At 68.1% G+C, this 53,824-nt stretch carries 59 protein-coding genes and 1 tRNA gene (2 of these 60 cut by a window edge); 43 read left to right on the forward strand and 17 right to left on the reverse strand.

Annotated elements, in window-relative coordinates; genetic code table 11:
- The 3 genes from purM to rnd all read left to right on the forward strand — a co-directional run.
- Window positions 1-599: the 3' portion of a phosphoribosylformylglycinamidine cyclo-ligase gene (purM, locus tag AC0QTQ_RS07555; RefSeq protein WP_480258951.1), read on the forward strand. Its footprint begins 448 nt before the window's first position; only the last 599 of its 1,047 coding nucleotides appear in the window; the start codon falls outside the window, past its left edge; the stop codon is at window positions 597-599.
- The gene (purN, locus tag AC0QTQ_RS07560; protein ID WP_480258952.1) at window positions 596-1,183 is read left to right on the forward strand and encodes a phosphoribosylglycinamide formyltransferase; all 588 of its coding nucleotides are present in this window, start codon (window positions 596-598) and stop codon (window positions 1,181-1,183) included. The genes purM and purN overlap by 4 nt, the downstream gene beginning before the upstream one ends.
- A 258-nt stretch (window positions 1,184-1,441) precedes the next feature.
- Window positions 1,442-2,599 (forward strand): ribonuclease D, encoded by a 1,158-nt coding sequence (gene rnd / locus AC0QTQ_RS07565; RefSeq protein WP_480258953.1) that lies wholly within the window; start codon window positions 1,442-1,444, stop codon window positions 2,597-2,599.
- A 38-nt stretch (window positions 2,600-2,637) separates the two neighbouring features.
- On the opposite strand, the gene hisC is transcribed toward rnd, so the two are convergent.
- Both hisC and AC0QTQ_RS07575 read right to left on the reverse strand, forming a co-directional pair.
- Window positions 2,638-3,699 (reverse strand): histidinol-phosphate transaminase, encoded by a 1,062-nt coding sequence (hisC, locus tag AC0QTQ_RS07570; RefSeq protein WP_480258954.1) that lies wholly within the window; start codon window positions 3,697-3,699, stop codon window positions 2,638-2,640.
- Window positions 3,700-3,777: 78 nt separating this feature from the next.
- Entirely contained in the window at window positions 3,778-4,275 is a 498-nt protein-coding gene (locus AC0QTQ_RS07575) for a hypothetical protein (RefSeq protein ID WP_480258955.1), read from the reverse strand.
- A 137-nt stretch (window positions 4,276-4,412) separates the two neighbouring features.
- Here AC0QTQ_RS07575 and AC0QTQ_RS07580 point away from each other — a divergent pair, with 137 nt between their 5' ends.
- Window positions 4,413-4,841 (forward strand): SufE family protein, encoded by a 429-nt coding sequence (locus AC0QTQ_RS07580; protein ID WP_480258956.1) that lies wholly within the window; start codon window positions 4,413-4,415, stop codon window positions 4,839-4,841.
- Window positions 4,842-4,915: 74 nt separating this feature from the next.
- Here AC0QTQ_RS07580 and AC0QTQ_RS07585 read toward each other — a convergent pair whose 3' ends face one another.
- Window positions 4,916-5,539 carry a J domain-containing protein gene (locus AC0QTQ_RS07585; RefSeq protein WP_121531443.1) on the reverse strand — a complete coding sequence of 208 codons (624 nt, stop codon included), beginning with the start codon at window positions 5,537-5,539 and terminating at the stop codon, window positions 4,916-4,918.
- 133 nt (window positions 5,540-5,672) lie between these two features.
- Between AC0QTQ_RS07585 and AC0QTQ_RS07590 the strand changes: the two genes are divergently transcribed.
- The gene (locus AC0QTQ_RS07590; RefSeq protein WP_480258957.1) at window positions 5,673-5,921 is read left to right on the forward strand and encodes a BolA family protein; all 249 of its coding nucleotides are present in this window, start codon (window positions 5,673-5,675) and stop codon (window positions 5,919-5,921) included.
- Here the strand turns inward: AC0QTQ_RS07590 and AC0QTQ_RS07595 are convergent.
- Entirely contained in the window at window positions 5,918-6,286 is a 369-nt protein-coding gene (locus AC0QTQ_RS07595; RefSeq protein ID WP_121531439.1) for a DUF4177 domain-containing protein, read from the reverse strand. The two genes, AC0QTQ_RS07590 and AC0QTQ_RS07595, sit on opposite strands and share 4 nt — an antisense overlap.
- 248 nt (window positions 6,287-6,534) lie before the next feature.
- Between AC0QTQ_RS07595 and AC0QTQ_RS07600 the strand changes: the two genes are divergently transcribed.
- Window positions 6,535-7,077 (forward strand): flavin reductase family protein, encoded by a 543-nt coding sequence (locus AC0QTQ_RS07600; RefSeq protein ID WP_480258958.1) that lies wholly within the window; start codon window positions 6,535-6,537, stop codon window positions 7,075-7,077.
- 62 nt (window positions 7,078-7,139) lie between these two features.
- Here AC0QTQ_RS07600 and gatB read toward each other — a convergent pair whose 3' ends face one another.
- The 9 genes from gatB to AC0QTQ_RS07645 form a co-directional block, all read right to left on the reverse strand.
- Entirely contained in the window at window positions 7,140-8,657 is a 1,518-nt protein-coding gene (gene gatB, locus AC0QTQ_RS07605) for an Asp-tRNA(Asn)/Glu-tRNA(Gln) amidotransferase subunit GatB (RefSeq protein WP_121531435.1), read from the reverse strand.
- Window positions 8,658-8,906: 249 nt separating this feature from the next.
- Window positions 8,907-9,986 (reverse strand): 2'-deoxycytidine 5'-triphosphate deaminase, encoded by a 1,080-nt coding sequence (locus tag AC0QTQ_RS07610; RefSeq protein WP_121531433.1) that lies wholly within the window; start codon window positions 9,984-9,986, stop codon window positions 8,907-8,909.
- A gap of 56 nt (window positions 9,987-10,042) precedes the next feature.
- Window positions 10,043-10,120 (reverse strand) — tRNA-Pro (locus AC0QTQ_RS07615).
- A 110-nt stretch (window positions 10,121-10,230) separates the two neighbouring features.
- Window positions 10,231-11,115 (reverse strand): MerR family transcriptional regulator, encoded by an 885-nt coding sequence (locus AC0QTQ_RS07620; RefSeq protein ID WP_480258959.1) that lies wholly within the window; start codon window positions 11,113-11,115, stop codon window positions 10,231-10,233.
- A gap of 31 nt (window positions 11,116-11,146) precedes the next feature.
- Window positions 11,147-11,449 carry an integration host factor subunit alpha gene (gene ihfA / locus AC0QTQ_RS07625; protein WP_121531431.1) on the reverse strand — a complete coding sequence of 101 codons (303 nt, stop codon included), beginning with the start codon at window positions 11,447-11,449 and terminating at the stop codon, window positions 11,147-11,149.
- 126 nt (window positions 11,450-11,575) lie between these two features.
- Complete coding sequence (locus AC0QTQ_RS07630; protein WP_480258961.1) at window positions 11,576-12,550, reverse strand: beta-ketoacyl-ACP synthase III; 975 nt, start codon at window positions 12,548-12,550, stop codon at window positions 11,576-11,578.
- Complete coding sequence (gene plsX, locus AC0QTQ_RS07635; RefSeq protein WP_480259203.1) at window positions 12,547-13,587, reverse strand: phosphate acyltransferase PlsX; 1,041 nt, start codon at window positions 13,585-13,587, stop codon at window positions 12,547-12,549. Before plsX ends, AC0QTQ_RS07630 begins: the two co-directional genes overlap by 4 nt.
- 147 nt (window positions 13,588-13,734) lie before the next feature.
- Window positions 13,735-13,941 carry a 50S ribosomal protein L32 gene (gene rpmF / locus AC0QTQ_RS07640; protein ID WP_113901060.1) on the reverse strand — a complete coding sequence of 69 codons (207 nt, stop codon included), beginning with the start codon at window positions 13,939-13,941 and terminating at the stop codon, window positions 13,735-13,737.
- A gap of 208 nt (window positions 13,942-14,149) precedes the next feature.
- Entirely contained in the window at window positions 14,150-14,707 is a 558-nt protein-coding gene (locus tag AC0QTQ_RS07645) for a YceD family protein (protein ID WP_480258962.1), read from the reverse strand.
- A gap of 151 nt (window positions 14,708-14,858) precedes the next feature.
- Between AC0QTQ_RS07645 and AC0QTQ_RS07650 the strand changes: the two genes are divergently transcribed.
- The 13 genes from AC0QTQ_RS07650 (at window position 14,859) to AC0QTQ_RS07710 (ending at window position 26,701) form a co-directional block, all read left to right on the forward strand.
- Window positions 14,859-15,281, forward strand: a complete 423-nt coding sequence (locus AC0QTQ_RS07650; RefSeq protein ID WP_480259204.1) for an outer membrane protein assembly factor BamE — start codon at window positions 14,859-14,861, stop codon at window positions 15,279-15,281.
- A gap of 87 nt (window positions 15,282-15,368) precedes the next feature.
- Window positions 15,369-16,127 (forward strand): GNAT family N-acetyltransferase, encoded by a 759-nt coding sequence (locus tag AC0QTQ_RS07655; RefSeq protein ID WP_480258963.1) that lies wholly within the window; start codon window positions 15,369-15,371, stop codon window positions 16,125-16,127.
- Between the two features lie 346 nt (window positions 16,128-16,473).
- Window positions 16,474-17,535 carry a methionine ABC transporter ATP-binding protein gene (locus AC0QTQ_RS07660; protein WP_480258964.1) on the forward strand — a complete coding sequence of 354 codons (1,062 nt, stop codon included), beginning with the start codon at window positions 16,474-16,476 and terminating at the stop codon, window positions 17,533-17,535.
- Window positions 17,525-18,199 carry a methionine ABC transporter permease gene (locus AC0QTQ_RS07665; RefSeq protein WP_480258965.1) on the forward strand — a complete coding sequence of 225 codons (675 nt, stop codon included), beginning with the start codon at window positions 17,525-17,527 and terminating at the stop codon, window positions 18,197-18,199. Before AC0QTQ_RS07660 ends, AC0QTQ_RS07665 begins: the two co-directional genes overlap by 11 nt.
- Before the next feature lie 27 nt (window positions 18,200-18,226).
- Entirely contained in the window at window positions 18,227-19,003 is a 777-nt protein-coding gene (locus AC0QTQ_RS07670; RefSeq protein WP_121531416.1) for a MetQ/NlpA family ABC transporter substrate-binding protein, read from the forward strand.
- A gap of 108 nt (window positions 19,004-19,111) precedes the next feature.
- Window positions 19,112-20,932: an ABC-F family ATP-binding cassette domain-containing protein gene (locus AC0QTQ_RS07675; RefSeq protein WP_480258967.1), complete on the forward strand. Its 1,821-nt coding sequence runs from the start codon at window positions 19,112-19,114 to the stop codon at window positions 20,930-20,932.
- A gap of 128 nt (window positions 20,933-21,060) precedes the next feature.
- Window positions 21,061-22,170, forward strand: a complete 1,110-nt coding sequence (locus AC0QTQ_RS07680; RefSeq protein ID WP_480258968.1) for a CaiB/BaiF CoA transferase family protein — start codon at window positions 21,061-21,063, stop codon at window positions 22,168-22,170.
- 193 nt (window positions 22,171-22,363) lie between these two features.
- Window positions 22,364-22,750, forward strand: a complete 387-nt coding sequence (gene rplU / locus AC0QTQ_RS07685) for a 50S ribosomal protein L21 (protein WP_121531410.1) — start codon at window positions 22,364-22,366, stop codon at window positions 22,748-22,750.
- Between the two features lie 14 nt (window positions 22,751-22,764).
- A complete protein-coding gene (gene rpmA / locus AC0QTQ_RS07690) occupies window positions 22,765-23,034 on the forward strand; it encodes a 50S ribosomal protein L27 (RefSeq protein ID WP_121531408.1) in 270 nt (89 codons plus the stop codon).
- Between the two features lie 190 nt (window positions 23,035-23,224).
- A complete protein-coding gene (locus tag AC0QTQ_RS07695; protein ID WP_121531406.1) occupies window positions 23,225-23,764 on the forward strand; it encodes a GNAT family N-acetyltransferase in 540 nt (179 codons plus the stop codon).
- Between the two features lie 182 nt (window positions 23,765-23,946).
- Window positions 23,947-24,972 carry a GTPase ObgE gene (obgE, locus tag AC0QTQ_RS07700; RefSeq protein ID WP_480258969.1) on the forward strand — a complete coding sequence of 342 codons (1,026 nt, stop codon included), beginning with the start codon at window positions 23,947-23,949 and terminating at the stop codon, window positions 24,970-24,972.
- Complete coding sequence (proB, locus tag AC0QTQ_RS07705; protein WP_480259205.1) at window positions 24,969-26,075, forward strand: glutamate 5-kinase; 1,107 nt, start codon at window positions 24,969-24,971, stop codon at window positions 26,073-26,075. Before obgE ends, proB begins: the two co-directional genes overlap by 4 nt.
- A 359-nt stretch (window positions 26,076-26,434) precedes the next feature.
- Complete coding sequence (locus tag AC0QTQ_RS07710) at window positions 26,435-26,701, forward strand: DUF1344 domain-containing protein (protein WP_121531400.1); 267 nt, start codon at window positions 26,435-26,437, stop codon at window positions 26,699-26,701.
- A gap of 45 nt (window positions 26,702-26,746) precedes the next feature.
- On the opposite strand, the gene AC0QTQ_RS07715 is transcribed toward AC0QTQ_RS07710, so the two are convergent.
- On the reverse strand, window positions 26,747-28,123 hold the full coding sequence (locus AC0QTQ_RS07715) for a dipeptidase (RefSeq protein ID WP_480258970.1): 1,377 nt from the start codon (window positions 28,121-28,123) through the stop codon (window positions 26,747-26,749).
- A 219-nt stretch (window positions 28,124-28,342) separates the two neighbouring features.
- Between AC0QTQ_RS07715 and hemA the strand changes: the two genes are divergently transcribed.
- From hemA to AC0QTQ_RS07735, 4 genes are all read left to right on the forward strand, one after another.
- A complete protein-coding gene (gene hemA / locus AC0QTQ_RS07720) occupies window positions 28,343-29,572 on the forward strand; it encodes a 5-aminolevulinate synthase (RefSeq protein ID WP_121531396.1) in 1,230 nt (409 codons plus the stop codon).
- A 111-nt stretch (window positions 29,573-29,683) separates the two neighbouring features.
- The gene (locus tag AC0QTQ_RS07725) at window positions 29,684-30,934 is read left to right on the forward strand and encodes a helix-turn-helix domain-containing protein (protein WP_480258971.1); all 1,251 of its coding nucleotides are present in this window, start codon (window positions 29,684-29,686) and stop codon (window positions 30,932-30,934) included.
- A gap of 85 nt (window positions 30,935-31,019) precedes the next feature.
- The gene (ispG, locus tag AC0QTQ_RS07730; RefSeq protein ID WP_480258972.1) at window positions 31,020-32,153 is read left to right on the forward strand and encodes a flavodoxin-dependent (E)-4-hydroxy-3-methylbut-2-enyl-diphosphate synthase; all 1,134 of its coding nucleotides are present in this window, start codon (window positions 31,020-31,022) and stop codon (window positions 32,151-32,153) included.
- Window positions 32,154-32,302: 149 nt separating this feature from the next.
- The gene (locus tag AC0QTQ_RS07735) at window positions 32,303-32,977 is read left to right on the forward strand and encodes a DUF1236 domain-containing protein (RefSeq protein ID WP_480258973.1); all 675 of its coding nucleotides are present in this window, start codon (window positions 32,303-32,305) and stop codon (window positions 32,975-32,977) included.
- 131 nt (window positions 32,978-33,108) lie between these two features.
- On the opposite strand, the gene AC0QTQ_RS07740 is transcribed toward AC0QTQ_RS07735, so the two are convergent.
- Complete coding sequence (locus AC0QTQ_RS07740; protein WP_121531388.1) at window positions 33,109-33,855, reverse strand: DsbA family protein; 747 nt, start codon at window positions 33,853-33,855, stop codon at window positions 33,109-33,111.
- A 190-nt stretch (window positions 33,856-34,045) separates the two neighbouring features.
- Between AC0QTQ_RS07740 and AC0QTQ_RS07745 the strand changes: the two genes are divergently transcribed.
- Together AC0QTQ_RS07745 and AC0QTQ_RS07750 are read left to right on the forward strand one after the other, a co-directional pair.
- Window positions 34,046-35,185, forward strand: a complete 1,140-nt coding sequence (locus AC0QTQ_RS07745) for a pyridoxal phosphate-dependent aminotransferase (RefSeq protein ID WP_480258974.1) — start codon at window positions 34,046-34,048, stop codon at window positions 35,183-35,185.
- Window positions 35,186-35,239: 54 nt separating this feature from the next.
- Window positions 35,240-36,457 (forward strand): N-acetylmuramoyl-L-alanine amidase, encoded by a 1,218-nt coding sequence (locus AC0QTQ_RS07750; RefSeq protein ID WP_480258975.1) that lies wholly within the window; start codon window positions 35,240-35,242, stop codon window positions 36,455-36,457.
- 144 nt (window positions 36,458-36,601) lie between these two features.
- Here the strand turns inward: AC0QTQ_RS07750 and AC0QTQ_RS07755 are convergent, their stop codons facing one another.
- Together AC0QTQ_RS07755 and AC0QTQ_RS07760 are read right to left on the reverse strand one after the other, a co-directional pair.
- On the reverse strand, window positions 36,602-37,066 hold the full coding sequence (locus AC0QTQ_RS07755) for a CreA family protein (protein WP_121531382.1): 465 nt from the start codon (window positions 37,064-37,066) through the stop codon (window positions 36,602-36,604).
- A gap of 56 nt (window positions 37,067-37,122) precedes the next feature.
- The gene (locus tag AC0QTQ_RS07760; protein WP_480258977.1) at window positions 37,123-37,362 is read right to left on the reverse strand and encodes an excalibur calcium-binding domain-containing protein; all 240 of its coding nucleotides are present in this window, start codon (window positions 37,360-37,362) and stop codon (window positions 37,123-37,125) included.
- Between the two features lie 146 nt (window positions 37,363-37,508).
- Between AC0QTQ_RS07760 and AC0QTQ_RS07765 the strand changes: the two genes are divergently transcribed.
- From AC0QTQ_RS07765 to nuoH, 18 genes are all read left to right on the forward strand, one after another.
- On the forward strand, window positions 37,509-38,669 hold the full coding sequence (locus AC0QTQ_RS07765; protein WP_121531378.1) for an isovaleryl-CoA dehydrogenase: 1,161 nt from the start codon (window positions 37,509-37,511) through the stop codon (window positions 38,667-38,669).
- On the forward strand, window positions 38,669-39,142 hold the full coding sequence (locus AC0QTQ_RS07770) for a lysozyme inhibitor LprI family protein (RefSeq protein ID WP_113901036.1): 474 nt from the start codon (window positions 38,669-38,671) through the stop codon (window positions 39,140-39,142). Before AC0QTQ_RS07765 ends, AC0QTQ_RS07770 begins: the two co-directional genes overlap by 1 nt.
- Window positions 39,139-40,743: a carboxyl transferase domain-containing protein gene (locus tag AC0QTQ_RS07775; RefSeq protein WP_480258979.1), complete on the forward strand. Its 1,605-nt coding sequence runs from the start codon at window positions 39,139-39,141 to the stop codon at window positions 40,741-40,743. The genes AC0QTQ_RS07770 and AC0QTQ_RS07775 overlap by 4 nt, the downstream gene beginning before the upstream one ends.
- Before the next feature lie 127 nt (window positions 40,744-40,870).
- Window positions 40,871-42,799, forward strand: coding sequence for an acetyl/propionyl/methylcrotonyl-CoA carboxylase subunit alpha (locus AC0QTQ_RS07780; RefSeq protein WP_480258980.1), 1,929 nt, complete (start codon window positions 40,871-40,873; stop codon window positions 42,797-42,799).
- Window positions 42,796-43,446 (forward strand): glutathione S-transferase family protein, encoded by a 651-nt coding sequence (locus AC0QTQ_RS07785; protein WP_480258981.1) that lies wholly within the window; start codon window positions 42,796-42,798, stop codon window positions 43,444-43,446. Before AC0QTQ_RS07780 ends, AC0QTQ_RS07785 begins: the two co-directional genes overlap by 4 nt.
- A complete protein-coding gene (locus AC0QTQ_RS07790; RefSeq protein WP_480258982.1) occupies window positions 43,439-44,299 on the forward strand; it encodes a hydroxymethylglutaryl-CoA lyase in 861 nt (286 codons plus the stop codon). Before AC0QTQ_RS07785 ends, AC0QTQ_RS07790 begins: the two co-directional genes overlap by 8 nt.
- The gene (locus AC0QTQ_RS07795; protein ID WP_480258983.1) at window positions 44,296-45,078 is read left to right on the forward strand and encodes a crotonase/enoyl-CoA hydratase family protein; all 783 of its coding nucleotides are present in this window, start codon (window positions 44,296-44,298) and stop codon (window positions 45,076-45,078) included. Before AC0QTQ_RS07790 ends, AC0QTQ_RS07795 begins: the two co-directional genes overlap by 4 nt.
- Before the next feature lie 256 nt (window positions 45,079-45,334).
- The gene (locus tag AC0QTQ_RS07800) at window positions 45,335-45,700 is read left to right on the forward strand and encodes an NADH-quinone oxidoreductase subunit A (protein WP_121531366.1); all 366 of its coding nucleotides are present in this window, start codon (window positions 45,335-45,337) and stop codon (window positions 45,698-45,700) included.
- Window positions 45,691-46,224, forward strand: a complete 534-nt coding sequence (locus AC0QTQ_RS07805; RefSeq protein WP_183077450.1) for a NuoB/complex I 20 kDa subunit family protein — start codon at window positions 45,691-45,693, stop codon at window positions 46,222-46,224. Before AC0QTQ_RS07800 ends, AC0QTQ_RS07805 begins: the two co-directional genes overlap by 10 nt.
- Window positions 46,225-46,236: 12 nt before the next feature.
- Complete coding sequence (locus tag AC0QTQ_RS07810) at window positions 46,237-46,839, forward strand: NADH-quinone oxidoreductase subunit C (protein ID WP_121531364.1); 603 nt, start codon at window positions 46,237-46,239, stop codon at window positions 46,837-46,839.
- A 54-nt stretch (window positions 46,840-46,893) separates the two neighbouring features.
- Window positions 46,894-48,135 (forward strand): NADH-quinone oxidoreductase subunit D, encoded by a 1,242-nt coding sequence (locus AC0QTQ_RS07815; protein WP_121531362.1) that lies wholly within the window; start codon window positions 46,894-46,896, stop codon window positions 48,133-48,135.
- On the forward strand, window positions 48,135-48,941 hold the full coding sequence (gene nuoE / locus AC0QTQ_RS07820; protein WP_480258984.1) for an NADH-quinone oxidoreductase subunit NuoE: 807 nt from the start codon (window positions 48,135-48,137) through the stop codon (window positions 48,939-48,941). Before AC0QTQ_RS07815 ends, nuoE begins: the two co-directional genes overlap by 1 nt.
- Before the next feature lie 52 nt (window positions 48,942-48,993).
- Entirely contained in the window at window positions 48,994-49,290 is a 297-nt protein-coding gene (locus AC0QTQ_RS07825) for a hypothetical protein (RefSeq protein WP_480258985.1), read from the forward strand.
- Between the two features lie 90 nt (window positions 49,291-49,380).
- On the forward strand, window positions 49,381-50,676 hold the full coding sequence (gene nuoF, locus AC0QTQ_RS07830; RefSeq protein ID WP_121531356.1) for an NADH-quinone oxidoreductase subunit NuoF: 1,296 nt from the start codon (window positions 49,381-49,383) through the stop codon (window positions 50,674-50,676).
- Window positions 50,677-50,683: 7 nt separating this feature from the next.
- On the forward strand, window positions 50,684-50,959 hold the full coding sequence (locus tag AC0QTQ_RS07835) for a hypothetical protein (protein WP_121531354.1): 276 nt from the start codon (window positions 50,684-50,686) through the stop codon (window positions 50,957-50,959).
- 58 nt (window positions 50,960-51,017) lie between these two features.
- Window positions 51,018-53,042, forward strand: coding sequence for an NADH-quinone oxidoreductase subunit NuoG (gene nuoG, locus AC0QTQ_RS07840; protein WP_480258986.1), 2,025 nt, complete (start codon window positions 51,018-51,020; stop codon window positions 53,040-53,042).
- A gap of 5 nt (window positions 53,043-53,047) precedes the next feature.
- Window positions 53,048-53,446, forward strand: coding sequence for a hypothetical protein (locus tag AC0QTQ_RS07845; protein WP_121531351.1), 399 nt, complete (start codon window positions 53,048-53,050; stop codon window positions 53,444-53,446).
- Between the two features lie 25 nt (window positions 53,447-53,471).
- On the forward strand, window positions 53,472-53,824 hold the 5' end (the start) of the coding sequence (gene nuoH / locus AC0QTQ_RS07850; protein ID WP_113901020.1) for an NADH-quinone oxidoreductase subunit NuoH. Its footprint extends 685 nt past the window's final position; the window shows 353 of its 1,038 coding nt (coding positions 1-353); the start codon lies at window positions 53,472-53,474; its stop codon lies off the right edge, out of view.

The raw sequence follows: 53,824 nt of genomic DNA on the forward strand, positions 1-53,824 counted from the left end.
TGTATGCGAAGGACGATTTCGACCTTGCCGGTTTCGCCGTCGGCGCGATGGAGCGTGGCGCGGATCTGCCGGCGGGCGTGGCCGAGGGCGATGTGCTGCTTGGCCTTGGCTCGAATGGGGTGCATTCGAACGGCTACAGCTTCGTGCGCAAGGTGGTCGAGCTTTCGGGCCTTGGCTGGGAGGCCGAGTGCCCCTTCGCCGACGGCACGCTCGGCGCCGCGCTGCTCGCGCCGACCCGGCTTTACGTCAAGCAGGCGCTTGCCGCGGTGCGGGCGGGCGGCGTGCATGCGCTCGCGCATATCACCGGTGGCGGCCTGACCGAGAACCTGCCGCGCGTGCTGCCCGAGGGGCTGGGCGCGACGATCGATCTGTCGTCGTGGCAGCTGCCGGGCGTGTTCCGCTGGCTGGCCGAGACCGCGCAGATGGCCGAGCCGGAACTGCTCAAAACCTTCAACTGCGGCATCGGCATGATCGCCGTCGTCGCCGCCGACCGCGCCGCCGAGCTGAAGGCGCTGCTCGAGGCCGAGGGCGAGACGGTCACCGTGATCGGTGCCGTCACCGCAGGGCATGGCGTCGCCTACACGGGCGCGCTTCTGTGAAACGCGTCGCGATCCTGATCTCGGGGGGCGGGTCGAACATGATCCGCCTCGTCGAGACGATGCAGGCCGAGGGCTATGCGGCGCCGGTGCTGGTCGCCTCGAACGACCCCACGGCGGCGGGGCTCGCGAAGGCCGCTGCGAAGGGGGTTCCGACCGTCGCTGTCGACCACCGCCCCTTCGGCAAGGATCGCGCCGCCTTCGAGGCGGAACTGCTGAAACCGCTGCTGGCGGCCGAGCCCGACGTGCTGTGCCTTGCGGGCTTCATGCGTGTGCTGACGCCCGGCTTCGTCACCCGCTTCTCGGGGCGGATGCTGAACATCCACCCCTCGCTTCTGCCGAAATACCCGGGGCTGCACACGCATCAGCGTGCCCTCGATGCAGGCGATGCCGAGGCCGGCTGCACCGTGCACGAGGTCACGCCGGTGCTCGACGATGGCCCGATCCTCGGCCAGGCGCGGGTGCCGGTGCTGCCGGGCGACGATGCCGACACGCTCGCCGCGCGGGTGCTGACGATGGAGCATCAGCTTTACCCCGCCGTGTTGCGCCGCTTCGTGGCGGGGGACCGGAACCCGGTTCTGCTCTGACGCCGCCGCGCCCGGCCGCAAGCCCGGCGCCTCCGGCGGAGGTATTTCCGGCAAGATGAAAGCCCATGGCCCGGTCCTTTCGCGACCGGGCCTTTTCTTGGGCCGAATCCTTCCGCCGGAGGCCCCGCGCCGCGCCGCGGGCCCTGCCGGAGCAGGTATTTGCATGCCGGGCCCCGCAAGCGCCTTTTCTTTCCGCTGACGACTCCCTAAAGGTCGGAAAACAACGGAGTGCGGGATGACCCCGCGGACAGGACGCCGATGCAGACCATCACCACCACCGAAGCCCTCGCCGAATTCTGCGCGAAGGCGAAAGCCCAGCCCTACGTCACCGTCGACACCGAGTTCCTGCGCGAGCGCACCTACTGGTCGAAGCTGTGCCTCGTGCAACTCGCGATCCCGCCGGCCAAGGACGGCGAGGCGGTGCTTGTTGACCCGCTGGCCGAGGGGCTCTCGCTCGAGCCGCTCTACGACCTCTTCCGCCACGAGGCGACGGTGAAGGTCTTCCATGCCGCGCGTCAGGATCTCGAGATCTTCTTCGTCGACGCGGGCCTCTTCCCGAAGCCGCTCTTCGACACCCAGGTCGCCGCGATGGTGTGCGGCTTTGGCGAGCAGGTCGGCTATGAGACGCTGGTGAAGAAGATCGCGCGCCAGGCACTCGACAAGACCTCGCGCTTCACCGACTGGTCGCGCCGGCCGCTGACCGACGCGCAGAAGGTCTATGCCGTTGCCGACGTCACCCATCTGCGGGTGATCTACGAGTTCCTGTCGAAGGAGCTGCAGAAGTCGGGCCGCCATGTCTGGGTCGAGGAGGAGGAGGCGATCCTGCTCTCGCCCGACACCTATACCACGCTGCCCGAAGACGCCTGGCTGCGGGTGAAGACCCGCACCACCTCGGGCCGGTTCCTCGCCGTGGTGCGCGAGCTGGCGCGCTTCCGCGAGGGCTATGCGCAGAACAAGAACATCCCGCGCTCGCGCATCTTCAAGGATGACGCGCTGCTCGAGCTCGCCTCGACCCGACCGACCACGCTCGACGAGCTGGGCAAGTCGCGGCTTCTGCTGCGCGAGGCGCGGCGGGGCGACATCGCCGACGGGATCATCACCGCGGTGAAGGCTGCGCTCGAGATGGAGCCGGAGAACTATCCGCATGTGCCCGACGAGCAGCACCAGCTGCAGGTGAACACGGCGCTGGCCGACCTGCTGCGCGTGCTGCTGAAGGCGAAATCCGAGGAGACGGGGGTGGCGGCCAAGCTGATCGCCACCTCGTCCGATCTCGACCGCATCGCCGCGGGCAAGCGCGACGTGCCGGCGCTGACCGGCTGGCGCGCCGATGTCTTCGGCCGCGATGCGCTGCGTCTGGCGAAGGGCGAGATCGGCCTCACCGCTGCGGGCGGGGCGGTGCGCGTCGTCGTGGTGTAAGACCTTTCGGGCCCGGCTTGTCCGGGCCCGACTGCCGCTCAGGCGGCGGAGATCGCGTCGATCTCGGCCAGCAGCCGGTCGCATTCGTCGGCGGTGCCGATCGAGATCCGCAGCCAGTCCCGCGTCCGCCCCTTGGCGAAATGCCGCACCAAGATGCCGCGCTCGCGCAGCGCCTGCAGCATCTGGGCCGCGCCGAGGCCCGAGGGGGACGCAAAGACGAAGTTCGCGGCCGAGGGCAGCACCGCAAAGCCGCGGGCCTGAAGCCCCGCAGTCAGCCGCGCGCGGTCGGCCATCACCTTGTGCCGCGTCTCGTCGAACCAGGCCATATCCTCCCACGCCGCCAGCGCGCCCGCGAGCGCCAGCCGGTCGAGCGGGTAGGAGTTGAAGCTGTCCTTGATCCGGGTGAGCCCCTCGATCAGCGCGGGCTGGCCGAGCGCAAAGCCCACGCGCAGCCCGGCAAGGCTGCGCGATTTCGAGAAGGTCTGCACCACCAGCAGGTTGTCATGCTGCGCAACCAGCGGTGCCATGCTGTCCGCGCCGAAATCGACATAGGCCTCGTCGACCAGCACCACGACATCGGGATTGGCGCGCAGCACCCGCTCGATCGCGGCCGGGGGCAGGGCGATGCCGGTCGGGGCATTGGGGTTGGCGATCACGATGCCGGCGCAGGGGCCCGCGAGCGCCGCGGTGTTCAGGCTGAAATCGGCATCGAGCGGCACCTGCCGGAACGGGATGCCGTAAAGCGTGCAATAGGTCGGATAGAAGCTGTAGCTGACATCGGGGAACAGAAGTTCTCCCTTGCCGCGGAAGAAGGCGTGGAAGGCATGGGCCAGAACCTCGTCCGAGCCGTTGCCGGCAAAGACGTGATCCGGGTCTAGGCCGAAGCGCGCGCCGATCGCGGCGCGCAGCGCCGCCGCCGTCGGGTCGGGATAGAGACGCAGCCCGTCGCCGGTCGCGGCCCGGATCGCCTCGATGGCGCGGGGCGAGGGGCCATAGGGGTTCTCGTTGGTGTTGAGCTTGACGAAGGTGCGGTCCTTCGGCTGCTCGCCCGGCGTATAGGGGACAAGCGCCTCGACCCCCGGGCTCCAGAACCTGCTCATGCTGTGCCTCCGCTTGTGGCCGTTCCGGGCCGCAACCTAGCGCAGGCCCGGCATCGCCACCATGGCGAAAAGCGGCACTCAGCGGCTGATCGAGCGCTCGTTCTGCGCGCCGACCACCACGATCTTGCGGGTGTCGGCAAGGCGCACGTTGTTGATGAAGGCGGCCGCAGTCACCGTGCGCGAGCCCGCGTTCATCACCCGCTGCGCGGCGGGCGAGCCGGGCTCGGGCGGGGCCACGACGAAGCGGTAGGTGATCACGCCATCGACCGGGCGGGCATCGTCGTCGGCCTCGAGTGCCGCGCCCCACCAGCCCTGCGTCGGCGGCAGGCCGGTGACCGAGACGATCGCGCCGGTCGGCGTGCGCTTGATCTCGAGCGTGCTGACCTCGGCGACGAGAACGCGGTGGTCTTCCTTGGCCTTGAGGTAGCCGCCCTTCGGTTCGAGCGTGGTCGCGGTCGATTGCGAATGCCCGAACCAGTTCCGCGGGTTGACCCGGCTTTCCTTCCAGCCGCCGCAGCCGGCGAGCGCGACGGAAAGGGCGAGCGGAAGGACAAGGGCGGGGCGAAGCGGTTTCATGGCGTCTCCGGTCTGGTGCGTGCGGCAGGCGCGCGCTTTGCCCTTGGGTAGCCGATCGCGGGGCTTTTGAAAAGCCGCCACTGGACCCTTCCGGCGCACGGGGGTAGGCAGGGGAAAACCCGTGCAAGGAGGGGACCATGGCCAGCGCCGCCTTCGAGGAGATCGCCGAAACCTTCGACTTCCTGGATGACTGGGAAGACCGCTATCGCCACGTCATCGAACTGGGCAAGGCGCTGCCGGACATGGACCCGGCGCTGAAGGTGCCGGCCACCAAGGTCGAGGGCTGTGCGAGCCAGGTCTGGCTCTTGCCGCGGATCGAGGGCACCGGCCCTGCCGCGCGCTTCGACTTCGAGGGCGAGTCGGATGCGATGATCGTCGAGGGGCTGATCGCGGTCCTGCACGCGCTCTATTCCGGGCTGACGGTGTCCGAGGTGCTGGCCGTCGACGCCAAGGCCGAACTCGGCCGGCTCGGGCTGAACGAGCATCTGAGCCAGCAGCGCTCGAACGGGGTCGCCGCGATGGTCGAGCGGATCCGCAAGCTTGCGGCCGAGGCTGCGGCGGGCTGAGCGGTGGCCCGCTGAGCGGGCAGGGGCGGCCACCGATCTGCGGAACGAAAACGGGGGGCCTGCGCCCCCCGGTTTCATTTGAAGTTGCGGCTGTCCTTGAGCTGGTCCCAGGCCCAGACCACTTCCTGCAGCATCTCCTCCTGGCTGCGGTCGCCGCCGTTCATGTCGGGGTGCAGCACCTTGATGAGCGCCTTGTAGCTCTTGCGGATCTCGGCCTTGGTCATGCTGTCCTTGGCATCGAGAATATCGAGCGCGCGCCGCTCGGTCGGCGGCAGCTTGCGGCCGATGACGGTGCGGCCGGGGTTCTGCGTGGCATTCTCGCCCAGAAGCTCCTGCGGGTCCGAGATCCCGTGCCGGGCCCAGCCCATTTCCTCCTTCGAGCGCCCGAAGGGCTTCGTCGGCCGTTCCCAGACCGTCGCATTCTCGAGGAAGCGCTGGAACTCCTCTTCCGACTGACCCTGGAAATAGTTCCAGTTCAGGTTGTACTCGCGCACGTGGTCCTTGCAGAACCAGAAATAGTCGTCGAGCACCTTCGGGCTTTTCGGCGCCCGGTACTGGCCGGGCTCGGTGCAGCCCTCGTGGTCGCATTTGCGCGTCGAGGTCTCGAATGCGCCCGACATCCCGCGCTTGCCCTTGGTCCGGCGCTTCTTGTCGGCTGCCGCCGATATGTTGAAGCCGAAGGGATCGGTCCCGCTCATGTCTGCCTCACGTCCTGTTCGCATTCCCTTGTGGCGGCCCGCTTGACGGGGCCGGCCGACTCGGGCCACGCAGTCTAAGCAATTTGACACCGGGCGAAAGGGGCGCAGGACGATGACGGGCGGAAATTCACCGGTGGCCGACGAGATCCGGGCGCGGCTTGCGGTGTTGGCGCCGAGCCATCTGGAAATCATCGACGAAAGCGCGCGTCACGCCGGCCATTCGGCCGCGGCGGTGGCGGGGGAAAGCCATTTCCGGCTGCGGCTTCGGGTGCCCTCGCTTGCCGGAGCCTCGCGGATCGCGCGGCACCGGGCGGTGCATGCCGCGCTCGGGCCCGAGCTGCTGGCCCGGGTCCATGCGCTGGCGATCGAGTTCGAGGATTAGACCTCTTCCTCCTCGGCCGGGCCAAGCCGCGGCGCCTTGCCCTCGGGCGCATAGACCGAGAGCATGCGCGCGCGCCGCTCGGCGGCGCTTTGCGCGGCAAGCGCGGGGGCCTCGCCGGCGGCATCCGGACCACGGAACGGGCGACGGAAGACGAGCAGGTTGTGGAACACCGTCGTCTTCGAGGTCAGGCCCGCGCGCTCCTCGGCCGGAAGCGTCTCGGCGCGCCAGTATTCCCAGCCCTCCGCCGCGAACTCGTTCATCGTGAGCGTGAGCGCATGGGCGAAACGTTCCGCCCCGGTCTTCAGCCCGCGTTCCTTCTCGCCCCGTTGCGGGGCGGGGATCACCTTGTATTCATAAGCCTGCATGACGCACCTCTTTGCGGGGCCGTTGTTACCGAGTTGAGCGGGACGGTCAAGGAACGAAGGGGTGAGCCGCGAAAAAGCGGGGCTGCGGTGCAGCACCGCCGCGGCGAACGCCCCGACCGGGAAGGGGCGACCGGGGCAAAGAATCGGCCGCCAGGCCCGGACCGGAGCAGAAGCGGCGGAAAACCCCACTTGCGCTTTTGCCGCGGCAGCGTTGAGCATGGGGTCTGCAAGGCGAGGGGGGGCCGGCAATGGAAGAGATGCCGCTTGGCAAGGCGTTCACACTGCTCGAGCCGGGGCCGGTCACCTGGGTGGTGACCCATGACGGCCGGCGGGCGAACGTGATGACGATCAGCTGGACGATGGTGCTCGATTTTGACGCGAGCTTCGCGATCTGCACCGGGCCGTGGAACAGCTCCTATGCCGCGCTCGAGGCGACGCGCGAATGCGTGATCGCGATTCCCCCGGCCGAGCTGCTCGATGCCGTGGTGGGGGTGGGCACCTGCTCGGGCAAGTCGGTCGACAAGTTCGCCCGCTTCGGCCTGCATACGCAGCCCGCGCGCCATGTCCGCGCGCCGCTCATCACCGACTGCATCGCCGCCGTCGAGTGCCGCGTCGTCGACATCGTCGAGGCGCACAGCATCGTCGTGCTGGAGGGCGTGGCAGCCTGGACGACCCCGGCGCTTCGGGGCGCGCGGATGCTGCATGCCGTGGGCGACGGCACCTTCGTCGCCGATGGCGAGCATTTCGACCGCCGGGTGCAGATGGCCTCGAAACTGCCGCCGGGGCTCTGAGCGGGCGCGGAACGGAACAGGGCGCCCGAAGGCGCCCTGACCCAGGTGCGAGGAGGCCGGGATCAGATCCCGAGCTTCTGCGCCACGATTTCCTTCACCGCCGCCGGGTTCGCCTTGCCGCCCGAGGCCTTGATCACCTGGCCGACGAACCAGCCCACCAGCTTCGGGTTGGCCTTGGCCTTCTCGACCTCGGCCGGGCTTTCCGCGATGATCTTGTCCACCGCCGCCTCGATCGCGCCGAGGTCGGTGACCTGCTTCATGCCGCGCGCGGTGACGATCTCGGCCGGATCGCCGCCCTCGGTGTAGACGATCTCGAACAGGTCCTTGGCGATCTTGCCCGAGATATCGCCCGACTTGATCAGGGTGATGATGCCGCCAAGCTGCGCCGGGCTCATCGGGCTTGCATCGATCTCGGCGCCATCCTTCTTCAGCCGGCCGAAGAGCTCGTTGATGACCCAGTTCGCGGCCAGCTTGCCGTCGTCGCACACGGCCACGACCGCCTCGAAGTAATCGGCATTCTCGACCTCGGCGGTCAGCACCGAGGCGTCGTATTCGCTCAGGCCAAGCGCATCGACGAAGCGCGCCTTCTTCTCGTCGGGGAGTTCCGGCATCGCCGCGGCGATATCGTCGACCCAGGCCTGCTCGATCTCGAGCGGCAGCAGGTCGGGGCAGGGGAAGTAGCGATAGTCATGCGCCTCTTCCTTCGAGCGCATCGAGCGGGTCTCGTTCTTGTCGGGGTCGTAGAGGCGGGTTTCCTGCACCACCACGCCGCCGTCCTCGAGAATGGCGATCTGGCGGCGCGCCTCGTAGTCGATGGCGGCCTGTATGAAGCGCATCGAGTTCATGTTCTTCAGCTCGCAGCGCGTGCCGAGATGCGAGAAATCTTGCGTCTCCTGGTATTTCTCGTATTGCCCGGGGCGGCAGACCGAGACGTTGACGTCGCAGCGCAGGTTGCCGTTTTGCATGTTGCCGTCACAGGTGCCGAGATAGCGCAGGATCTGGCGCAGCTTCACCACATAGGCGGCCGCTTCCTCGGGGCCGCGGATGTCGGGGCGCGAGACGATCTCCATCAGCGCGACGCCGGTGCGGTTGAGGTCGACGAAGGACATGGTCGGGTCCATGTCGTGGATCGACTTGCCCGCGTCCTGCTCGAGGTGGATGCGCTCGATGCGGACCTTGCGGGCGATGCCCGGGCCCATGTCGACCAGAATCTCGCCCTCGCCCACGATCGGGTGATAGAGCTGGGAGATCTGATATCCCTGCGGCAGGTCGGGGTAGAAGTAGTTCTTCCGGTCGAAGGCCGAGCGCAGGTTGATCCCCGCCTTCAGGCCAAGCCCGGTCTTCACCGCCTGGGCGATGCAGAACTCGTTGATCACCGGCAGCATGCCGGGCATCGCCGCATCGACGAAGGCGACGTGGCTGTTCGGTTCCGCGCCGAAGCCGGTCGAGGCGCCGGAGAAGAGCTTGGCATTCGAGCTCACCTGCGCGTGCACCTCCATCCCGATCACCAGTTCCCAGTCGGCCTTGGCGCCGGCGATGACTTTCGGTTCGGGGGTCTTGTAGCTGAGATGGTCGAGCATGGTCCGCTTCCGTATCAGGGTCTGGCTCGCGTTCTAGGACGTCGGCGCCGCCGGGGCAAGAACCCCGGGCGTTTCGCGGCCGGTTCTGTGTGCAAGGGGGCGCTGCCCCCTCGGGCTTCGCCCTCACCCCCGGGATATTTGAGGCAATTGGAAGCAGAAGCCCCTTTGCGCTTTCTCCTTGCCCGAATTACCTCGGGGGTGAATTGGCGCAGCCAAGAGGGGGGCAGCGCCCCCTTCTGTCCGCCGGGGTCAGCCGGCGCGGAAATGCTTGGCGAGTTTCAGGCCCTGGCCCTGGTAGTTCGAGGCGATGCCGGTGCCGTAAAGCCGTTCCGGGCGGGCGGTCATCCGCTCGTAGACCAGCCGGCCTACGACCTGGCCGTGTTCGAGCACGAAGGGGGCCTCGTGGCAGCGCACCTCGAGCACGCCGCGCGAGCCTGTGCCGCCTGCCGCACCATGGCCGAAGCCCGGGTCGAAGAAGCCGGCATAATGCACCCGGAACTCGCCCACCATGGCGAGATAGGGCGCCATCTCGGCGGCGTAATCGGGCGGGATCGTCACCGCCTCGCGCGAGACGAGGATGTAGAAGGCGCCGGGGTCGAGGATGATCCGCCCCTCGCGGGTGCGCAGCTCCTCCCAGAAATCGGCGGCAAGGTAATGACCGATGCGGTCGAGGTCGATCACCCCGGTGTGCGGCTTGGCGCGGTAGCCGACGAGGTCGCCCGTCTCGGGCAGCAGGTCGACGGAGAAGCCGAGGCCGGCGTCGATCACCGCTTCGCCGGTGACGAGCGGCTCGGCCGCGTGCAGGGCGGTCAGCTCGGCATCGCTCAGCACCGCTTGGCCGCGGCGGAAGCGGATCTGGTTGAGCCGCATCCCGGGCCGCACCAGCACCGAGAACGAGCGCGGGCAGATCTCGGCATAAAGCGGGCCGGTGTACCCTTCGGGGATGCGGTCGAATTCGGTGCCGCCATCGGTGATCACCCGGGTCAGCAGATCGAGCCGGCCGGTCGAGCTTTTTGCATTGGCGACGGCGGTGATGCCCTCGGGCAGCGCCAGCCCCTCCATCAGCGGCACGAGATAGACGCAGCCCTTTTCGAGCACCGCCCCATGGGAAAGATCCATCCGGTGCATCTCGAAATCGGCGAGCTTGGTCTCGACGCGGGTGCCGCGGCCGGCGAGGAAGGAGGCGCGGATGCGGTAGGCGACGGTGCCAAGGCGCAAATCGAGGCTGGCGGGCTGGATCTGGCCGGAGACGAGGGGCAGGGCGGCGGCAATCTCGCCGCGCTCGACCATCGCGCGGATCGCGCTGTCGGGCAAAACGCCGTGGGTCATCGCAGCCTCCCTCGCATAGACGAACGCCCACCCCGAAGGGTGGGCGTTTCTCGTGATGGTCGGGCCGGAGAGATTCGAACTCTCGACCTTCCGCCCCCCAGACGGACGCGCTAACCAGGCTGCGCCACGGCCCGACACGAGGCGCATATAGAGGCATCCGGGCGGCGGGCGCAAGCGGCAAAACGCAACTTTTTGCAACGGCCTGCCGGAAGCCCGTCGCGGGCCTTGCAGGGCGTGGGAGGGCTCAGCGCGGCAGGGCGCGCGGCGGCTGGCCCATCCGGGCCTGCAGTGCCGAGAGCCGGTCGCAGGCGGCCAGCAGCCGCATCCGGTCGGCGGTGCCGAGCATGGCAAGGTCGAGCCCGGCGAGACCGCGGGCGAGGGCGGCCAGCGGTGCTTGCGCGGCCTCGATCGGCGCGGGCTCCGGTTCGGGGGCAAGCGTGCGGGTGCTGCCGGCGACCAGGAGACTCACCACGCGGGCAAGCGCCTCGGGCGCCTCCTCCTCCTCGACGTCGAGGGCGATCGGCGCCTCGGGCACCTCCTCGGTGAGGTCGGGCCGGGCGAGGTCTGGCGAGTCGTCTTCGATCTCGACGAGCGAAAGGCTGTCGATCTCGGCGATGATCTCGGTCGTCTCCTCGGCCGGCGCGTCGAAGAGCGAGGCCTGACGCCAGGAAGCGATGCGCGGGGTGAGCAGGGTGCCGGTGGGGTCGGCGGGCGGCTCGGCCGTGTCGGCTGCGTCCGTCTCGACCGCGTCGGGGGGCTCTGCCGTGATCGGCTCGGCGGGCGCGTCGACAGTGTCGGGCGCCGCGGCGGTGTCGGGCGTGTCGTCGAGGACAGGCTCGGCCGGGGCCGTGTCGAGGCTCAGCTCGACCCGTGCGGCGATCTGCTTCGCGCCCTGTTCGCGCAGCATCTTCTGCACGCCGCGGATGGTCATCCCCTCGTCATGCAGCAGCTTCTTGATGCCGGCGAGCAATTGCACGTCGTCGGGGCGGTAATAGCGTCGCCCGCCCGCGCCCTTGACCGGCTTCACCTGCGGGAAACGGCTTTCCCAGAAACGCAGCACATGGGTGGGCGTCTCCAGAAGCTCGGCCACTTCGGAGATCGTGCGGAAGGCATCGGCGGACTTGCTCATCTCGCGGTCCTGGTCGCGGCGGGGCGGCGCGTCACTTCGCGTTGCCGGCCGCGACGCGATCCTTCATCAGGTGCGAGGGCCGGAACGAGAGCACGCGGCGCGGGCTGATCGGGACTTCCTCGCCGGTCTTCGGATTGCGCCCCATGCGCGAGCTTTTCTCGCGCACTGAGAAGGTGCCGAAGGACGAGATCTTCACCGTCTCGCCCGAGGCCAGCGCATCGGACATGTGGCGCAGCACGCTTTCGACAAGCTGCGCGGATTCGTTGCGGCTCAGACCGACTTCGCGGAACACCGCTTCGCTCAGGTCCATGCGCGTCAGGGTCTTTTCGGACATCGTGTCATCCCCCCGGATGTGACTGCGCCCACGATGGGCGCAAATCCATGCCGGAGTCAATAAGAACGGCTTGTCAACGGCTTGCGCGGCGCTCTGACGCAGCCGCAACGCCTGTCTGAGCAGCGCTTACCAGCGCAGCACCACCGAGCCCCAGGCGAGGCCGCCGCCGATCGCCTCGGTCACGACGAGGTCGCCGGTCTTGATCTGACCGCGCTGCTTGCCGACCGAGAGGGCAAGGGGAATCGATGCGGCCGAGGTGTTGCCGTGATCCTGCACGGTCAGCACGACGCGTTCCATCGGCACCTGCATCCGCTCGGCCGTGGCCGAGATGATGCGCAGGTTGGCCTGATGCGGCACGATCCAGTCGACATCCTCGCCGCTCATCCCGATCTTGTCGAGCGCGGTATGGGCGGTTTCGGCAAGCTTCTGCACGGCATGCTTGAAGACCGCGTTGCCCTGCATCCGCAGATGGCCGGCGACGCCATTCGTGGAAACGCCGCCGTCGACATAGAGCAGCTCGCGATAGCGCCCGTCGGAATGCAGATCGGTCGACAGCACGCCGCGATCGCTGTTCGCGCCGCTGCCCTCGGCCGCCTCGAGCACCAGCGCGCCGGCGCCGTCGCCGAAGAGCACGCAGGTGCCGCGGTCGGTCCAGTCCATGATCCGCGAGAAGGTCTCGGCCCCGATCACCAGCACGCGTTCGGCCTGCCCCGAGACGATCAGCCCGTTCGCGTTCGCCAGCGCATAGACGAAGCCCGCGCAGACCGCCTGCACGTCATAGGCAAAGCCATGCGTCGAGCCGAGCCCGGCCTGCACCATGGTGGCGACGGAGGGGAAGGTGAAATCGGGGGTCGAGGTGGCGACGACGATCGCGTCGATGCGGTCGGCGGGGATGCCGGCATCCTCGAGCGCCGCCTGCGCGGCCTTGATCGCGAGCTGCGAGGTGGTCTCGCCCTCGGCGGCGAAGTGGCGCCGCTCGATGCCGGTGCGCGCCCGGATCCATTCGTCCGAGGTCTCGAGCGTCGTCTCGAACTCGCTGTTCTCGACGACGCGCGCCGGCAGGTAATGGCCGACGCCGCGGACGACGGATCTGATCTTCATAGTTCGTTCTCGCTGGATGCCTCTTCCGAGGGCGCATCCTGCCTTGCCGCTGACGCAGAGGCAACCCGTGCCGCGAGCCTTTCGACGAAACCGGAGCGGGCGAGGCGGGCGGCAAGCTCGATCGCGGCCGCGACACCGGTCGCGTCGGCCGAGCCATGCGACTTCACCACGGTGCCGTTCAACCCGAGGAAAACGCCGCCATTGGCGCGTCGCGGGTCGATCTGCGCGCTCATCCGCTTCAGCGGACCCATGGCGAGCAGCGCGCCGAGCTTGGCCAGCGGCGTCGCGGTCAGCGCCCCGCGCAGCAGTTCGGCCGCAAGTTTCGCCGTGCCCTCGGCGGTTTTCAGCGCAACGTTGCCGGTGAAGCCGTCGGTCACGATCACGTCAACGCGGTCCGAGGGCAGGTCATTGCCCTCGACGAAGCCGACGAAATCGAAGGCGCCGGCGTCCTGCGCCGCGCCGATCATCTCATGCGCGAGCTTGAGCTCGGCGTGGCCCTTGTGTTCCTCGGTGCCGACGTTGAGCAGCCCGACGCGCGGCCGGGCAAGGCCGAGCGCGTTGCGGGCATAGGAGGTGCCCATCAGCGCATAGGTCAGCAGATCGGGGGCCTCGGCCTTCACGTCGGCGCCCATGTCGAGCATGACGTTCCAGCCGGTCGGGTTGCGCGAGGGCCAGAACGAGGCGATGGCGGGGCGGTTCACCCCGGGCAGCTTGCGCAGCCGCAGCATCGACACCGCCATCAGCGCGCCGGTGTTGCCGCAGGAAACGGCAACCGCCGCCTCGCGCTCGCGCACCGACTCGATCGCCGACCACATCGAGGTGTCCTTGCCGCGCCGCATCACCTGCGACGGCTTGTCGTGCATCGTCACCACGCCCTCGGCATGGTGCAGCACCGCGCAATCGGCAAGGCCGCGCGCGGCGATCAGCGGGGCAAGCTCGGCCTCGCGGCCGTGCAGGATGAAGCGCAGGGCCGGATTGGCCTGATGCGCGATCTGCACGCCATCGAGCACCGCGACAGGGCCGCGGTCGCTGCCCATGGCATCGATGGAAATGACGATGGCGCCGGACACGGCCGGCGCCTTGGCCGCGGTCTCGCGGCCTTCCGTCTGCGCGGAATCGGTCCGGCCTTCGGCCCGCGTCTGCTCTTGTTCAGGCAGCATGGATCAGAGGCTCGGGCGACGCGCTTACGCGGCGTCGTCGTCCAGATCGACCTCGACGGCCTGGGCAACGACTTCGCGGTCGTCATAGTGACCGCAGGCGCCACAGACGTGGTGCGGACGCTTCAGTTCGCCGCAGTTCGGGCATTCAGCCGGGTTGGCGGCAACAAGAGCGTCATGCGCACGGCGCATGTTACGGCGGGAGCGCGTGACTCGGTTCTGCGGCACAGCCATGTCTAATCCTCGATTGTTCGCGGGCACAGGGCCCTGATTTCCTTGAGTATCGTCACTGGCGCCGGAGAGCGGACCGGGTGCGAACCCAGACTTCGAATGAGGCCGGGAACATACTGCGATTCCGCCCCGTTGCAAGCCCTTTCTTGCACTGTCGCGCCATGCGGGCGCCGATGTGCAAAAGCCGGGCAGGCGGCGCGCAAGCGGGCGCTCACTCGTCGCCCGTCTCGTCCTTCTTCGCCATCAGGTCGCGCAGGTTGGCGAAGGGGCGGGCGTCCTCGTCGCGCATCGGCACGGCGCCCGGCTCGGTCACCACGGTCTCGTCGAGCTCGGCACCCGGCGCCCGCGGATAGAGCGGCAAGGCAAGTTCGAGCACCTCGAGCGCCACCGCGGCAAGGTCGATCACCGCGGGCAGCGGCTCGCTCGTGTCGTCCTCGGGCATCTCGACCTCGTCGCCCTCGGGCTCGGGCATGTCGGCGAGGTAGTGGCGCTGCACGCCCTCGCTCAGCCGGGTGGTGACCGGGGCGAGGGTGACGACGCAGGATTGCACCACCTCGGCCTCGAATTCGGCCTGCAAGGTCCAGTCGCTCCGCCCTTGCGGGGTCAGCGTTCCGTTCAGTCGCAAAGAGTTGAGCGCCTCGAGTCCGGCCCAGTCGGCGATTGCCGCGCGGGTCTCGGCATCGGGGCGCAGGTCGAAACGATTGGGCTTGCGGCTCGCCAGTTCGGCGGGGCGGAGCGGCGCGCTCCAGGGAAGGGGGGCATCGGTCATGGCGGCTCCTGGGTGTCTGGTCCGGCCGCCTCTGCATCATGCTTGAGGGCCGGGCCGGGTTGTTGTAAGCGGGATAAAAGGCCGCAGGCCACGAGGCAAGAGGGGGTAACAGGTGAGCACCGGAACCGTGACGCGGCGCATTGCGCTGGCGATGGCCCTTGGCGCGAGCCTCTTGGCGGCTGGCTGTACGGCGATTTACCAGAATCACGGCTATGTCCCGTCCGACGAGGACCTGTCGCAGGTCCAGGTCGGCAAGAGTTCGCGCGACGACGTGGCCTCGGCCGTGGGGCGGCCCTCCGCCTCGGGCGTGCTCGAGGGCTCGGCGTGGTATTACGTCGGCTCGCGCTGGAAATACTACGGCGCCCGCGCGCCGCAGGAGATCGACCGCCAGGTCGTCGCGGTCAGCTTCGACAAGAACGGCACCGTCGCCAATGTCGAGCGCTTCGGCCTCGAACGCGGCGAGGTGGTGGTGCTGTCGCGGCGCGTGACGAAGTCGAACATCAAGGGCATCAGTGTCGTGCGGCAGCTTCTTGGCAGCTTCGGCCGGGTGTCGGCGACGCAACTCACGCAGTGAGTTTCCCGGGCCCGCGGCGGTTTTCCTTTCGCCGCGGCCCCGAGTCGCCTATGCTTCTCCCCGTTCGGGTCAACCCGGGGAGCCACCATGTTTTCGCTCGCAAGGGGACGTTACGCCGCGCGTTTCGCCGCGACCCCGTCCGACCTTCGGGCTGCGCAGGCGCTGCGCTGGCGCAGCTTCCTCGGCGCGCGCGGCGCGGCCGGCGCGGGGTCCGTGCCGCTTGATGCCGATGCGTTCGATGCCGTCTGCCAGCACGTTCTGGTCGAGGAGGTCGTCACCGGACGGCTCGTGTGCTGCTTCCGGCTGCTGCCTTTGAGGGACGGCAGCGAGATCGGCCGCAGCTATTCCGCACAATATTACGAGCTTTCGGCGCTGCAGGGATTCGGCGGGCCGATGGTCGAGATGGGGCGCTTCTGCATGGAGCCAGGGGTGCACGATCCCGACATCCTGCGCGTCGCCTGGGGCGCGATGACGCGCTTCGTCGATGCCGAGAAGGTCGAGATGCTGTTCGGCTGTTCCTCCTTCACCGGCACCGACTGGGAATATTTCGCCGATGCCTTCGCCGTGCTGGCCGAGCGCCATCTGGCGCCGCGGCGCTGGTGGCCGCGGGTGAAGGCGCCGAAGGTGGTGCGCTATGCCCGGGCGCTGATCGGCCGGCCGGGGGACCCGAAACAGGCGATGCTGCGGATGCCGCCGCTGTTGCGCAGCTATCTGACGATGGGGGGCTGGGTCAGCGACCATGCCGTGGTCGACGAGGATCTGGGCACGCTCCATGTCTTCACCGGGCTCGAGATCGGCGCGATTCCGCCGGCCCGGGCGCGGGCGCTGCGGATGGTGGCCGGGTAGGGGGCGCTGCCCCCTCTTCGGCTGCGCCGAATTCACCCCCGGGATATTTGGGGCAATTGGAAGCAGGACGCGGGGCGCTTTGCCAGGGGCGATTCTCTGCGCGGTTCGGCGCAGGATCTCGCGCTGTGGAACGCTTTGGGGGCGCGGTTTTCGGGGGGTAGAAGAATATCCTGAAAACCCGACAAATTTTAGCGTGATTGTTTGCTTGAACCCGGCGCGCGGATCTGGCGTAACACCCGGGACGGGGCGCATCGGGTGTCCCGGGCCCCGGCGCGGGGTTGTATCTGCCGGCCGCTTCCCCTTTATGGGCGGTCAAATCGAGTCCACAGCCATATCGGACACAGGGATGCAACGGGATATCACCAGCGGCGCGGCCATCACCTTCGACGGGGTCGGCAAGAGCTATCCGAAGACGGGCGGCGGCAGCGTCACGGCGCTCGAGGGGATCACCTTCGAGGTGCCGGCCGGCTCGATCACCGGCATCATCGGGCGGTCCGGCGCGGGCAAGTCGACGCTGCTGCGGATGGTCAACGGGCTCGAGCAGCCGACGGCGGGCACGATCACCGTGGCCGGGCGCGACGTCGGCCGGGCCCGCGGCGCGGCGCTGCGCGAGATCCGGCGCGAGGTCGGGATGATCTTCCAGCACTTCAACCTGCTCTCGTCGCGCACGGTCGAGGACAACGTGGCGCTGCCGATGGAGATTGCCGGCATTCCCGCGGCGAAGATCCGCCCGCGGGTGCGCGATCTCATCGCCCGCGTCGGGCTCGAGCCGCTGGCCGGGCGCTACCCGGCCGAGCTTTCGGGCGGGCAGAAGCAGCGCGTCGGCATCGCCCGCGCGCTCGCCACCGATCCGAAGGTTCTGCTGTCGGACGAGGCGACCTCGGCGCTTGACCCCGAGACGACGCAGACGGTGCTGCGGCTTCTGGCCGACATCAACCGCGACCTCGGGCTGACGATTCTTCTGATCACCCACGAGATGGCGGTGGTGCGCGACATCGCGAGCCATGTCGCGGTGATCGAGGGCGGGCGGATCGTCGAGCAGGGGCTCACCTATGACGTCTTCACCGCGCCGCAGCATCCGACGACGCGCAGCTTCCTTGCCGGCGTCACCGGCGTCACCCTGCCGCGCTTCATCGCCGACAGGCTGCAGACCGACCGCCCTGAAGGGCCGGCGCGCGAGGTGATCCGCATCACCTTCCTGGGCGACAATGCGACCGACCCGCTGCTCGCGCGGATGAGCGCGACGCTGGGGCTCGATGTCAACATCCTCGCCGGCGCCATCGAGGAGATCGGGCCGCGCCCCTTCGGCAATCTGCTGGTCTCGATCGACGCGGCCCGGGCGGCCGAGGCGCGGGCCTATCTCGAAAGCCATCAGCAGCGCACGGAGGTGCTGGGCTATGTCCTCTAATCTGATCAACCTGCTGATCTCGGCCACCTGGCAGACGCTCTACATGGTCTTCCTGTCGACGCTGATCGGTGCGGCCATCGGCCTGCCGATCGGCGTGTTCCTTGCCTGTTCGCGCCGCGGCGAGCTGCTGTCGGCGCCGGCGGTGAACAAGGTGCTGGGCATCGTCGTCAACGCGACCCGCTCGATCCCCTTCATCATCCTCGTCGTGGCGATCATCCCCTTCACCCGGCTGATCGCCGGCACCTCGATCGGCACCACGGCGGCGATCGTGCCGCTGACCATCGCCGCCGTGCCCTTCATCGCCCGGCTGATCGAGAATGCGATCCGCGAGGTCGATGCGGGGCTGATCGAGGCCGCCCGCGCCATGGGCGCGACGCCCCTGCAGATCATCCGCAAGGTGCTGATCCCCGAGGCGCTGCCGGGCATCACGCTCGGCCTCACCCTCGCCGTCGTCAGCCTGATCGGCTATTCGGCGATGGTCGGTGCGGTCGGCGGCGAGGGGCTGGGCGACCTTGGCATCCGCTATGGCTATCAGCGCTTCATGCCCGACGTGATGGCGATGGTGGTGGTCATCCTGATCGTTCTCGTCCAGCTCGTGCAGACCATCGGCGAATGGATTGCACGGCGGGTGGACAAACGCGCGCCCGGCAACCGCGGCGCATAACTTTTCAAGCTCAGAGGGAAAATTCCGATGAAAAAGCTGATGACGCTGATCTCCGTGCTCGCGCTCACGGCCGGGACCGCGATGGCCGAGGACATCAAGGTCGGGGTCTCGCCGGGCGAGCATGCCGAGATCATGGAAGAGGTGGCGAAGGTCGCCAAGCCGATGGGCCTTGATATCAAGGTGATCGAGTTCTCGGATTACGTGGTGCCGAACCAGGCGCTCGCCGATGGCGACATCGAGGCGAACTCGTTCCAGCACAAGCCCTACCTCGACAACCAGATCAAGGACCGCGGCTTCAAGCTGGTGCCGGTGGGGACGACGATCACCACGCCGATGGGTCTCTATTCGAACAAGGTGAAGTCGCCTGCCGACCTGAAGGACGGCGATACCGTCGGCATCCCGAACGACCCGACGAACGGCGGCCGCGCGCTTCTGGTGCTGCAGGACTTCGGTCTGATCAAGCTCGCCGACGGCACCGGCCTGACCCCGACCGTGCTCGACGTGACCGAGAATCCGAAGAACCTGAAGTTCCAGGAACTCGACGCCGCGCAGCTGCCGCGTTCGCTTGCCGATCTCGACGCGGCGATGATCAACACCAACTATGCCATCGCCGCCGGTCTGAACCCGAAGACCGACACGATCGCGATGGAAAAGGCCGACAACCCCTATGTGAACATCATCGTGGTGCGCGAAGGCGACGAGACCGCGCCCTGGGTGAAGACGCTGGTCTCGGCTTATCACTCGGACGAGGTGAAGAAATTCATCGAGGACAAGTATCACGGCACGGTGCTGACCTCCTGGTGAGCCGTTCCTGGATCCAATCGGCGGGCGCCCCTTCGGGCGCCCGTTTGCATGTGCGGCCCCCTGCACGCCCCCGTTGACCTTTCGCCGCCGCCCGGCTAGCGGAGAGCCATGGCACGCGCACCCCTTCTCCAGCTTTCCGGCATCTCCCTCACCTTCGGCGGCGACCCCGTCTTCGAGGGGCTCGATCTCACCGTTCAGGAGGGCGACCGCATCGCGCTCGTGGGCCGCAACGGCTCGGGCAAGTCGACGCTGATGAAGGTGATGGCGGGGCTGGTCGAGCCCGACCAGGGCTCGCGCGTGGTGCCGAGCGGCACGCGCGTGGGCTACATGGAGCAGGAGCCGGACCTCTCGGGCTTTGCGACGCTTGGCGATTTCGCCGGATCGGGCCTCTCCGAGGCCGAACACTACCGCGTCGAGATGGTGGCCGAGGGGCTGAAGTTCCGCCCCGAGACCCCGGTCGCCACCGCCTCGGGCGGCGAGCGGCGGCGCGCGGCGCTGGCCAAGCTTCTCGCCGAGGCGCCGGAACTCATGCTGCTCGACGAACCCACCAACCACCTCGACATCGAGGCGATCGGCTGGCTCGAGAACGAGCTGAAGACCACCCGCACCGCCTTCGTGCTGATCTCGCACGACCGCGCCTTCCTGCGCAACCTGACGCGGGCCACGCTCTGGCTCGATCGCGGCGCGCTGCGCCGGCAGGAGCGCGGCTTCGAGGCCTTCGAGGACTGGCGCGAACAGATCTGGACCGAGGAGGACGAGGCCCGCCACAAGCTCGACCGCAAGATCAAGGCCGAGGCGAAATGGGCGGTCGAGGGGATCTCGGCACGGCGCAAGCGCAACATGGGCCGGGTGCGCGCGCTCCAGGCGCTGCGCGCCGAACGCGCGGGCCAGATCCGCCGCCAGGGCACCGCGGCGATGGAACTTGAAAGCTCGGGCACCTCGGGCAAGCGGGTGATCGAGGCGAAGGGCCTCACCAAGTCCTTCGGCGACAAGGCGATCGTGAAGAATTTCGACCTGCGCGTGCTGCGCGGCGACCGTGTCGCCTTCGTCGGCCCGAACGGCGTGGGCAAGACCACGCTGCTGAAGATGCTGACCGGCGAGATCGCGCCCGACGCGGGCACGGTGACGCTGGGCACCAATCTCGAGATCGCGGTCTTCGATCAGGCGCGTGCCACGCTCGACCTCGACCAGACGCTCTGGGACGGGATGGTGAACGATCCCGACATGCGGGTCTCGGGGCAGTCCGACCAGGTGATGGTGCGCGGCCGGCCGAAGCATGTGGTGGCCTATCTCAAGGACTTCCTCTTCGACGAGAGCCAGGCGCGCGCGCCGATCGGCTCGCTGTCGGGCGGCGAACGGGCGCGGCTTCTGCTCGCTCGGATCATGGCGAAGCCCTCGAACCTGCTGATCCTCGACGAACCGACGAACGATCTCGACGTCGAGACGCTCGATCTGCTGCAGGACATCCTTGGCGAGTATGACGGCACCGTGCTGCTGGTCAGCCACGACCGCGACTTCATCGACCGTGTCGCGACGACGACGATCGCGATGGAGGGCGACGGCCGCGCCACGGTCTATGCCGGCGGCTGGAGCGACTATCAGGCGCAAAAGGCGCTGAGCGCCCCCGCGGTGCCGGCCGTCGTCGCCGCCGCGCCGAAGAAGGCCGAGCCCGCCGCCGCCCCGAAGGCCGCGCCGAAGAAGCCGGGCCTCAGCTTCACCGAGAAACACCGCCTCGAGGAGCTGCCCGGCGTCATCGACAAGCTCGAGCGCGAGATCGGCAAGCTCTCCGAACTCCTCTCCGACCCCGAGCTTTTCACCCGCGAGCCGGTGAAGTTCAAAAAGGCCACCGAGATGCTGGGCGAGCGTCAGGCGGCGCTGAGTGCGGCCGAGGAGGAATGGCTGACGCTCGAGGAAAAGGCGCAGGGCTGAGCCTGGCCGGCGGTGACGCTGCGTCACGGCGCGGCCGCCTTTACCCCTTCATCTTGCCGGAAATACCTTGCGGGGGTCCGGGGGTGCAAAACCCCCGGCCGCGCCACCAGAGGCCCGCAGGAGACCAGATGACCACATCGCCGCAAGGCCCGCTTGCCGGGCTCCGTATCGTCGAGATTTCGGGCCTCGGCCCCACGCCCTTCACCGTGCAGCTTTTTGCCGACATGGGGGCCGAGGTGATCCGCATCGCGCGGCCGAACTCGGGCGGCGCGGCAAACCACGTCCTCGGCATTGCGAACGACCCGATCGAGCGCGGCCGCGACGTGCTGGAGCTCGATCTCAAGGCGCCCGAAGACCTTGCCGTCGCGCGCCGGCTGATCGCGCAGGCCGACGCGCTGGTCGAGGGGATGCGCCCGGGCGTGATGGAACGCCTCGGCCTCGGCCCCGCTGATTTCCCCGAGAACCCGCGCCTCGTCTATGGCCGGATGACCGGTTGGGGGCAGAGCGGCCCGCTCGCCCAGACCGCGGGGCACGACATCAACTTCGTCGCGCTCTCGGGGGCGCTCGGCGCGATCGGCACGCCCGAGACGCCGACGATCCCGCTCAACCTGGTGGGCGATTTCGGCGGCGGCTCGATGTGGCTGGCCTTCGGCATCATGGCGGCGCTGTGGCATGCGAAGGCGACGGGGCAGGGGCAGGTGGTGGATGCCGCGATCACCGACGGCATCGCCGGGCTTCTGGGGATGATGCACGGGCTCAGGGCCAGCGGGCTCTGGTCCGATAGGCGCGGCGAGAACCTGCTCGACGGCGGCGTGCCCTATTACGGGGTCTATCCCTGCAAGGCGGGCGGCCATTTCGCCATCGGCCCGATCGAGGAGAAATTCTGGGCCGAGTTTCAGCGCCTGATGGGCTTTGCCCCGGGCGAGCTGCCCGACCGCGCCGACCGCGCCCTCTGGCCCGAACTGCGCGCGCGCATCGGCGCGCGGTTCATGGAAAAGACCCGCGCCGAATGGGAGGCGATCTTCGACGGCACCGACGCCTGCGCGACGCCGGTTCTGACGGTGTCGGAGGCGGTGACCCACCCGCACAACGTCGCCCGCGGCGCCTATCTGCGCCATGAGGACATCGTGCAGCCCGCGCCCGCGCCGAAGCTGAGCCGCACCCCGGGCGCGATCGGGTCGGGTTCGACGCTGGCCCGGATCGGGCGCGAGGAGGCGCTCGCCCGCTGGCAGGCCTGAGGCGGGCCGCGCAAGAGCCTTGACTTGCGCCCCCCGATCTCCGATAAGCCGCCAACCCGGCAGAGGACTCCCTCTTGCGGGGGGAATCATATGCAACAACGCCCCGGGAGGGGCGCGCTGCCCGAGGCGGGCCCGCAAGGGCCGTGAAACTCCGCAAGGGGCCACAGGGCGCGGCTTGGAAAAGGAAGAACGCATGTTTGCGGTCCTCAAGACTGGCGGCAAGCAATACAAGGTCCAGGCGGGCGACGTGCTCCGCGTGGAACTGATCGCTGCCGTTGCTGGCGACAAGGTCCAGTTCAACGAGATTCTGATGGTTGGCGGCGACACCCTGACCGTTGGCGCCCCGCTCGTCGAAGGCGCTGCGGTCGTCGCGGAAGTCATCGACACCATCAAGGCCGACAAGGTCATCACCTATCACAAGCGCCGCCGCAAGCATTCGTCGCAGCGTACCCGTGGCCACCGTCAGAAGCTGACGCTGGTGCGCGTGACCGAGGTTCTCGCCTCGGGCGCCGCTGCCTCGGGCGTGAAGGAAGCCGTCGGCACCGCTGCTGCGCGCGTCGCCGCGCACGAAGCGAAGTAAGAGGAGACTGACAGATGGCTCACAAGAAAGCAGGCGGTTCGTCCCGCAACGGCCGCGACTCTGCCGGTCGTCGTCTTGGCGTCAAGCTCTACGGCGGTCAGGCCGCGGTTTCGGGCAACATCATCGTGCGTCAGCGCGGCACCACCTGGTGGCCGGGCGAAGGCGTGATGATGGGCAAGGACCACACCATTTTCGCCGTCACCGAGGGCAAGGTCACCTTCAAGAAAGGCCTCAAAGGCCGGACCTTCATCTCGGTTCTTCCCGTTGCGGAGGCGGCCGAGTAAGCCGAACCGCAATCCGGACAGGAACAGGGGGATCGGCTGCAAGGCCGGTCCCCTTTGTCTTTGCTGCGATGCGGCATGGTGATCTCGAAGAATTCATCGAATTTTCAAACGGGTAGGGTTCAAATTGTCATCGTCCCGCCCCATTTTCAGGACCAAAGTGAACAGGCCCGCGTTTCGAGGAGGAGCGCAGATGTTTCAGGAAACCCTCACCGCTCAACCCGTGATTGAGGCCGGCCGCTTCGTGCTGCGCCCGCTGCGCCGCTCGGACGCCGGGCTGATCTCGATGTACACGGCCGATCGCCGCGTCGCCGAGGGCACCCGCGCCATCCCGCATCCGCTGCCGCCCGGGGCCGCCGAGAACTTCGTCGCCCGCGCCATGGCCGAGAAGCGGTCGGAAGATGTCTGGGCGATGGACGGATCGGCGAACGGTCTGGCCGAGGTGCTGGGCATCGTCTCGCTCACCCGCGTCGAGCCCGACCAGTCCGAGGTCGGCTTCTGGGTCGGGCCGGGGTTCTGGAACACCGGTTTCGCCTCCGAGGCGGTGGCCGCACTCGTCGCCGCGAACCCGCACAATTCGCGCACCCTCTTTGCCGAGGTGTTCCAGGACAACCCGGGTTCGGCCCGTGTCCTGACGAACTCGGGCTTCGAATATCTGGGCGATGCCGAGAGCTGGTCTGTGGCGCGCGGCGGCCGGGTGCCGACCTGGACCTATCTGCGCAAGATGGGCTGAGGGCAGACGGGAGGGCGCTGCCCTCCCGGACCCTCCCGAGGTATTTATGGCAAGATGAAGGGTGGGTCTCTTTCATCTTGCCATAAATACCTCGGGGGTGTGGGGGCGGCGCCCCCACGCGTGGCTTGAAGAATGCGGCGTGCCGGCGTAAACGGACGCCTTGCAAACAGGGACGACCGCCGATGAAATTCCTCGACCTCGCCAAAGTCTACATCCGCTCCGGCGCCGGTGGCGGCGGCTCCGTCAGCTTCCGCCGGGAGAAGTTCATCGAGTTCGGTGGACCTGACGGCGGTGACGGCGGCAAGGGCGGCTCGGTCTGGGCCGAGGCGGTCGAGGGGCTGAACACGCTCATCGACTTCCGCTATCAGCAGCATTTCTTCGCGCAGAATGGCCAGCACGGCATGGGCAGCCAGCGCACCGGCGCGGATGGCGACGACATCGTCCTGAAGGTGCCGGTCGGCACCGAGATCATCGACGAAGACGAGGAAACCGTCCTCGCCGATCTGACCGAGCCGGGCAGCCGGGTGTTGCTGGCGAAGGGCGGCAACGGCGGCTGGGGCAACCTGCGTTTCAAGAGCTCGACGAACCGGGCGCCGTCGCGGGCGAACCCGGGCCAGGAAGGGGTCGAGCGCACGCTCTGGCTGCGGCTGAAGCTGATCGCCGACGCCGGGCTGCTGGGCCTGCCGAATGCCGGCAAGTCGACCTTCCTTGCCGCGGTCTCGAACGCGCGGCCGAAGATTGCGGATTACCCCTTCACCACGCTGGTGCCGAACCTTGGCGTTGTCGGCATCGACGGCAAGGAATTCGTCATCGCCGACATTCCCGGGCTGATCGAGGGCGCCTCCGAGGGGCGGGGGCTGGGCGACCAGTTCCTCGGCCACGTCGAGCGCTGCTCGGTGCTCCTGCATCTGGTCGATGGCACTTCCTCGACCCTGACCAAGGATTATCGCACCATCATCGGCGAGCTCGAGGCCTATTCGCCGGACCTCGCCGAGAAGCCGCGGGTGACGGTGCTGAACAAGATCGACGCGCTTGATCCGAAGACGCTGTCGAACCGCAAGCGGGCGCTCGAGAAGGCGTCGGGCGGGCCGGTTCTGCTGATGTCGGGGGTCTCGAAGCAGGGCGTGAACGAGGTTCTGCGCAAGCTTTGGGCCGAGATCTCGGAGGATCGGGCCGGCGAGGAAGAGGTGAAACCGTGGCGTCCCTGAAGCCGGATGTGCGGGCCGCGTCGCGGCTGGTGATCAAGATCGGCTCGGCGCTGCTGGTGGGGGAGGGCGGTCTCAAGACCGACTGGCTTGTCGCGCTGGCCGAGGACGTGGCGGCGGCGCGGGAGCGGGGCACCGATGTGGTGCTCGTCTCCTCGGGCTCGATCGCGCTTGGTCGGCGGGTGCTTGGCCTGCCGGCGGGGGCGCTGGCGCTCGAGCAGAGCCAGGCCGCGGCGGCGGTGGGACAGATCCGCCTTGCCCGCGCCTACGAGCAGGTTCTGGCCCCGCATGGGGTGACCACGGCGCAGGTCCTGGTGACGCTCGAGGATACCGATGACCGGCGCCGCTATCTGAACAGCCGCGCCACGATGGAGACGCTGCTGTCGCTCGGCGTCGTGCCGATCGTGAACGAGAACGACACCGTCGCCACCGACGAGATCCGCTTTGGCGACAACGACCGGCTGGCGGCGCAGATCGCCGTCACCGTGGGCGCCGATCAGCTGATCCTGCTGTCGGATGTCGACGGCTTCTATACCGCGAACCCGAAGGAAGACCCGAGCGCCGAGCGCTTCGAGATCGTCGAGCATATCTCGCCCGAGATCGAGGCGATGGCGGGTGACCCGATCTCGGGGCTGTCGAAGGGTGGCATGAAGACGAAGCTTCTGGCGGCCAAGACCGCGGTGGCCGGTGGCTGTGCCATGGCGATCATGGAAGGCTCGGTCGCGCGGCCGCTCTCGGCGCTGGCCCTGGGCGCGAACAGCACCTGGTTCCTGCCCGAGGGCGACCCGCAGGTGGCACGCAAGCGCTGGATCGCGGCGATGAAGCCGCGCGGCGAGATCTTCGTCGATGCGGGCGCGGTCGAGGCGCTGATGTCGGGCAAGTCGCTGTTGCCGGCGGGCGTCACCAAGGTCGTCGGTCAGTTCGGCCGGGGCGAGCCGGTGGCCGTTGCCGGCCCCGACCGGGCGATCCTGGCGAAGGGCCTTGTGCGCTATACCGCCGAGGAGGCGCACAAGATCGCCGGTCACCGCTCGCGCGAGATCGAAGAGATTCTCGGCTATCCGGGGCGGGCGGCGCTGATTCACCGTGACGACATGGTGGTGGGCTGAGCCGGCCCTGCCGGCCGCGAGGGGCGATGACGTGCCCCTCTCCCGAGCGTGATTTGCAGCGCCCGCCCCGGTGGCGGGTGTTTCGCTGTCAGGGCCTTGGCGCGGCACGAAATCCGGCCCTTGCGGAGCTGAGAAGCGTCGCGCAACACGCCGAAATCACGTGGAATTCATCGCTTTCACCAGGGGCGATCACGGCCGATCAAATGGCGAGGCCCCCCCTGCCGGCACGGCCGGAGGACGGCTAATCTGTTCGCCGAAGCCTGGGTCTGTCGGGTGGCGCCGTGCCATTGACGCGACCGGCCATGAAGGTTTCGTCCCACCGGCCCGCAGCAAAAGGGGCCGGCTTCACGGAGCAGATCATGCGTTCCATCCTTCTTCCCGTCGTCACCGTTCTCGCGCTCGGCTCGGCCTCGCTTGCCATGGCCGCGGGCGCGACCACGACCGACGGCACGATCAAGACGATCGACAAGAAAGCGCATTCCGTCACGCTGTCGGATGGCAGCACCTACATGATGCCGAAGACGGTCAAGCTGAAGGAGTTCAAGGTCGGCGAGAAGGTCGCCGTCACCTGGGAACAGAAGGGCAAGGTGAACGAGGCCACGGCGCTCGTCGCCGTCAAGGGCTGAGGCCCGAAGAGGGGCGGAGACCGCGCGGCCTCCGCCCCCTTTTGCTCACTTGGCGATGCGGTCGAGCACGCGGGCCCAGCTGCGGATGCCCTTGTGGAACGACTTCACGTCGTATTTCTCGTTCGGCGAATGGATCGCGTCATCGTCATTGGCATAGCCGATCAGCATCGCGTCCATGCCGAGGATCGACTTGAAATAATAGGCGATCGGGATCGAGCCGCCCATGCCGACGATCACCGCCTCGCGGTTCCACTCGTCCGACAGCGCCTGACGCGCCGCCTCGAACTCGGGGCGGGCGGTGTTCATCACCGCGGCCGGCGCGCCGTCGAGATCGCTGTCCCAGGTGACGCGCGCGTCGACGGGCAGATGCGCCTCGACATGGCGGCGCACCGCGGCGCGGACCTTCGCCGGGTCCATGTCGCCCACCAGCCGGCAGGTGATCTTGCAATGCGCCTCGGCCGGGATCACGGTTTTCGAGCCCGCGCCCTGATAGCCGCCCCAAAGGCCGTTGATCTCGAGCGTCGGACGCGCCCATTGCTGTTCGAGCGTCGAATAGCCCTTCTCGCCATGGGCGACGGTCATGCCGGCATGGGCGAGATACTCGGCCTCGTCGAAGCCGCAGTTCTCCCACTGCCGTTTCAGCTCTTCGGGGACCTCGTGCACGCCCTCGTAGAAGCCCTCGACCGCGACGCGGCCGTCCTCGTCATGGAAGCTCGCGATCAGTTTCGAGATCTCGCGCAGCGGGTTCAGCGCCGGGCCGCCGTAATGGCCCGAATGCAGGTCGATGCGCGGGCCGTGCAGGGTAAACTCTTCCTTCAGCATGCCGCGCAGCTGGCCGGCGATCGAGGGCACGCCGGGCGAGACCATCGAGGTGTCGCAAATGAGCGCAAGGTCGCAGCTCAGCTCGTCCTTGTTCGCCTGCAGGAAGGGGATGAGCGAGGGCGAACCCGATTCCTCTTCGCCCTCGAAGAAGATCGTCAGGTTGCCGGGCAGGGTGCCGTTCACGTCCTTGTAAGCGCGGCAGGCCTCGAGGAAGGTCATCAGCTGGCCCTTGTCGTCGGAGGAGCCACGGCCGCGGATCACCGGGCCGTTCGCGGTTTCCTCGATCGCCGGGTCGAAGGGCTCGCGCGTCCACAGGTTCAGCGGGTCGACCGGCTGCACGTCATAATGGCCGTAGAACAGCAGGTGCGGGCCCGGGCCCTCGTGCCGCGCCACCACCATCGGGTGGCCGGGGGTGGGCCGGATCTCGGCCTTGAAACCGAGCGAAGTCAATTCCTTGACCAGCCAGCCGGCGGCGCGGGCGCAATCGCCCTTCCACGCCGGATCGGTCGAGATCGAGGGGATGCGCAGAAGCTCCATCAGGCGGTCGATCGCCTGGGGCAGCTCTGCGTCGATGCGGGTGAGAACGGCGTCAATGGTCATGCGTGCCTCCTGTATCGGCGCACCCTAGCACCGGGGGCGGCACTGTCCAGTGCGCCCGGGCAGAGGCCTGGGGCTCTCCACCTTTGGTCGGGCTTGGCCGGGCGGGACAAGAGGCGCGACAATTTTTCGCTCCCATCCGGGCTGTTTGACCTCTATCAATGCGCCCACGCGATACAGGCCGCTAAGGCAAACCCAGCGAACCAGGCAAGGGAAACGGAAATGGACTACGATCTCGCGCTCGATCAGGCGATCCAGAAGCTGCACGACGAGGGCCGCTACCGGGTCTTCATCGATATCGAGCGTGAAAAGGGCGCTTTCCCGAAGGCGGTGTGGACGCGCCCCGACGGCTCGAAGAAAGAGATCACCATCTGGTGTGGCAACGATTATCTCGGCATGGGTCAGCACCCGGTGGTGCTTGCGGCGATGCACGAGGCGCTCGATGCCACCGGCGCGGGCTCGGGCGGCACGCGCAACATCTCGGGCACCACGGTCTATCACAAGCGCCTCGAGGCCGAGCTTGCGGATCTGCACGGCAAGGAAGCCGCGCTGGTGTTCTCGAGCGCCTATATCGCCAATGACGCGACGCTCTCGACGCTGCGCGTGCTGTTCCCCGGCCTCATCATCTATTCGGACGCGCTCAACCACGCCTCGATGATCGAGGGGATCAAGCGCAACGCCGGCCCGAAGCGGATCTTCCGCCACAATGACGTCGCGCATTTGCGCGAGCTGCTGGCGGCCGACGATCCGGCGGCGCCGAAGCTCATCGCCTTTGAATCGGTCTATTCGATGGACGGCGATTTCGGCAAGATCACCGAGATCTGCGATCTCGCCAAGGAATTCAACGCGCTGACCTATCTCGACGAGGTGCATGCGGTCGGCATGTATGGCCCGCGCGGCGCCGGCATCGCCGAGAAACTGGGCGAGATGGGCCGCATCGACATCTTCAACGGCACGCTCGGCAAGGCCTTCGGCGTCTTCGGTGGCTATGTCGCGGGCACGGCGAAGATGATGGACGCGCTGCGCTCCTATGCGCCGGGCTTCATCTTCACCACCTCGCTGCCGCCGGTGATCGCCGCGGGGGCCGCCGCCTCGATCGCCTTCCTCAAGACCGCGGCCGGGCAGGAGCTGCGCGACAAGCAGCAGCTGCACGCGAAGATCCTGAAGATGCGGCTGAAGGCGCTTGGCATGCCGATCATCGACCATGGCAGCCACATCGTGCCGGTGGTGATCGGCGATCCCAAGCACACCAAGGCGCTCTCGGACATGCTGCTCGAGGAATTCGGCGTCTACGTGCAGCCGATCAACTTCCCGACCGTGCCGCGCGGCACCGAGCGGCTGCGCTTCACGCCCTCGCCGGTGCACGATCTGAAGCAGATCGATCACCTTGTGCGCGGGATGGATACGCTGTGGTCGCGCTGTGCGCTGAATCGCGCTGAGGCGAGTGCCTGAGGCGTTTTCTGCGGGTGCACGGCTCTCCGCCTTGTGATAGGAAATGACCATGAATCGCGGGCGGGGATCGCGATTCGAGAAACTCAGGAACTTGAAGGCAGGATCGGGCACATGATCGGGCGGAGGATTGCTCCTTCGACGCAGGAAGAGGACAAGCCGAAAGGCTTCGACGACTTCGAACTGCGGCTTGGCGACGTGATGCGGGGCGAGCGCGCGACGCTCGCCAAGTCGCTTCTTGACGTGCAGCGCGAGCTGCGCATCAAGGCGGCCTATATCGCGGCGATCGAAAGCGGCGATGTCGCGGCCTTCGAGACGCCCTCCTTCATCGCGGGCTATGTGCGCTCCTATGCGCGCTATCTGGGCCTTGACCCGGACTGGGCCTTCCGCCGCTTCTGCGCCGAGGCGGGGTTCCAGCCGACGCATGGCATGGCTGCCGCCGCCTCCGGCCCGAAACCGCAGCGCCGCCCGGCCGATGTGGCCGAAGCGCTGGCCAATCCGAACGCCACCTTCGTGCCGAAGACCGAGGCGTTCTGGACCAAGATCGAACCGCGGGCCGTGGGCTCGGTGCTGGTTCTGGCGCTGGTCGCCGGCGGCATCGGCTATGGCGGCTGGACCGTGCTGCAGGAAGTGCAGCGCGTGCACCTCGCTCCGGTCGACCAGACCCCGGGCGTGGTCGCCGAGATCGACCCGCTGCAGTCCGTGACGCCGGTGCAGACCGCCGACAACGACGTGCCGCCCTCCGCCCCGTCGCCCGAGGCGCTTGACCGGATCTATCGGCCGCAGACGCTCGACGTGCCAGTGCTGATCGCGCGTGACGGCCCGATTGCCGCGATCGACCCGAATCAGGTCGGCGTGCTGCCGGGGACCGGTATCGTCTCGTCGCAGACTGCCGTGGCCCAGGCCCAGCCGGGCGAGCCCGCTCAGGGCGTGCAGATGGCCGCCGCGGCCCCGGTGCAGTCCGGCCCCGATGGCGCCGTGGTGCGCACGCTCGGCGCCGATGTGCCGGCGGTCGAGGTGCTGGCGGTGCGCCCCTCCTGGGTGCGGATCTCGGCGGCCGACGGCTCGGTCCTGTTCGAGAAGGTGATGGACGCCGGCGAGCGCTACACCGTGCCGAAGCTGGAAGAGGCGCCGGTGATGCGCACGGGCGAGTCGGGCGCGATCTATTTCGCGGTGAACGGCATTGCGCATGGCCCCGTCGGCAAGCGCGGCGAGGTGACCAAGGGCATCGTGCTCTCGCCCGAGGCGCTCGATCAGAAATACGCCGTGGCCGATATCAAGGCCGATGGCGATCTGGCGAAGATGACCGCGATGGCCGATGCCAGCGCCCTGGTGCCCGCCGCGGCCGATCAGGCCGGCGAGTAAGCGCCGCGCACATCGGCTCCCCCCTTCGGCCGTTGCCCTCGGGCAGCGGCCGCTCTATGTCTGGGGCAGCAATCGGAGGTCCGACATGTCGCTCAATCCCATCCGTCCCTGGCGCAACATCGAACGCCGCACCTCGCGGCAGATCATGGTGGGCAAGGTCCCGGTGGGGGGCGATGCGCCGATCTCGGTGCAGACGATGACCAACACCGACACCTCGGATGTGAAGGCGACGCTCGATCAGGTGCTGCGCGCGGCCGAGGTCGGCGCCGACATCGTCCGCGTCTCGACCCCGGACGAGGCCTCGACCCGGGCGCTGAAGGAGATCTGCCGCGAAAGCCCGGTGCCGATCGTCGCCGACATCCATTTCCACTATCGCCGCGCGATCGAGGCCGCCGAGGCCGGCGCCGCCTGCCTGCGCATCAACCCCGGCAACATCGGCGACGAGCGCCGGGTCAGGGAAGTGATCCGCGCCGCCAAGGACCATGGCTGCTCGATCCGGATCGGGGTGAATGCCGGCTCGCTCGAGAAGCATCTGCTCGAGAAATACGGCGAGCCGTGCCCCGACGCGATGGTCGAAAGCGCGCTCGAACATATCCGCATCCTCGAGGACAACGACTTCCGTGAATATAAGGTCTCGGTGAAGGCCTCGGACGTGTTCCTTGCCGCCGCCGCCTATCAGGGCCTCGCCGAGGCGACCGACGCGCCCATTCACCTTGGCATCACCGAGGCGGGCGGGATGATCGCCGGCACGGTGAAATCGGCGATCGGGCTCGGCAACCTCCTGTGGATGGGCATCGGCGACACGATCCGCGTCAGCCTGTCCGCCGATCCGGTCGAGGAGGTGAAGGTCGGCTTCGAGATCCTGAAGTCGCTCGGCCTGCGTACCCGCGGCGTGCAGATCATCTCCTGCCCGAGCTGCGCGCGGCAGGGCTTCGACGTGATCAAGACGGTCGAGATCCTCGAAAAGCGGCTTGAACACATCAAGACGCCGATGAGCCTCAGCATCATCGGCTGCGTGGTGAACGGGCCCGGCGAGGCGCTGATGACCGATATCGGCTTCACCGGCGGCGGCGCGGGGGCGGGCATGGTCTACATGGCCGGCAAGCAGAGCCACAAGCTGTCGAACGAGCAGATGGTCGACGAGATCGTGCGCCTCGTCGAGGAGCGCTCGGCGCGGCTCGAGGCCGAGGCACAGGCGGCCGAAGCTGCGGCCCAGTGAAGGGGCAGGTGACGGCAAATCCCCGCCGGTTCCGGTGAAGCACCTGAAATCATTGTGACGGCCGTCTCCGGAACGGGGGCGGCCGTTTGCCGTTTCTCCTCCACATCGCGGCGGGCACGGCGCCCCGCCGCCAGACAGGAGGACAACAGATGTTCAACCGTTCGACCGCGATCCTCGCCCTTGCGAGCCTCGGCCTCGTCACCGCGGCGGGCTCGGCCGCGGCGTTGCAGGCCGTCGTTGCTGCGCCCGTCACCCTTTACGCCGCCCCCGTGCCGGGGGCGCAGGCGGTGGCCGATGCGCCGGCCGCCACCGCGCTCACCGTCGAGGGCTGTCTCGCCGCCGCGCCCTGGTGCGAGGTCACCTATAACGGCGTCGCGGGCTGGGCCCCGGCGGGCCAGCTCGGCGTGCAGAGCGGCGAGAAGATGGTGATGCTGTCCGAGCGTCCGGCGGGCATCACGGTGAAGACCGTGACCTATCAGACCGGCACCAAGGACGGGCAGGGCGCCGCGGCACTTGCGGGGGTCGGCTCGGGGGCTGCCGCGGGGGCGGCGATCGGCGGGCCGGCAGGCGCCGTGGTCGGGGCGCTTCTGGGCGGCGTCGCCTTCGGCGAGGCGGCGAAACCCACGACCGAGACCGTGACCTTCGTCGAGAGGAACCCGGTGCCGCCGGTCTATCTCTCGGGCGATCTCGCCCCGGGGGCGGTGCTGCCCGACACTGTCGCCCTCGTCCCGGTGCCCGACAGCCCCTATGCCTATGTGAACGTGAACGATCATCCGGTGCTGGTGACCCCCGAGAACCGCCAGATCGTCTACATCGTGAACTGACCGCCGGCCTCCCCCGGCCTGAGATGACAAAGGGGCGCAAACCTGCGCCCCTTCTGCCTGCTTCCAATTGCCCCAAATATCCCGGGGGGAGCCCGGAACGGGTGGGGGGCAGCGCCCCCCCCTTCGCCGTCTCAGCCGCGCTGCTCGGCGACGATCTTCGCCATCGCCTCCTCGGGGGCATAGCCGCGCAGCATCTCGTTGCCGATGATGAAGGTCGGCGTGCCCGAGATGTTCATCCGCTCGGCGAGCTGGTGGTTCGCACGCAGCACCGCCGTTACCTCCTCGGTGTTCATCGTCTTGATGATCGCATCGGCGTCGAACTTGTTGTCCTCGGCCAGACGCTTCAGCCCCTCGAGGCTGATGTCGCCGCGCATCCCGATCAGCGCGTCATGCACGGTCTTGTAGGCCGCATCGCCCGCCACCTGCTTCGTCGCCACGGCAAAGCGTGCGCCCAGCTCCGACTGCTGGCTCAGGATCGGGAATTCCTTCACGATCAGGCGGATGTTGCCGTCCTTCTTGAGCAGGTCCTCGACCTCGGGGAAGGCCTTCTTGCAATAGGTGCACTTGTAATCCATGAACTCGACGATGGTCACATCGCCCTCGGGATTGCCGCCGATCCAGCTGAAGCCATCCTCGAAGATGTCCTTGGCATTGGTGTCGACGAGGGTCTTGTCATTCTCGACCGCGGCGGCCTGCTGACGCTCCTCGAGCACGTTGATCGCCTCGACCAGAACCTCGGGGTTCTGCATCAGATAGTCCTTCACCGCCTCGCCGAAGGCGGCCTTCTCCTCGGTCGTCATCTTTGACAGATCGAGCGCGCCCGCCGGTGCGGCAAGTGCCGTGGAAAGGGCAAGGGCGGAAAGCAGCGTGCGGGTCATCGGATCATCCTTTGTGTCGCCCCGGGGAAGGCGGGGCAGGTCGCGGCCACACTGGCCAATCGGGCGGGCAGGCGCAAGGGGGCGGGCGCGCCGGCGCAGGGGGCAAGGGCACGCCCCAAGGCACCGGCCATTGACCCCGGGCCCGGGCCGTCCTATCGCCCCTCAAGGAATTTCAGGATGGAGCAGGGACATGCGCTTCTCAACCCGTGGTCAGGTCGATCCCTTCATTGTGATGGACGTGATGGAGGCCGCCCGCGCCGCCGAGGCCGCCGGCCGACGCATCATCCACATGGAGGTCGGCCAGCCCTCGACGCCCGCACCCGCTGCGGCGCGCAAGGCGCTTGCCGCCGCGCTCGATGAAAACCCGCTCGGCTATACCGTGGCGCTCGGCCTGCCCGATCTGCGCGCGGGCATCGCGGCGCTTTATGCCCGCTGGTATGGCGTCGATCTCGACCCCGGCCGGGTGATCGTCACCGCGGGCTCCTCGGGCGCCTTCCTGCTGGCCTTCTCGGCGCTCTTCGATGCGGGCGACCGCGTCGCGCTCGGCGAGCCGGGCTATCCGAGCTATCGTCAGATCCTGCGCGCGATGTCGGTGACCCCGGTGGGCATGCCCACCAGCGCCGAAAACCGCTATCAGCCGGTGCCTGCCGACATCCCCGAGAACGTGCAGGGGCTGATCGTCGCCTCGCCCGGCAACCCCTCGGGCACGATGCTCGGCAAGCCGGAACTTTCCGCGCTGATGCAGGCGGCCTCGGCGCGCGACATCGCCTTCGTCTCCGACGAGATCTATCACGGCCTCGATTACGAGGGCCGCGCGATCAGCGCGCTCGAGGTCTCGGACGAGGCCTATGTGATCAACTCCTTCTCGAAATACTTCTCGATGACGGGCTGGCGCGTGGGCTGGATGGTGGTGCCCGAGGATCACGTCCGCACCGTCGAGCGGCTGGCGCAGAACATGTTCATCTGCCCGCCGCATGCGAGCCAGGTGGCGGCGCTCGCCGCCCTTGGTGCGATCGACGAGCTCGAGACGAACCGCGCCGTCTATGCCGCGAACCGCCGGCTGATGCTCGAGGGGCTGCCGAAGGCGGGCTTCACCAAGATCGCCCCGCCCGATGGCGCCTTCTACATCTATGCCGACGTGTCCGACCTGACCGGGGACAGCCGCGCCTTCGCCGCCGAGATCCTCGACAAGGCCGGCGTCGCCGTCACCCCGGGGCTCGACTTCGACCCGGCGCGCGGCCACGGCACGCTGCGCTTCTCCTATGCGCAGGGCACCGCCGAGATCGAGGAGGGGCTCGCCCGTCTCACCGCCTTCATGGCGGCGCGCTGAGCGGTTTCGCCCCGCCCCGGCCCGCGCTATAGTCGCCCGAAAAACGGAGCAGGCATGACACGCATCCTTCGGCTTTTCGCGGCGCTCTGGCTCGGGCTCGCGGGGCTCGCCACGGCGCAGGAGACCGGGCTTTCGGCGCTGGCCCGGCTCGAGCCCGCGCGCAGCGCGGTCACCACCTCGGGCGAGGTGACCGAGGTCGCGCTCGGCCTCACCCAGGCGGTGCCGTTCCGCGCCTTCCTGCTCGACGCGCCGCCGCGCCTCGTCGTCGATTTCCGCGAGGTCGATTTCTCCGCCGGCCGCGCCGAGGCGCTCGCGGACAAGGGGCTGATCGGCCCCGTCCGCTGGGGCCGGTTCCGACCGGGCTGGTCGCGGCTGGTCGCGGATCTGTCGGCCCCGGCGAAGATCGACACCGCGGTCGAGGAGACCGGCGAGGCGCCGCGCGTCGTGGTGCGGCTTTCGCCCGTCGCCGCCGGGGAGTTCGCCGCCCGCGCCGGCGCGCCCTCCTCGGCGCTGTGGGATCTGCCGCAACCCGCCCCGACCGAACCGCCGCACCGCCGCCAGGATGGCAGCGCGCCGCTGAAGGTGGTGCTCGATCCGGGCCACGGCGGCATCGATCCGGGCGCCGAGGCCGACAATCTGAAGGAAGCGGTGCTGACGCTGACCTTCGCGCGCGCGCTGAAAGAGGCGATGACGCGGGCCGGCATGCAGGTCATCATGACCCGCGAGGAGGACGTCTTCGTGCCGCTGGAAACCCGGATCACCGTCGCGCGCGCGGCGGGGGCCGACCTTTTCCTGTCGCTCCATGCCGATGCGCTCTCCGAGGGCGATGCCACCGGCTCGACCGTCTATCTGCTGGACGACAAGGCGTCGGACGAGGCGTCGCAGAAACTCGCCGAGCGGCACGACCGCGCCGACCTGCTCGCGGGCGTCGATCTTGATGGCCATGACGACGCGGTGGCGGGGGTCTTGATGGATCTTGCCCGCACCGAGACCCAGCCGCGGGCGCTGCGCGCAAGCCAGGTGATTGCCGGCGCGATCAAGTCGGCGCATCTGCGCATGCACAAGCACCCGGTGCAGACGGCGGATTTCTCGGTGCTGAAATCGCCCGACATCCCCTCGCTGCTGATCGAGCTCGGCTTCCTGTCCTCCGAGGCCGACCGCCAGCGCCTGCTCGATCCGGCGTGGCAGGCACAGATGGCGCAGGCGATCACCCGCGGCGTCGCGACCTGGGCCCAGGCCGATGCGGCCGAGGCCCGGCTTTTGCGTCAGTGACGGGCCGGCAGGGGGCGCTGCCCCCTCGGCCAGCGGCCTCAATCCCGGGAAATTTGGCGGCGATTGGAAGACGAGGGCGCTCCCCTGCTTCCAATTGCCTGAAATATCCCGGGGGTCAGGGGGCAGCGCCCCCCGCCTTGGCCGTCATTTCGCGCCGTAAAGCGGCACCGTCGAGATCGACATCTTCGCCGAGCCTTCGACCACCTGGTTCGCATGGGTCAGATAGATCAGCGTCTGGTGGTCCTCGTCATAGACCCGCGTCACCCGCAGGCTCTTGAAGATCAGCGACCGGCTTTCGGAGAACACCTTTTCCCCCTTCGGCCCGCGCGCGATGTCGCCAAGCGTGATCGGCCCGGTCTGGCGGCAGGCGATCGAGGCATTCGACGGGTCCTCGAACCAGTTGCCCTGTTTCAGCCGGTCGAAGAGCGAGCGGTCGAAATAGGCGATGTGGCAGGTCACGCCCTGCACCTTCGGGTCCTCGATCGCCTCGATGACGATGTCGTTGCCGGTCCAGTCGACGCCGACGCGGCCGACCTCCTCGGCAAGGGCGGGGGACGCGGCGCGGCCCATCAGGGTGGCGGCGATCAGGGCGGCGGTCAGGGCACGCATGGAAACCTCCTTGGTTTTCCCGAAGATGGGGGCGCGGGGGCGGGGGCGCAACCGGTTCAGCCGCCGGGGCAGAGGGTCTCGCAGGGCACGCCGTCCCCGTCGCGGTCGAGCTTGCCGCCCCAGGAGCAGTTCTCGAGCAGCCAATAGGCCTCCTCGCAGCTTTCAATGGTCTTCGAGCAGGTCTTGCGCGGGCTGCACGACCATGACTGCGCCAGTCGGGGCGCGGTGTGGAAGCTGCCATCCGCGGGATCGGGTGCCAGTCCGAGGGCCAGTGCCGCCGCCAGTGCCGTCATCATCGCCAGGTCCTCCGTCCTTCCCCTTTCAACGCCTGCTGCGCGCCTTCGGCAAGGCCCGCGCGATGGGACGCAGCGTCGCGGGGGCTTGACGCGAATCGCCGCCTCCTCATAAATGAACGAGTGTTCAATAATCGGAGGGGAGGCCGATGTTCGCAGGTTCCATGCAGTTCGATCTGGGCGAAGACGTCAACGCGCTGCGCGAGATGGTGCACGGCTGGGCGCAGGAGCGGCTGACGCCGATCGCCGCTGCCGTCGATCGCGACAATGTCTTTCCGGCCGAACTCTGGGCCGAGATGGGCGCGCTTGGCCTGCTGGGCATCACCGTGCCCGAGGAATACGGCGGCTCGGGGATGGGCTATCTTGCCCATGTCATCGCCACCGAGGAGATCGCGCGGGTCTCGGCCTCGATCTCGCTCAGCTACGGTGCGCATTCGAACCTCTGCGTGAACCAGCTGAAGCTGAACGGCTCGGCCGAGCAGAAGGCGAAATACCTGCCCGATCTGGTGTCGGGCGCCAAGGTCGGCGCGCTGGCGATGTCGGAATCCGGCGCGGGCTCGGATGTCGTCGGCATGAAACTGCGGGCCGAGAAGCGCAACGGCTACTATGTGCTCAACGGCCACAAGTACTGGATCACCAACGGCCCCGACGCCGACACGCTGGTCGTCTATGCCAAGACCGACCCGGAGGCGGGCTCGAAGGGCATCACCGCCTTCATCGTCGAGAAGGGGTTCAAGGGGTTCTCGACCTCAAAGCATTTCGACAAGCTCGGGATGCGCGGCTCGAACACGGCGCAGCTGTTCTTCGAGGATTGCGAGGTGCCGTTCGAGAACGTTCTGGGCGCCGAGGGCAAGGGCGTGCGCGTGCTGATGTCGGGGCTCGATTACGAGCGCGTCGTGCTGTCGGGCATCGGGACGGGCATCATGGCGGCCTGCCTCGATGAGGTCGTGCCCTATGCCAAGGAACGCCAGCAGTTCGGTCAGCCGATCGGGAATTTCCAGCTGATGCAGGCGAAGATCGCCGACATGTATGTCGCGATGAACACCGCCCGCGCCTATGTCTACGAGGTGGCGAAGGCCTGCGATCGCGGCGCGGTCACCCGGCAGGATGCAGCGGCGACGGTGCTTTATGCGTCCGAGCAGGCGATGGTGCAGGCGCATCAGGCGGTGCAGGCGCTCGGCGGCGCCGGGTTCCTGAATGACTCGGTGGTCTCGCGGCTCTTCCGCGATGCGAAGCTGATGGAAATCGGGGCCGGCACCTCGGAAATCCGCCGTATGCTGATCGGACGTGAAATCATGGAGAAAGCCTGATGCGTTCGATGCTTGCCGCCGTTCTTGCCCTGACCCCCGCCCTTGCCGCCGCGCAGGATCTGCCGCCGTCGGCGACCGAGGGGCTCGAGGAAACGGTGCGCGCCTGCTTTGCCGACTACAATCCCTACGCCGGCGGGCCGAGCTGCCTTGGCCAGGCGGCGCAGGGCTGCACCGCCGCCGCGGGCGACACGACGGTCGCCATCGTCGCCTGCATCGGCGCCGAGACCCTGGTCTGGGACGACCTGCTCAACACCGAATACAAGGCCCGCCGCGCCGAGCTGACGGCGCCCGGGCTGAACGACAAGCTGCTCGCCGCACAGCGCGCCTGGATCGCCTTTCGCGATGCCGAATGCGGGCTCGAGGTCGCGCGCTGGGGCGACGCCTCGGCCAGCCGGATCGTCGGGGCGAATTGCATGATGGAAATGACCGCCGCGCGCGCGGCGCAGCTGCGAGACAAGAAGGCACAGGAATGAAGCTGACCTCCTCCGTCCTGCCCTCCTCCGAGGGCTTCCGCGCCAACCGCGCGGCCCATCTCGAGATGCTCGAAACCGTGCGCGCGGCGGCCATGGCCGCGGCCGCGGGGGGCGGGCCCGAGGCGACGGCGCGCCATGTGGCGCGCGGCAAGATGGCGCCGCGCGAGCGGGTGGCGGGGCTTTTGGACCCCGGCTCGCCCTTCCTCGAGATCGGCGCGACCGCCGCGCATGGCATGTATGACGGCGCCGCGCCGGGCGCGGGCGTCATCGCCGGCATCGGCCGGGTGATGGGGCTCGAGGTGATGGTCGTGGCAAACGACGCCACGGTGAAGGGCGGCACCTATTACCCGATGACGGTGAAGAAGCACCTGCGCGCGCAGGAGATCGCCGAGGACTGCAATCTGCCCTGCGTCTATCTGGTCGACAGCGGTGGCGCGAACCTGCCCAACCAGGACGAGGTCTTCCCCGACCGCGACCATTTCGGCCGGATCTTCTACAACCAGGCGCGGATGTCGGCGAAGGGCATCCCGCAGATCGCCGTGGTGATGGGCAGCTGCACCGCCGGCGGCGCCTATGTGCCGGCGATGTCCGACGTGACGATCATCGTGAAGGAGCAGGGGACGATCTTCCTCGCCGGCCCGCCGCTGGTGAGGGCGGCGACGGGCGAGGTGGTCACGGCCGAGGACCTCGGCGGCGGCGACGTTCACACCCGGCTTTCGGGCGTCGCCGATTACCTTGCCGAGGACGACGCCCATGCCCTGGCGCTCGCCCGCCGGGCGGTGGGCAACCTGAACCGGGCGAAGCCCGCGACGGTGCAGTGGCAATCGCCCGAGCCCCCGGCCTATGACCCCGAGGAGATCCTCGGCGCGGTGCCGGCCGATCTGCGCACCCCCTACGACATCCGCGAGGTGATCGCGCGGGTGGTCGACGGGAGCCGCTTCGACGAGTTCAAGGCGCGCTTCGGCGAGACGATCGTCACCGGCTTTGCCCATCTCGAGGGCTGCCCGGTGGGCATCGTCGCGAACAACGGCGTGCTCTTCTCCGAGGCCGCGCAGAAGGCCGCGCATTTCATCGAGCTTTGCTCGCAGCGGGGCATTCCGCTGATCTTCCTGCAGAACATCACCGGCTTCATGGTCGGCCGCAAATACGAGAACGAGGGCATCGCGCGGCACGGCGCGAAGATGGTGACCGCCGTCGCGACCACCTCGGTGCCGAAGATCACCATGCTGGTCGGCGGCAGTTTCGGCGCCGGCAACTACGGCATGGCCGGGCGCGCCTATTCGCCGCGCTTCCTGTGGAGCTGGCCCAATTCGCGGATCTCGGTGATGGGCGGCGAGCAGGCGGCAGGGGTGCTTGCCACCGTGCGCCGCGAGGGGATCGAGCGCAAGGGCGGCACCTGGTCGGCCGAGGAAGAGGCCGAGTTCAAGCGCCCGACGATCGAGATGTTCGAGCGCCAGAGCCACCCGCTTTATGCCTCGGCGCGGCTGTGGGACGACGGCATCGTCGATCCGCGCAAGACCCGTCAGGTGCTCTCGCTCAGCCTGCAGGCAAGCCTGTGCGCCCCGGTCGAACCGACGCGCTTCGGCCTGTTCCGCATGTGACTTCAATGCCTCCGGCGGAGGTATTTGGAGCAAGGTGAAATTGCATTCATCTTGCCCGAAATACCTCGGGGGGCTCCGCAGGAGCGGGGGCAGCGCCCCCTCCGACATCCAAGCTTGGGAGGAGCCGATGTTTCGCAAGATCCTGATCGCCAACCGCGGCGAGATCGCCTGTCGCGTCATCGACACCGCGCGCCGCATGGGCGTGGCGACCGTTGCCGTCTATTCCGAGGCCGACGCCGGCGCGCGCCATGTCGCCCTTGCCGACGAGGCCGTTCTGATCGGCGGCCCGGCGCCGCGTGACAGCTATCTGCGCGGCGCGGCGATCATCGCCGCGGCGCGGGCCACGGGGGCCGAGGCGATCCACCCGGGCTATGGGTTTCTCTCGGAAAACCCCGAGTTCGTCGACGCGGTCGAAGCGGCGGGGCTGGTCTTCATCGGCCCCTCGGGCGATGCGATCCGGGCGATGGGGCTGAAGGACGCGGCGAAGGCCTTGATGGCGCAGGCGGGCGTGCCTGTGGTGCCGGGCTATCACGGCGCGAACCAGGACCCCGAGCATCTGGCGGGTGCCGCCGAGGCGGTGGGCTATCCGGTGCTCATCAAGGCGGTCGCGGGCGGTGGCGGCAAGGGCATGCGCCGCGTCGACCGGCCCGCCGATTTCGCCGCGGCGCTGGCAAGCGCGCAGGGAGAGGCGCTGACCGCCTTCGGCAACCCAGCGGTGCTGATCGAGAAATACGTCGAGAAGCCGCGCCATATCGAGGTGCAGGTCTTCGGCGACGGCACCTCGGCGGTGCATCTCTTCGAGCGCGACTGCTCGTTGCAGCGCCGCCACCAGAAGGTGATCGAGGAGGCCCCCGCGCCGGGCATGACGCCCGAGATGCGCGCCGCGATGGGGCAGGCCGCCGTGCGCGCGGCCGAGGCGATCGGCTACAGTGGCGCCGGCACGATCGAGTTCATCGTCGACGCCTCCGAGGGGCTGCGCGAGGACCGCTTCTGGTTCATGGAGATGAACACGCGCCTGCAGGTCGAGCATCCGGTGACCGAGGCGATCACCGGCGTCGATCTGGTCGAATGGCAACTGCGGGTGGCGGCGGGCGAGCCCTTGCCGCTGCGCCAGGACGAGCTGACGATCACCGGCCACGCCTTCGAGGCCCGGCTTTACGCCGAGGACGTGCCGGCAGGCTTCCTGCCCGCGACCGGCACCCTGGCCCACCTCACCTTCGGCGCGGCGCGGATCGAGACCGGCGTGCGCCCCGGCGACACGATCAGCCCCTGGTATGACCCGATGATCGCCAAGGTGGTGACGCATGGCCCGACCCGCGCGGTGGCGCTGGCGCAGCTTGCGCGCGCGCTGGAACAGACTGAGGTTGCGGGCACGGTGACGAACCTCGGCTTTCTGGGGGCACTCGCCCGCCACCCGGGCTTTGCCGCGGGCGATGTCGACACCGGGCTGATCGGGCGCGAGATCGACGCGCTGACCGCGGCCTGCGAGCCGCCCGCGGCGGCGCGCGCGCTTGCGGTGATCGCCGCGGCGGGGCTGGCCGGGGGAACCGGACCGGGCTTCAGCCTCTGGGCGCCGCTGATACGCGCGGTGCCCTTCGAGGAGCCCGCGAGCCTTGCGGTGACCGGGCCCGGGCGGGTCACGGTGACGGTGGCGGGCACCACGCAGGACTGCGTGCTGCGTCCCGATGGCTGGTGGGTCGAGGGCGCGAAGACCGGCGCGCGTTTCCATGTCGGCGCCGACGAGATCACTGTCTTCATGGGCGCGGCCTATCGCTTCGGGCGGCCAGATCCGCTCGCGCGTCGCTCGGAGGGGCCGGCCTCGGGGCTGACGCTCGCGCCGATGCCGGGGCTGGTGAAGGCGGTCTTCGTCGCGCCCGGCCAGGTGGTGTCGGAGGGCGACCGGCTTGCCGTGCTCGAGGCGATGAAGATGGAGCACACGATGCTGGCCGCCCGCGCCGGCACCGTGGCCGAGGTGCTGGTCGAACCCGGCGCGCAGGTCGAGGCCGGCGCGGCGCTGATCCGGCTTGCCGACGAGACCGAGGAGGAGGCCGCATGATCCGGCTGCATCACGTTCCGGGCTCGCGCTCGTTCCGCGTTCTGTGGCTGCTCGAGGAGCTGGGCGAGCGCGCCGATCTGAAGATCTGGTCGCTCACCGACGGCAGCCTGCGCAGCCCCGAGTTCCGCGCGCTTTCGCCCGCCGGGCGGATCCCCGCGCTTGAAATCGACGGACGGGTGATCTTCGAGTCGGGGGCGATCGTCGAATATCTGACCGAGACTCGCGGCCGGCTGGCGCCGCGCCCGGGAACCCCCGAACGGGCCGATTTCCTGCAATGGCTGCATTTCGCCGAGACGCAGGCGAACATCTTGCAGAACCTCAACATCCACCACATCTTCCTGCGCCCCGAAAGCGCGCGCTCGGCGGCGCTGACGAAGCTCGACACGAAGCGGCTCGAGGTGACGATGCGGGCGATGGAGGCGCATCTGGCCGGCCGCGACTGGCTGCTTGACGGCTTCTCGGCCGCCGATGTGATGTTCGGTTTCAACCTCGAGGCGATGTTTCGCTTCGTCCGCCCCGAGGCCTTCTCGTCGCTTGCCGTCTGGGCCGAATGCTGCAAGGCACGTCCGGCCTATCGCCGCGCCGTGGCGAAGGGCGGGGCGAGCGCGATCTACACCCAGGATTTCTACGAGCTGAACGATGGCTGAGACGGTCGAGATCTTCGAGATGGCCCCGCGCGACGGGCTGCAGAACGAAAAGCGCCTGATCCCGACGGCGGAGAAGATCGCGCTGGTCGATTGCCTGAGCCGCGCGGGGTTCCGCCGGATCGAGGTGGCGTCGTTCGTCAGTCCGAAATGGGTGCCGCAGATGGCCGACGGGGCGCAGGTGCTGGCCGGCATCTCGCGGGCGCCCGGCGTGCGCTATGCCGCGCTGACGCCGAACCTGAAGGGCTATGAGGGCGCGCGGGCGGCGGGCGTGGACGAGGTGGCGATCTTCGCCTCGGCCTCGGAGGGGTTCTCGCGCGCGAACCTGAACTGTTCGATTGCCGAAAGCCTCGATCGCTTCCGCGCGGTGATGCAGGCGGCGCAGGCCGACGAGATGCCGGTGCGTGGCTATGTCTCGGTCGTCACCGATTGCCCCTATGACGGGCCGACCCCGCCCGTGGCGGTGGCCCGCGTCGTCGCGGCGCTGCGCGAGATGGGCTGTTACGAGGTCAGCCTGGGCGACACCATCGGGCAGGGCCGGCCCGAGACCGTGGCGGCGATGCTCGATGCGGTGCTCGAGGAGATGCCGGCCGACCGTCTGGCCGGGCATTTCCACGACACTGCGGGGCGCGCGCTCGAGAATATCGAGGCGGCGCTCGCCGCCGGGCTGCGGGTCTTCGATGCCGCGGTGGGCGGGCTTGGCGGCTGCCCCTATGCGCCGGGGGCGAAGGGCAATGTCGCGACCGAGAAGGTGGCCGCGTGGCTTGCCGGGCGCGGCTACGAGACCGGGCTCGACATGGAGGTGATCGGCGCGGCGGCGGCGCTTGCGCGGGAAATGAGAGGGCAGGGGCAATGACCGAGACGATCCGGACCGAGATCGACGCGCGCGGCGTCGCGCATCTGTGGCTGGCGCGCGCCGAGAAGCACAATGCGCTCTCGGCGCAGATGATGGACGAGATCACCGCCGCCATCGGCGCGCTTGGCGCCGATCCCGCGGTGCGGGTGGTGGTGCTGGCGGCCGAGGGGGCAAGCTTCTGCGCCGGCGGCGATCTGAAATGGATGCAGGCGCAGATGACGGCCAGCGCCGAGGAGCGCGCGGCGGGGGCGCGCCGGCTTGCCGGCATGCTCAGCGCGCTCGATCGCTGCCCGAAGCCGGTGATCGGCCGGGTGCAGGGCAATGCCTTCGGCGGCGGTATCGGCATGATGTCGGTGTGCGACGTGGCCGTCGGCGTCAGCGGCGCGCGCTTCGGGCTGACCGAGACCCGGCTCGGCCTGACGCCGGCGACGATCTCTCCCTATGTCGTCGCCCGCATGGGCCCGGCGAAGGCGCGGCGCGTCTTCATGTCGGCGCGGCTGTTCGAGGCGACCGAGGCCGAGACGCTGAACCTTCTGGCGCGCGTCGTCGCGCCGGCGGACCTCGAGGCCGCGATCGAGGCCGAGGTCGAGCCCTATCTGAGCTGTGCGCCGGGCGCCGTCGCCGATGCCAAGGCGCTGATCCGGAGGCTCGCGCCGCCGATCGATGCCGCGGTGCAGGAGGCGACCGTCGCCGCCCTCGTCGCGCGTTGGGAAACAGCCGAGGCAGGAGAGGGAATCGCCGCCTTCTTCGACCGGCGCAAACCGGGCTGGTGCGCCTGACGAAACGCGCCAGACCCGAGGGATTCTCTCGGGTTTGCCAAGGCTTCGGGCCCGTGCGCAACCGCGTGCGGGCCCTTGTTCTCTTGCTCGCGGGGCAGGGCCGCCCGGTTTGCCGAAGCGGTGTGCAGCGGTATACAAATCGCACTTTTCACAGGCGAAACCGGCGGCACTCGGTTGACCCGGCCGGGAGGCGGCGATATTGCTCGCTCAGCCGGAACCTGCGCGACACTCGGTCGCGTCACAAGGGAGCCAACCAGTGCACGACATGCTGCGTGAATATCTTCCCATCCTCATCTTCCTTGCATTGGCCATCGTGCTCGGGCTTGTCCTGGTCCTTGCCGCGGTCGTGCTGGCCGTGCGCAACCCGGACCCGGAAAAGGTCTCGGCTTACGAATGCGGTTTCAACGCCTTCGACGATGCGCGCATGAAGTTCGACGTGCGCTTCTACCTCGTCTCGATCCTGTTCATCATCTTCGACCTCGAAGTGGCCTTCCTGTTCCCCTGGGCGGTGGCCTTCGGGTCGCTGAGCATGGTGGGCTTCTGGTCGATGATGGTGTTCCTCGGCGTGCTGACCATCGGCTTTGCCTATGAATGGAAGAAAGGGGCGCTGGAATGGGCGTGATGACCTCTGCCAATACCGCGGGAGCCGACAAGGAAGCCGCGACCCAGGCCCTGAACAAGGAGCTGCAGGACAAGGGCTTCCTGCTGACCTCGACCGAAGACCTGATCAACTGGGCGCGCAACGGTTCGCTGCACTGGATGACCTTCGGTCTGGCCTGCTGCGCCGTCGAGATGATGCAGGTCTCGATGCCGCGCTATGACCTCGAACGTTTCGGCACCGCGCCGCGCGCTTCGCCGCGCCAGTCCGACGTGATGATCGTCGCGGGCACGCTGACGAACAAGATGGCGCCCGCGCTGCGCAAGGTCTATGACCAGATGCCCGAGCCGCGCTATGTGATCTCGATGGGGTCCTGCGCGAACGGCGGCGGTTACTATCACTACAGCTACTCAGTGGTGCGCGGCTGTGACCGGATCGTCCCGGTCGACATCTACGTGCCGGGCTGCCCGCCCTCGGCCGAGGCGCTGCTCTACGGCATCTTGCAGCTGCAGCGGAAGATCCGCCGCACCGGCACGCTGGTCCGCTGAGGGGAGAGAAGAATGAGCGACGAAGCCCTGAAGGAACTGGCCGCCCACATCGAGCACAAGCGCTCGGCCGACGTGCTGAAGACCGAGATCGCCTTTGGCGAACTCTGTGTCACCGTCACGCCCGGCTCGATCCTCGAGTTCGTGGAATTCCTGCGCGACGATCCGAACTGCCGTTTCTCGACGCTGATCGAGCTGACCGCCGTCGACTGGCCGGAACGTCCGGCGCGCTTCGACATGGTCTGGCTGTTCCTGTCGATGTGGCGCAACCAGCGCATCCGCGTGAAGGCGGCGCTGCGCGAGGACGAGATGTGCCCCTCGATCGTCGAGGCCTTCCCGAACGCCAACTGGTGCGAGCGCGAAGTGTTCGACATGTATGGCATCCTGTTCTCGGGTCACCCGGACCTGCGCCGCATCCTCACCGACTACGGCTTCCGCGGCCATCCGCTGCGCAAGGACTTCCCGACGACGGGCTATGTCGAGGTGCGCTATGACGAGGTGCTCAAGCGCGTCGTCTACGAGCCGGTGAAGCTTGTGCAGGAATATCGGCAGTTCGATTTCCTCTCCCCCTGGGAAGGCGCGCATTACATTCTGCCCGGCGACGAAAAGCAGGGCTGATCCTCGCGTCGGGCTCCCGTGGCCCGGCGGACAGGACAAGACAGAGGTTGGACCATGGACGGCGACATCCGGCAGAATTCCTACGATGACGGCTCGCACGATGTGCTGACGGGCGAACAGCGCATCCGCAACTTCAACATCAACTTCGGCCCGCAGCACCCTGCCGCGCACGGCGTGCTGCGCATGGTGCTGGAGCTTGACGGCGAGATCGTCGAGCGCGCGGACCCGCATATCGGCCTGCTGCACCGCGGCACCGAAAAGCTGATGGAAAGCCGCACCTACCTGCAGAACCTGCCCTATTTCGACCGTCTCGACTATGTCGCGCCGATGAACCAGGAACACGCCTGGTGTCTCGCGATCGAGCGGCTGACCGGCACCGAGGTGCCGCGGCGGGCGCAGCTGATCCGCGTGCTCTACTCGGAAATCGGCCGTATCCTGAACCACCTGCTGAACGTCACCACGCAGGCGATGGACGTCGGCGCGCTGACCCCGCCGCTGTGGGGCTTCGAGGAACGCGAGAAGCTGATGATCTTCTACGAGCGGGCCTGCGGTGCGCGGCTCCACTCGAACTACTTCCGCCCCGGTGGCGTCCATCAGGACCTGCCGCCGAAGCTCATTGACGACATCGAGGAGTGGGCGAAGGAATTCCCCCAGAAGCTCGACGACATCGACGGGCTGCTGACCGAGAACCGGATCTTCAAGCAGCGCAACGTCGACATCGCGATCATCACCGAGAAGGAAATCTCGGACTGGGGCTATACCGGCGTGATGGTGCGCGGCTCGGGCTTTGCCTGGGACCTGCGCCGCAGCCAGCCCTACGAATGCTATGACGAGTTCGACTTCAAGGTCTGCGTCGGCAAGAACGGCGACTGCTATGACCGCTACCTCGTCCGCATGGCCGAGATGCGCGAGTCGACCAAGATCATCCTTCAGGCGATCGCCAAGCTTCGCCTGCCCGAGAACCAGGGCGACGTGCTGGCGCGCGGCAAGATGACCCCGCCGAAGCGCGGCGACATGAAGCGCAACATGGAAAGCCTGATCCACCACTTCAAGCTTTACACCGAGGGCTTCCACGTCCCGGCCGGCGAGGTCTACGCCGCCGTCGAGGCACCGAAGGGCGAATTCGGTGTCTTCCTGGTGTCCGATGGCACCAACAAACCCTACCGCGCCAAGATCCGCGCCCCGGGCTATTCGCATCTGCAGTCGATGGATGAGATCTCCCGTGGCCACCAACTCGCCGATGTTTCGGCCATCATCGGCACGCTCGATATCGTGTTCGGGGAGGTTGACCGCTAATGCTCCGTCGTCTTCATCACGAGCAGCCCGCTTCGTTTGAGTTCTCGCCCGCGAACCTCGCCTGGGCGCAGGCGCAGATCACCAAATATCCGGTGGGCCGTCAGGCCTCGGCGATCATCCCGCTGCTGTTCCGCGCGCAGGAACAGGAGGGGTGGCTGTCGAAACCGGCGATCGAATATGTCGCGGACATGCTGGGCATGCCCTATATCCGCGCGCTCGAGGTCGCGACCTTCTACTTCATGTTCCAGCTCGCTCCGGTGGGCTCGGTCGCCCATATCCAGGTCTGCGGCACCACGTCGTGCATGATCTGCGGCGCCGAGGACCTGATCAAGGTCTGCAAGGAAAAGATCGCGCCGCATGCCTTCGAGCTGTCGAAGGACGGCAAGTTCAGCTGGGAAGAGGTCGAGTGCCTCGGCGCCTGCGCGAACGCGCCGATGGCGGCGATCGGCAAGGATTATTACGAGGATCTCAGCGAAGAGAGCCTCGCGAAGCTGATCGAAACCATGGCCGCCGGCCAGACCCCGCGTCCCGGTTCGCAGACCGGCCGCTTCTCGTCGGAACGGGCGGGCGAGCAGGTCGCGCTGCTGGACAGCAAGGGCGACCGCGAGGAGTACAACGGCACCGTGGGCCTTGCGGTCGCGATCGGCGACACGATCAAGCGCATCGACGGCACCGAAGTGCCGCTGCGTGCGCCGTGGCAGATGTCGGGCCAGCGCGCGCCGATCGGCGTGATGGGCACCGAGCGGCCGAAGTCGGCCGTGCAGCAGGTGGCTGCGGAGAAGGCGGCGAAGGCCGCGACGGAGTGAGACCCGGGGCCCGCAGGGGCCCGGGAGACGGCGCAAGGGCCGGAAGGAGACGATGAGCGGGTTCGAGGCGGGCTGCAGGATCAGGGCATGGACATGGGGCGCGATCACGGGCCTTCTGACCGGGCTCCTCGTGCACTCCTCGCTTGGAACCGCGGCGGCGCTCTTTCTCGGCCTGATCGCCTTCCTGCTTGCGGGGGCGGTCTTCGTCTGGGGCTTTTGCGACGGGCTCGACCGTCGCTTCGCCCTGCCGCCGGCGGCGCTTGATCGGGCGCGGGCCGCGGCCGAGAGGAAGACGGCGGACGGGGAGGGGATCGCTCCTCCCGCTGCCGCGACGGGCAAGGACCGCTGAGGCTTCGGCCCGCGGCGACAAGGGATTTCGCGCCGGTTCGGGCGCAACGGGGGCCGGGACACCGGCGGCCGCGCAACTGAGGGAAGTGACATGCTGAAAGATCAGGACCGGATCTTTACCAACCTTTACGGGATGCACGACCGCTCCCTGAAAGGCGCAATGATGCGCGGCCACTGGGACGGCACGGCGAACATCCTGGCCAATGGCCGCGACTGGATCATCGAGCAGGTGAAGGCCTCGGGCCTGCGCGGGCGCGGTGGTGCGGGCTTCCCGACCGGGCTGAAATGGTCCTTCATGCCGAAGCAGTCGGACGGCCGGCCCTCGTTCCTCGTCATCAACGCCGACGAATCCGAACCCGCGACCTGCAAGGACCGCGAGATCATGCGCCACGATCCGCACACGCTGATCGAGGGCGCGCTGATCGCCGGTTTCGCCATGGGCGCGAGCGCCGCCTATATCTACATCCGCGGCGAATACATCCGCGAGAAGGAAGCGCTGCAGAAGGCGATCGACGAATGCTATGAGGCGGGGCTGATCGGCAAGAACGCCTGCAAGTCGGGCTTCGATTACGACGTCTACCTGCACCACGGGGCCGGCGCCTATATCTGCGGCGAGGAAACCGCGCTGCTCGAAAGCCTCGAGGGCAAGAAGGGGATGCCGCGGATGAAGCCGCCGTTCCCGGCGGGCTCGGGTCTCTATGGCTGCCCGACCACGGTGAACAACGTGGAATCGATCGCCGTCGTGCCGTCGATCCTGCGCCGCGGCGCCGCCTGGTATGCGTCGTTCGGCCGTCCGAACAACACCGGCGTCAAGCTGTTTGCCATGTCGGGCCACATCAACACCCCCTGCGTCATCGAGGAATCGATGTCGATCTCGATGAAGGAACTGATCGAGAAGCATGGCGGTGGCGTGCGCGGCGGCTGGAAGAACCTGAAGGCGGTCATCCCGGGCGGCGCCTCGTGCCCCGTCCTGCCGGCGGCGCTGTGCGAAGACGCGATCATGGATTACGACGGGATGCGCGAGCTGAAGTCGTCCTTCGGCACCGCCTGCATGATCGTGATGGATCAGCAGACCGACATCATCAAGGCGATCTGGCGTCTGGCGAAGTTCTTCAAGCACGAGAGCTGCGGCCAGTGCACGCCCTGCCGCGAAGGCACCGGCTGGATGATGCGGGTGATGGACCGTCTGGTGACCGGCGAAGCCGAGATCGAGGAAATCGACATGCTCTTCAACGTGACGAAGCAGGTCGAGGGCCACACGATCTGTGCGCTTGGCGATGCGGCCGCCTGGCCGATCCAGGGTCTCATCCGGCACTACCGCGAAGAGATCGAGGATCGCATCAAGGCCCGCAAGACCGGCCGCATGGGCGCGATGGCGGCAGAGTGAGGCAACGATGAACGCGGCCCTTCCCCTTTCTCTCGGCGCGCTGGCCCTTGCGGCCTGCACCGCCCCGCAGGCGCCAGAAGCGGCACCTGTCGTGGCGGGCTATGCCGCGTCGAAAGGGGAGATGGGGGCGCTTGTCGTCACCCGCAAGGCCCGGGCCTTCGATTATTCCGAGGGCGCCGAGGCGCGGCGTGCGGCAGATGCGCTGTGCGGCGGCCGCGTGAATTCCTCGCCCGAAGACAATTTCCAGGGTGGCGCCTGGGTTTTCCCGGGGGGCTGCGCATGAGCCTCCAACCGAAACACCGCGCGGGTGCCCGCGCCCTTGGCAACTGACGGATCAGAGCATGTCGAACACGCGCAAAATCATCATCGACGGCCACGAGGTCGAGGTTGATCCGAACCTGACGATCATCCAGGCCTGTGAGCAGGCCGGCATCGAGGTGCCGCGCTTCTGCTATCACGAGCGGCTCTCGATCGCGGGCAACTGCCGCATGTGCCTCGTCGAAGTCGTCGGCGGCCCGCCGAAGCCCACCGCGTCGTGCGCGATGCAGGTCAAGGACCTGCGCCCGGGTCCGAACGGCGAGCCCTCGGTGATCAAGACCAACTCGCCGATGGTGAAGAAGGCGCGTGAAGGGGTGATGGAGTTCCTGCTCATCAACCACCCGCTTGACTGCCCGATCTGCGACCAGGGCGGCGAATGCGACCTGCAGGACCAGGCGATGGCCTATGGCGTCGACTTCTCGCGCTACCGCGAGGCGAAGCGCGCGTCGGAAGACCTGAACCTCGGGCCGCTGGTCAAGACCTGCATGACCCGCTGCATCAGCTGCACCCGCTGCGTGCGCTTCACCACCGAAGTGGCCGGCATCACCCAGATGGGCCAGACCGGGCGCGGCGAGGACAGCGAGATCACCAGCTATCTGAACCTGACGCTCGACAGCAACATGCAGGGCAACATCATCGACCTGTGCCCGGTCGGTGCGCTGACCTCGAAGCCCTACGCCTTCACCGCCCGGCCCTGGGAACTGACGAAGACGGAATCGATCGACGTGATGGACGCGCTCGGCTCGAACATCCGCATCGACACCAAGGGCCGCGAAGTGAAGCGCATCCTGCCGCGCAACAATGACGCGGTGAACGAGGAATGGATCTCGGACAAGACCCGCTTCATCTGGGACGGTCTGCGCCGGCAGCGGCTTGACAGCCCCTACCTCCGCGAGGGCGGCAAGCTGCGCAAGGCAAGCTGGGGCGAGGCGCTTTCCGCTGCCGCCGCGGCGATGACCGGCAAGAAGGTGCTCGGCCTCGTGGGCGATCTGGCCCCGGTCGAGGCGGCCTTCGCGCTCAAGCAGCTGGTCGAGGGCCTTGGCGGCTCGGTCGAGTGCCGCACCGACGGCGCGCGCCTGCCGGTGGGCAACCGCTCGGCCTATGTCGGCAATGCCGCGATCGCGGATATCGACAGCGCCAAGCAGATCGTGCTGATCGGTTCCAACCCGCGCGACGAGGCGCCGGTGCTGAACGCGCGGATCCGCAAGGCCTGGTCGCATGGCACCGTGGTCTCGCTGATCGGGCCGGCGGTCGATCTGACCTATGACTATACCGCGCTCGGCACCGACCGCGCGGCGCTGGCGAAGGCGGTGGCCGAGGCCACCCCGGTCGAGGGCGCGCTGGTGATCGTCGGGCAGGGCGCCGTCTCGGAAGCCGATGGCGAGGCGGTGATCGCCCATGCGATGGCGCTCGCCGAGAAGCTCGGCGGCAAGTACATGATGCTGCACACCGCGGCCGGTCGCGTCGGCGCGATGGACGTGGGCGCGGTGACCGAGGGCGGGCTTCTGGCCGCGGTCGAGGGTGTGGAGGTGATCTACAACCTCGGCGCCGACGAGGTGGAAATCACCCCGCGTTCGGAAGGTGGCCCCTTCGTGATCTATCAGGGCAGCCACGGCGACCGCGGCGCGAACCGGGCGGATATCATCCTGCCGGGCGCCGCCTACACCGAGGAAAACGGCCTCTTCGTCAACACCGAAGGCCGGCCGCAGCTCGCCTTCCGCGCGGGCTTCGCGCCCGGCGAGGCGAAGGAAAACTGGGCGATCCTGCGCGCGCTGTCGGCCGAGCTCGGCCGCACGCAGCCGTGGAATTCGCTGGCCGGTCTGCGCAAGGCGCTGATCGCGGCGGTGCCGCATCTCGCCCAGGTCGACACCGTGCCGGCGAACGGCTGGACCCCGGTCGCGGCTCGCGACATGGGCGCCGCGACCTTCCGCCCGGCGATCCATGACTTCTACTTCACCAACCCGATCGCGCGGGCCTCGGTGGTGATGGCCGAATGCTCGGCCCTCGCCAAGACGCGCGCGGCCGGTTCGGCGCTTGCGGCGGAGTGACACGAATGGCGCGGCTTTCCACCCTTGCGCGCGTCGCCCCCGGCCTTCTGGCCGGGCTGGCGGCCTGTGCGCCGGCGGAAGGGGCCGCGCCCTCGAAGATCGTCTACGAGGGGGTCGAGACCCGTCTCCTCGAAGGCGATCTGGTCGATTTTCGCGTCGCGCTGCGCGGGGCGAAGGACGATACGGCGGTGGTCGATTATGCCACCTGTGCGGCGGCGCAATATGCGCTGATCCGCGGCTACGGCTTCGCGCGGCACATCCGCACGAAGATCGACCATGAAAACGGAACTTGGCAGGCGGATGCGGTCTATCTGATCTCCGCCGCTCTGCCCCGCGGACTGAAGACGATCGACGCTCAGGTGACGGTCGGCGACTGCGCGGATCAAGGTATACCGACGGTTTGAAAGACAAGGCGGTCTGAGGGACAAAATGGCTGAGTTTCTTGCAACACCTTTTGGCACTTTCCTGCTCATCCTCGGGCAGTGCCTTCTGGTCACGGTCTGCATCCTCGTGGCGCTGGCCTTTCTGATGTATGCCGACCGCAAGGTCTGGGCGGCGGTGCAGATCCGTCGCGGTCCGAACGTGGTGGGCCCCTTCGGCCTGCTGCAGAGCTTCGCCGACTTCCTGAAGTATATCGTGAAGGAAATCGTCGTGCCGGCGGGCGCCGACAAGGCGGTCTACTTCATCGCGCCGATGCTGAGCTTCATCCTGCCGGTGATCGCCTGGGCGGTGATCCCGTTCAACACCGGCTGGGTGATCTCGGACATCAACGTCGCGATCCT

It is taken from the genome of Paenirhodobacter sp. YD-8 (genome assembly GCF_056590935.1).

Excerpts from the sequence above, each read along its gene's own strand:
- rnd (WP_480258953.1), top strand. The coding sequence starts at position 1,442 with ATGCAGACCATCACCACCACCGAAGCCCTCGCCGAATTCTGCGCGAAG.
- hisC (WP_480258954.1), bottom strand. The coding sequence starts at position 3,699 with ATGAGCAGGTTCTGGAGCCCGGGGGTCGAGGCGCTTGTCCCCTATACG.
- AC0QTQ_RS07575 (WP_480258955.1), bottom strand. The coding sequence starts at position 4,275 with ATGAAACCGCTTCGCCCCGCCCTTGTCCTTCCGCTCGCCCTTTCCGTC.
- AC0QTQ_RS07580 (WP_480258956.1), top strand. The coding sequence starts at position 4,413 with ATGGCCAGCGCCGCCTTCGAGGAGATCGCCGAAACCTTCGACTTCCTG.
- AC0QTQ_RS07585 (WP_121531443.1), bottom strand. The coding sequence starts at position 5,539 with ATGAGCGGGACCGATCCCTTCGGCTTCAACATATCGGCGGCAGCCGAC.
- AC0QTQ_RS07595 (WP_121531439.1), bottom strand. The coding sequence starts at position 6,286 with ATGCAGGCTTATGAATACAAGGTGATCCCCGCCCCGCAACGGGGCGAG.
- AC0QTQ_RS07600 (WP_480258958.1), top strand. The coding sequence starts at position 6,535 with ATGGAAGAGATGCCGCTTGGCAAGGCGTTCACACTGCTCGAGCCGGGG.
- gatB (WP_121531435.1), bottom strand. The coding sequence starts at position 8,657 with ATGCTCGACCATCTCAGCTACAAGACCCCCGAACCGAAAGTCATCGCC.
- AC0QTQ_RS07610 (WP_121531433.1), bottom strand. The coding sequence starts at position 9,986 with ATGACCCACGGCGTTTTGCCCGACAGCGCGATCCGCGCGATGGTCGAG.
- AC0QTQ_RS07620 (WP_480258959.1), bottom strand. The coding sequence starts at position 11,115 with ATGAGCAAGTCCGCCGATGCCTTCCGCACGATCTCCGAAGTGGCCGAG.
- ihfA (WP_121531431.1), bottom strand. The coding sequence starts at position 11,449 with ATGTCCGAAAAGACCCTGACGCGCATGGACCTGAGCGAAGCGGTGTTC.
- AC0QTQ_RS07630 (WP_480258961.1), bottom strand. The coding sequence starts at position 12,550 with ATGAAGATCAGATCCGTCGTCCGCGGCGTCGGCCATTACCTGCCGGCG.
- plsX (WP_480259203.1), bottom strand. The coding sequence starts at position 13,587 with ATGGGCAGCGACCGCGGCCCTGTCGCGGTGCTCGATGGCGTGCAGATC.
- rpmF (WP_113901060.1), bottom strand. The coding sequence starts at position 13,941 with ATGGCTGTGCCGCAGAACCGAGTCACGCGCTCCCGCCGTAACATGCGC.
- AC0QTQ_RS07645 (WP_480258962.1), bottom strand. The coding sequence starts at position 14,707 with ATGACCGATGCCCCCCTTCCCTGGAGCGCGCCGCTCCGCCCCGCCGAA.
- AC0QTQ_RS07650 (WP_480259204.1), top strand. The coding sequence starts at position 14,859 with ATGGCCCTTGGCGCGAGCCTCTTGGCGGCTGGCTGTACGGCGATTTAC.
- AC0QTQ_RS07655 (WP_480258963.1), top strand. The coding sequence starts at position 15,369 with ATGTTTTCGCTCGCAAGGGGACGTTACGCCGCGCGTTTCGCCGCGACC.
- AC0QTQ_RS07660 (WP_480258964.1), top strand. The coding sequence starts at position 16,474 with ATGCAACGGGATATCACCAGCGGCGCGGCCATCACCTTCGACGGGGTC.
- AC0QTQ_RS07665 (WP_480258965.1), top strand. The coding sequence starts at position 17,525 with ATGTCCTCTAATCTGATCAACCTGCTGATCTCGGCCACCTGGCAGACG.
- AC0QTQ_RS07670 (WP_121531416.1), top strand. The coding sequence starts at position 18,227 with ATGAAAAAGCTGATGACGCTGATCTCCGTGCTCGCGCTCACGGCCGGG.
- AC0QTQ_RS07675 (WP_480258967.1), top strand. The coding sequence starts at position 19,112 with ATGGCACGCGCACCCCTTCTCCAGCTTTCCGGCATCTCCCTCACCTTC.
- AC0QTQ_RS07680 (WP_480258968.1), top strand. The coding sequence starts at position 21,061 with ATGACCACATCGCCGCAAGGCCCGCTTGCCGGGCTCCGTATCGTCGAG.
- rplU (WP_121531410.1), top strand. The coding sequence starts at position 22,364 with ATGTTTGCGGTCCTCAAGACTGGCGGCAAGCAATACAAGGTCCAGGCG.
- rpmA (WP_121531408.1), top strand. The coding sequence starts at position 22,765 with ATGGCTCACAAGAAAGCAGGCGGTTCGTCCCGCAACGGCCGCGACTCT.
- AC0QTQ_RS07695 (WP_121531406.1), top strand. The coding sequence starts at position 23,225 with ATGTTTCAGGAAACCCTCACCGCTCAACCCGTGATTGAGGCCGGCCGC.
- obgE (WP_480258969.1), top strand. The coding sequence starts at position 23,947 with ATGAAATTCCTCGACCTCGCCAAAGTCTACATCCGCTCCGGCGCCGGT.
- AC0QTQ_RS07710 (WP_121531400.1), top strand. The coding sequence starts at position 26,435 with ATGCGTTCCATCCTTCTTCCCGTCGTCACCGTTCTCGCGCTCGGCTCG.
- AC0QTQ_RS07715 (WP_480258970.1), bottom strand. The coding sequence starts at position 28,123 with ATGACCATTGACGCCGTTCTCACCCGCATCGACGCAGAGCTGCCCCAG.
- hemA (WP_121531396.1), top strand. The coding sequence starts at position 28,343 with ATGGACTACGATCTCGCGCTCGATCAGGCGATCCAGAAGCTGCACGAC.
- AC0QTQ_RS07725 (WP_480258971.1), top strand. The coding sequence starts at position 29,684 with ATGATCGGGCGGAGGATTGCTCCTTCGACGCAGGAAGAGGACAAGCCG.
- ispG (WP_480258972.1), top strand. The coding sequence starts at position 31,020 with ATGTCGCTCAATCCCATCCGTCCCTGGCGCAACATCGAACGCCGCACC.
- AC0QTQ_RS07735 (WP_480258973.1), top strand. The coding sequence starts at position 32,303 with ATGTTCAACCGTTCGACCGCGATCCTCGCCCTTGCGAGCCTCGGCCTC.
- AC0QTQ_RS07740 (WP_121531388.1), bottom strand. The coding sequence starts at position 33,855 with ATGACCCGCACGCTGCTTTCCGCCCTTGCCCTTTCCACGGCACTTGCC.
- AC0QTQ_RS07745 (WP_480258974.1), top strand. The coding sequence starts at position 34,046 with ATGCGCTTCTCAACCCGTGGTCAGGTCGATCCCTTCATTGTGATGGAC.
- AC0QTQ_RS07750 (WP_480258975.1), top strand. The coding sequence starts at position 35,240 with ATGACACGCATCCTTCGGCTTTTCGCGGCGCTCTGGCTCGGGCTCGCG.
- AC0QTQ_RS07755 (WP_121531382.1), bottom strand. The coding sequence starts at position 37,066 with ATGCGTGCCCTGACCGCCGCCCTGATCGCCGCCACCCTGATGGGCCGC.
- AC0QTQ_RS07760 (WP_480258977.1), bottom strand. The coding sequence starts at position 37,362 with ATGATGACGGCACTGGCGGCGGCACTGGCCCTCGGACTGGCACCCGAT.
- AC0QTQ_RS07765 (WP_121531378.1), top strand. The coding sequence starts at position 37,509 with ATGTTCGCAGGTTCCATGCAGTTCGATCTGGGCGAAGACGTCAACGCG.
- AC0QTQ_RS07770 (WP_113901036.1), top strand. The coding sequence starts at position 38,669 with ATGCGTTCGATGCTTGCCGCCGTTCTTGCCCTGACCCCCGCCCTTGCC.
- AC0QTQ_RS07775 (WP_480258979.1), top strand. The coding sequence starts at position 39,139 with ATGAAGCTGACCTCCTCCGTCCTGCCCTCCTCCGAGGGCTTCCGCGCC.
- AC0QTQ_RS07780 (WP_480258980.1), top strand. The coding sequence starts at position 40,871 with ATGTTTCGCAAGATCCTGATCGCCAACCGCGGCGAGATCGCCTGTCGC.
- AC0QTQ_RS07785 (WP_480258981.1), top strand. The coding sequence starts at position 42,796 with ATGATCCGGCTGCATCACGTTCCGGGCTCGCGCTCGTTCCGCGTTCTG.
- AC0QTQ_RS07790 (WP_480258982.1), top strand. The coding sequence starts at position 43,439 with ATGGCTGAGACGGTCGAGATCTTCGAGATGGCCCCGCGCGACGGGCTG.
- AC0QTQ_RS07795 (WP_480258983.1), top strand. The coding sequence starts at position 44,296 with ATGACCGAGACGATCCGGACCGAGATCGACGCGCGCGGCGTCGCGCAT.
- AC0QTQ_RS07805 (WP_183077450.1), top strand. The coding sequence starts at position 45,691 with ATGGGCGTGATGACCTCTGCCAATACCGCGGGAGCCGACAAGGAAGCC.
- AC0QTQ_RS07810 (WP_121531364.1), top strand. The coding sequence starts at position 46,237 with ATGAGCGACGAAGCCCTGAAGGAACTGGCCGCCCACATCGAGCACAAG.
- AC0QTQ_RS07815 (WP_121531362.1), top strand. The coding sequence starts at position 46,894 with ATGGACGGCGACATCCGGCAGAATTCCTACGATGACGGCTCGCACGAT.
- nuoE (WP_480258984.1), top strand. The coding sequence starts at position 48,135 with ATGCTCCGTCGTCTTCATCACGAGCAGCCCGCTTCGTTTGAGTTCTCG.
- AC0QTQ_RS07825 (WP_480258985.1), top strand. The coding sequence starts at position 48,994 with ATGAGCGGGTTCGAGGCGGGCTGCAGGATCAGGGCATGGACATGGGGC.
- nuoF (WP_121531356.1), top strand. The coding sequence starts at position 49,381 with ATGCTGAAAGATCAGGACCGGATCTTTACCAACCTTTACGGGATGCAC.
- AC0QTQ_RS07835 (WP_121531354.1), top strand. The coding sequence starts at position 50,684 with ATGAACGCGGCCCTTCCCCTTTCTCTCGGCGCGCTGGCCCTTGCGGCC.
- nuoG (WP_480258986.1), top strand. The coding sequence starts at position 51,018 with ATGTCGAACACGCGCAAAATCATCATCGACGGCCACGAGGTCGAGGTT.
- AC0QTQ_RS07845 (WP_121531351.1), top strand. The coding sequence starts at position 53,048 with ATGGCGCGGCTTTCCACCCTTGCGCGCGTCGCCCCCGGCCTTCTGGCC.